General features: G+C 47.8%; 50 protein-coding genes (2 of these 50 only partly in view). 35 read left to right on the top strand and 15 right to left on the bottom strand.

The window, feature by feature from the left end; all coding sequences use genetic code 11:
• The 7 genes from BLS69_RS18380 to mglC all read left to right on the top strand — a co-directional run.
• Window positions 1-228, top strand: partial view of a tyrosine-type recombinase/integrase gene (locus BLS69_RS18380; protein ID WP_091034279.1) — the end only. 675 nt of this gene lie to the left of the window's left edge; the window shows 228 of its 903 coding nt (coding positions 676-903); its start codon lies beyond the left edge, outside the window; its stop codon occupies window positions 226-228.
• A 339-nt stretch (window positions 229-567) separates the two neighbouring features.
• Window positions 568-2,301, top strand: a complete 1,734-nt coding sequence (locus BLS69_RS18375; protein WP_091034276.1) for a response regulator — start codon at window positions 568-570, stop codon at window positions 2,299-2,301.
• 26 nt (window positions 2,302-2,327) lie between these two features.
• A complete protein-coding gene (locus BLS69_RS18370; RefSeq protein ID WP_176872773.1) occupies window positions 2,328-4,124 on the top strand; it encodes a cache domain-containing sensor histidine kinase in 1,797 nt (598 codons plus the stop codon).
• Window positions 4,102-5,277 (top strand): substrate-binding domain-containing protein, encoded by a 1,176-nt coding sequence (locus BLS69_RS18365; protein ID WP_176872771.1) that lies wholly within the window; start codon window positions 4,102-4,104, stop codon window positions 5,275-5,277. The genes BLS69_RS18370 and BLS69_RS18365 overlap by 23 nt, the downstream gene beginning before the upstream one ends.
• 162 nt (window positions 5,278-5,439) lie before the next feature.
• Entirely contained in the window at window positions 5,440-6,501 is a 1,062-nt protein-coding gene (locus tag BLS69_RS18360; RefSeq protein ID WP_091034268.1) for a galactose ABC transporter substrate-binding protein, read from the top strand.
• A gap of 74 nt (window positions 6,502-6,575) precedes the next feature.
• Window positions 6,576-8,081: a sugar ABC transporter ATP-binding protein gene (locus BLS69_RS18355; RefSeq protein WP_091034266.1), complete on the top strand. Its 1,506-nt coding sequence runs from the start codon at window positions 6,576-6,578 to the stop codon at window positions 8,079-8,081.
• 15 nt (window positions 8,082-8,096) lie between these two features.
• Complete coding sequence (gene mglC, locus BLS69_RS18350; protein ID WP_091034262.1) at window positions 8,097-9,116, top strand: galactose/methyl galactoside ABC transporter permease MglC; 1,020 nt, start codon at window positions 8,097-8,099, stop codon at window positions 9,114-9,116.
• Between the two features lie 275 nt (window positions 9,117-9,391).
• On the opposite strand, the gene BLS69_RS18345 is transcribed toward mglC, so the two are convergent.
• Complete coding sequence (locus BLS69_RS18345; protein ID WP_091034259.1) at window positions 9,392-9,727, bottom strand: hypothetical protein; 336 nt, start codon at window positions 9,725-9,727, stop codon at window positions 9,392-9,394.
• Between the two features lie 257 nt (window positions 9,728-9,984).
• Here BLS69_RS18345 and BLS69_RS18340 point away from each other — a divergent pair, with 257 nt between their 5' ends.
• Entirely contained in the window at window positions 9,985-11,556 is a 1,572-nt protein-coding gene (locus tag BLS69_RS18340; protein ID WP_256332322.1) for an ATP-binding protein, read from the top strand.
• Window positions 11,557-11,912: 356 nt separating this feature from the next.
• On the opposite strand, the gene BLS69_RS18335 is transcribed toward BLS69_RS18340, so the two are convergent.
• The 3 genes from BLS69_RS18335 to BLS69_RS18325 all read right to left on the bottom strand — a co-directional run bounded on the left by BLS69_RS18335 (window position 11,913) and on the right by BLS69_RS18325 (window position 16,026).
• Window positions 11,913-13,754, bottom strand: a complete 1,842-nt coding sequence (locus BLS69_RS18335; protein ID WP_256332321.1) for an ABC transporter ATP-binding protein — start codon at window positions 13,752-13,754, stop codon at window positions 11,913-11,915.
• On the bottom strand, window positions 13,738-15,522 hold the full coding sequence (locus BLS69_RS18330) for an ABC transporter ATP-binding protein (RefSeq protein WP_091034249.1): 1,785 nt from the start codon (window positions 15,520-15,522) through the stop codon (window positions 13,738-13,740). Before BLS69_RS18330 ends, BLS69_RS18335 begins: the two co-directional genes overlap by 17 nt.
• Before the next feature lie 69 nt (window positions 15,523-15,591).
• Window positions 15,592-16,026 (bottom strand): MarR family winged helix-turn-helix transcriptional regulator, encoded by a 435-nt coding sequence (locus BLS69_RS18325; RefSeq protein WP_091034246.1) that lies wholly within the window; start codon window positions 16,024-16,026, stop codon window positions 15,592-15,594.
• Window positions 16,027-16,259: 233 nt separating this feature from the next.
• Here BLS69_RS18325 and BLS69_RS18320 point away from each other — a divergent pair, with 233 nt between their 5' ends.
• From BLS69_RS18320 to BLS69_RS18305, 4 genes are all read left to right on the top strand, one after another.
• Entirely contained in the window at window positions 16,260-17,198 is a 939-nt protein-coding gene (locus BLS69_RS18320; protein ID WP_176872769.1) for an NUDIX hydrolase, read from the top strand.
• A gap of 92 nt (window positions 17,199-17,290) precedes the next feature.
• Entirely contained in the window at window positions 17,291-17,776 is a 486-nt protein-coding gene (locus BLS69_RS18315; RefSeq protein ID WP_091034243.1) for an NADAR family protein, read from the top strand.
• Window positions 17,769-18,758: a TIGR02452 family protein gene (locus BLS69_RS18310; protein WP_091034240.1), complete on the top strand. Its 990-nt coding sequence runs from the start codon at window positions 17,769-17,771 to the stop codon at window positions 18,756-18,758. The genes BLS69_RS18315 and BLS69_RS18310 overlap by 8 nt, the downstream gene beginning before the upstream one ends.
• Before the next feature lie 59 nt (window positions 18,759-18,817).
• A complete protein-coding gene (locus BLS69_RS18305) occupies window positions 18,818-19,240 on the top strand; it encodes a macro domain-containing protein (RefSeq protein ID WP_091034238.1) in 423 nt (140 codons plus the stop codon).
• A 173-nt stretch (window positions 19,241-19,413) separates the two neighbouring features.
• Here the strand turns inward: BLS69_RS18305 and BLS69_RS18300 are convergent, their stop codons facing one another.
• From BLS69_RS18300 to BLS69_RS18285, 4 genes are all read right to left on the bottom strand, one after another.
• Window positions 19,414-20,361 (bottom strand): iron-hydroxamate ABC transporter substrate-binding protein, encoded by a 948-nt coding sequence (locus tag BLS69_RS18300; RefSeq protein ID WP_091034235.1) that lies wholly within the window; start codon window positions 20,359-20,361, stop codon window positions 19,414-19,416.
• A 61-nt stretch (window positions 20,362-20,422) separates the two neighbouring features.
• The gene (locus tag BLS69_RS18295) at window positions 20,423-21,439 is read right to left on the bottom strand and encodes a FecCD family ABC transporter permease (protein ID WP_091034232.1); all 1,017 of its coding nucleotides are present in this window, start codon (window positions 21,437-21,439) and stop codon (window positions 20,423-20,425) included.
• 2 nt (window positions 21,440-21,441) lie between these two features.
• The gene (locus tag BLS69_RS18290; RefSeq protein WP_091034230.1) at window positions 21,442-22,515 is read right to left on the bottom strand and encodes a FecCD family ABC transporter permease; all 1,074 of its coding nucleotides are present in this window, start codon (window positions 22,513-22,515) and stop codon (window positions 21,442-21,444) included.
• 99 nt (window positions 22,516-22,614) lie between these two features.
• Window positions 22,615-24,345, bottom strand: coding sequence for an AraC family transcriptional regulator (locus tag BLS69_RS18285; protein WP_176872767.1), 1,731 nt, complete (start codon window positions 24,343-24,345; stop codon window positions 22,615-22,617).
• Between the two features lie 487 nt (window positions 24,346-24,832).
• Between BLS69_RS18285 and BLS69_RS18280 the strand changes: the two genes are divergently transcribed.
• Together BLS69_RS18280 and BLS69_RS18275 are read left to right on the top strand one after the other, a co-directional pair.
• The gene (locus tag BLS69_RS18280) at window positions 24,833-25,834 is read left to right on the top strand and encodes a Gfo/Idh/MocA family protein (protein ID WP_091034225.1); all 1,002 of its coding nucleotides are present in this window, start codon (window positions 24,833-24,835) and stop codon (window positions 25,832-25,834) included.
• Window positions 25,835-25,854: 20 nt separating this feature from the next.
• Window positions 25,855-26,478: a pyroglutamyl-peptidase I gene (locus BLS69_RS18275; protein ID WP_176872765.1), complete on the top strand. Its 624-nt coding sequence runs from the start codon at window positions 25,855-25,857 to the stop codon at window positions 26,476-26,478.
• A gap of 966 nt (window positions 26,479-27,444) precedes the next feature.
• Here the strand turns inward: BLS69_RS18275 and BLS69_RS18270 are convergent.
• A complete protein-coding gene (locus BLS69_RS18270) occupies window positions 27,445-28,287 on the bottom strand; it encodes a 1,4-dihydroxy-6-naphtoate synthase (protein WP_091034222.1) in 843 nt (280 codons plus the stop codon).
• Window positions 28,284-29,189 carry a futalosine hydrolase gene (locus tag BLS69_RS18265; protein ID WP_091034220.1) on the bottom strand — a complete coding sequence of 302 codons (906 nt, stop codon included), beginning with the start codon at window positions 29,187-29,189 and terminating at the stop codon, window positions 28,284-28,286. The genes BLS69_RS18270 and BLS69_RS18265 overlap by 4 nt, the downstream gene beginning before the upstream one ends.
• A 1,235-nt stretch (window positions 29,190-30,424) precedes the next feature.
• Between BLS69_RS18265 and BLS69_RS18260 the strand changes: the two genes are divergently transcribed.
• From BLS69_RS18260 to BLS69_RS18210, 11 genes are all read left to right on the top strand, one after another.
• On the top strand, window positions 30,425-30,814 hold the full coding sequence (locus BLS69_RS18260; protein ID WP_091034217.1) for a GntR family transcriptional regulator: 390 nt from the start codon (window positions 30,425-30,427) through the stop codon (window positions 30,812-30,814).
• Complete coding sequence (locus tag BLS69_RS18255; protein WP_091034215.1) at window positions 30,807-31,709, top strand: ABC transporter ATP-binding protein; 903 nt, start codon at window positions 30,807-30,809, stop codon at window positions 31,707-31,709. The genes BLS69_RS18260 and BLS69_RS18255 overlap by 8 nt, the downstream gene beginning before the upstream one ends.
• Window positions 31,684-33,711 (top strand): hypothetical protein, encoded by a 2,028-nt coding sequence (locus BLS69_RS18250; RefSeq protein WP_091034212.1) that lies wholly within the window; start codon window positions 31,684-31,686, stop codon window positions 33,709-33,711. Before BLS69_RS18255 ends, BLS69_RS18250 begins: the two co-directional genes overlap by 26 nt.
• A gap of 288 nt (window positions 33,712-33,999) precedes the next feature.
• Window positions 34,000-35,106: a hypothetical protein gene (locus BLS69_RS18245; protein ID WP_091034209.1), complete on the top strand. Its 1,107-nt coding sequence runs from the start codon at window positions 34,000-34,002 to the stop codon at window positions 35,104-35,106.
• A gap of 80 nt (window positions 35,107-35,186) precedes the next feature.
• Window positions 35,187-36,212, top strand: coding sequence for an alpha/beta hydrolase (locus BLS69_RS18240; RefSeq protein ID WP_091034208.1), 1,026 nt, complete (start codon window positions 35,187-35,189; stop codon window positions 36,210-36,212).
• Between the two features lie 52 nt (window positions 36,213-36,264).
• A complete protein-coding gene (gene nikR / locus BLS69_RS18235) occupies window positions 36,265-36,801 on the top strand; it encodes a nickel-responsive transcriptional regulator NikR (protein ID WP_091034206.1) in 537 nt (178 codons plus the stop codon).
• 285 nt (window positions 36,802-37,086) lie between these two features.
• Window positions 37,087-38,751 carry an ABC transporter substrate-binding protein gene (locus BLS69_RS18230; RefSeq protein WP_091034204.1) on the top strand — a complete coding sequence of 555 codons (1,665 nt, stop codon included), beginning with the start codon at window positions 37,087-37,089 and terminating at the stop codon, window positions 38,749-38,751.
• Window positions 38,752-38,793: 42 nt separating this feature from the next.
• Entirely contained in the window at window positions 38,794-39,789 is a 996-nt protein-coding gene (locus tag BLS69_RS18225) for an ABC transporter permease (RefSeq protein WP_091034201.1), read from the top strand.
• Window positions 39,786-40,793: an ABC transporter permease gene (locus BLS69_RS18220; protein WP_091034200.1), complete on the top strand. Its 1,008-nt coding sequence runs from the start codon at window positions 39,786-39,788 to the stop codon at window positions 40,791-40,793. Before BLS69_RS18225 ends, BLS69_RS18220 begins: the two co-directional genes overlap by 4 nt.
• Before the next feature lie 2 nt (window positions 40,794-40,795).
• Window positions 40,796-41,752 carry an ABC transporter ATP-binding protein gene (locus BLS69_RS18215; protein ID WP_091034196.1) on the top strand — a complete coding sequence of 319 codons (957 nt, stop codon included), beginning with the start codon at window positions 40,796-40,798 and terminating at the stop codon, window positions 41,750-41,752.
• Window positions 41,742-42,353 carry an ABC transporter ATP-binding protein gene (locus BLS69_RS18210; RefSeq protein WP_091034192.1) on the top strand — a complete coding sequence of 204 codons (612 nt, stop codon included), beginning with the start codon at window positions 41,742-41,744 and terminating at the stop codon, window positions 42,351-42,353. Before BLS69_RS18215 ends, BLS69_RS18210 begins: the two co-directional genes overlap by 11 nt.
• 185 nt (window positions 42,354-42,538) lie before the next feature.
• On the opposite strand, the gene BLS69_RS18205 is transcribed toward BLS69_RS18210, so the two are convergent.
• Entirely contained in the window at window positions 42,539-43,729 is a 1,191-nt protein-coding gene (locus BLS69_RS18205; RefSeq protein ID WP_091034190.1) for a MalY/PatB family protein, read from the bottom strand.
• 410 nt (window positions 43,730-44,139) lie between these two features.
• On the opposite strand from BLS69_RS18205, the gene BLS69_RS18200 reads away from it, so the two are divergent.
• Entirely contained in the window at window positions 44,140-44,826 is a 687-nt protein-coding gene (locus BLS69_RS18200) for a stalk domain-containing protein (protein ID WP_091034188.1), read from the top strand.
• 130 nt (window positions 44,827-44,956) lie between these two features.
• Here the strand turns inward: BLS69_RS18200 and BLS69_RS18195 are convergent, their stop codons facing one another.
• Window positions 44,957-46,966 (bottom strand): S9 family peptidase, encoded by a 2,010-nt coding sequence (locus BLS69_RS18195; RefSeq protein ID WP_091034186.1) that lies wholly within the window; start codon window positions 46,964-46,966, stop codon window positions 44,957-44,959.
• Between the two features lie 522 nt (window positions 46,967-47,488).
• Between BLS69_RS18195 and BLS69_RS18190 the strand changes: the two genes are divergently transcribed.
• From BLS69_RS18190 to BLS69_RS18165, 6 genes are all read left to right on the top strand, one after another.
• Window positions 47,489-48,046, top strand: coding sequence for an STM3941 family protein (locus tag BLS69_RS18190; RefSeq protein ID WP_091034183.1), 558 nt, complete (start codon window positions 47,489-47,491; stop codon window positions 48,044-48,046).
• A gap of 39 nt (window positions 48,047-48,085) precedes the next feature.
• Window positions 48,086-48,952 carry an aldo/keto reductase gene (locus BLS69_RS18185; protein WP_091034181.1) on the top strand — a complete coding sequence of 289 codons (867 nt, stop codon included), beginning with the start codon at window positions 48,086-48,088 and terminating at the stop codon, window positions 48,950-48,952.
• 225 nt (window positions 48,953-49,177) lie between these two features.
• Complete coding sequence (locus BLS69_RS18180; RefSeq protein ID WP_036606428.1) at window positions 49,178-49,564, top strand: GntR family transcriptional regulator; 387 nt, start codon at window positions 49,178-49,180, stop codon at window positions 49,562-49,564.
• On the top strand, window positions 49,557-50,255 hold the full coding sequence (locus tag BLS69_RS18175; protein WP_091034178.1) for an ABC transporter ATP-binding protein: 699 nt from the start codon (window positions 49,557-49,559) through the stop codon (window positions 50,253-50,255). Before BLS69_RS18180 ends, BLS69_RS18175 begins: the two co-directional genes overlap by 8 nt.
• Window positions 50,252-50,992: a hypothetical protein gene (locus BLS69_RS18170; protein WP_091034176.1), complete on the top strand. Its 741-nt coding sequence runs from the start codon at window positions 50,252-50,254 to the stop codon at window positions 50,990-50,992. The genes BLS69_RS18175 and BLS69_RS18170 overlap by 4 nt, the downstream gene beginning before the upstream one ends.
• A 179-nt stretch (window positions 50,993-51,171) precedes the next feature.
• A complete protein-coding gene (locus BLS69_RS18165) occupies window positions 51,172-51,675 on the top strand; it encodes an LURP-one-related family protein (RefSeq protein WP_091034173.1) in 504 nt (167 codons plus the stop codon).
• Window positions 51,676-51,795: 120 nt separating this feature from the next.
• Here BLS69_RS18165 and BLS69_RS18160 read toward each other — a convergent pair whose 3' ends face one another.
• On the bottom strand, window positions 51,796-52,680 hold the full coding sequence (locus BLS69_RS18160; RefSeq protein ID WP_091034170.1) for a WYL domain-containing protein: 885 nt from the start codon (window positions 52,678-52,680) through the stop codon (window positions 51,796-51,798).
• Complete coding sequence (locus BLS69_RS18155; RefSeq protein ID WP_091034167.1) at window positions 52,628-53,983, bottom strand: helix-turn-helix transcriptional regulator; 1,356 nt, start codon at window positions 53,981-53,983, stop codon at window positions 52,628-52,630. The genes BLS69_RS18160 and BLS69_RS18155 overlap by 53 nt, the downstream gene beginning before the upstream one ends.
• A gap of 371 nt (window positions 53,984-54,354) precedes the next feature.
• On the opposite strand from BLS69_RS18155, the gene BLS69_RS18150 reads away from it, so the two are divergent.
• The 3 genes from BLS69_RS18150 to BLS69_RS18140 all read left to right on the top strand — a co-directional run bounded on the left by BLS69_RS18150 (window position 54,355) and on the right by BLS69_RS18140 (window position 57,472).
• A complete protein-coding gene (locus tag BLS69_RS18150) occupies window positions 54,355-55,848 on the top strand; it encodes a TROVE domain-containing protein (protein WP_091034163.1) in 1,494 nt (497 codons plus the stop codon).
• A gap of 26 nt (window positions 55,849-55,874) precedes the next feature.
• Window positions 55,875-56,678, top strand: a complete 804-nt coding sequence (locus BLS69_RS18145; RefSeq protein ID WP_091034161.1) for a nucleotidyltransferase domain-containing protein — start codon at window positions 55,875-55,877, stop codon at window positions 56,676-56,678.
• A gap of 161 nt (window positions 56,679-56,839) precedes the next feature.
• Entirely contained in the window at window positions 56,840-57,472 is a 633-nt protein-coding gene (locus tag BLS69_RS18140; RefSeq protein ID WP_091034158.1) for a copper amine oxidase N-terminal domain-containing protein, read from the top strand.
• Window positions 57,473-57,604: 132 nt separating this feature from the next.
• Here BLS69_RS18140 and BLS69_RS18135 read toward each other — a convergent pair whose 3' ends face one another.
• A protein-coding gene (locus tag BLS69_RS18135; RefSeq protein WP_091034156.1) for a RidA family protein crosses the window boundary here: on the bottom strand, window positions 57,605-57,671 show its 3' end. It continues 326 nt past the right edge of the window; 67 of the gene's 393 nt are visible here — the last part of the coding sequence; its start codon lies beyond the right edge, outside the window; its stop codon occupies window positions 57,605-57,607.

Here is a 57,671-nt window from a genome sequence, read left to right as displayed (position 1 = left end):
AACGATCGTTTAACGGAGAGAGCATTGCGCCACCTGATTAAAAAAGTAATGATAACAGCAGGGCTGGAAGGACTGAGTTCACACGACCTGCGTCATCGTTTTGGCTACGCCATGGCTGAGCATACGCCACTGCACCGTTTGGCCGAGATAATGGGACACACCAACCCAGATACAACAATGATTTATGTTAAAGCATTAAGTTCGAATCATCGTAGAGAACAAGAATGATGAATCTGAATTATAGTCAGAATCAAAACACCTCTTATTAGAAGTACTTCGAAATTTTCCGTGTTTGTATTACTTTAACCTACCTTTAGCATTCATATACTTTCCTTCACATTTCACTTAGGCACTGCCCGACAGGGTTGCCTTACCTCTAATAAAGAAAGCGATTACATATCCCTGATAATATTGTATATTATGATGGCAACCTTGGAACAGCTCTACATGATCCCTTTGCATTTTGCTTCAATTCGGTGAGCAATAAGAAATCAAATGATTCACAATGCTACATATATTATTCGTTTCTAGGGCATAAGGCTCGTCATAAAAGGGAGGAATCCAATCGTGTACCGGGTACTGCTGGTGGATGATGAAGAAGATGTGCGTGAAGGACTTGTTGTAGAGGTTGATTGGGAAGCGCTCGATCTGCGGATTGTCGGTTTGGCAGAGAATGGGCGGGAAGCCTTGGAGATGGCGGAGAGGGTAGAGCCGGATATTGTGGTGACCGATATCAGCATGCCCTTCATGAATGGTCTGGAACTCGCACAAAGATTGAGGAAGCGTAATCCACTTGTGAAGGTGGTCATTTTGACTGGATATGACGAATTTGATTATGCGAGGCAAGCCATCTCGTTAAGTGTGGATGAATATCTGCTGAAGCCGTTCTCGGCAGGGCATCTCACCGAACTGCTCACAAGATTGCGCGCCCAGATGGCGGCCGAAGTGGCCGAGCGTGAAGATGTACAGCAGCTGCGTGAGCACTATCATACCAGTTTGCCTTTATTACAGGCAGATCTGATGGCGACCTTGCTCCATCGGCAGAAATCCTCGACATATATTCATAGCAAAGCCAAACAATGCGGATTGGATCTGACAGGAGAACGCTATGGGGTGTCCGTATTGACACTGCACATGGATGGAGATGTACAGAAGGAGAAGTCTGAGGGAGTATTCAGCGATCCCCCACAGCGACATAACAAAACAACATCCGAGGTAGCGGATCAGTCTGAGATATTTGTTCCCGGAGGTTCCTTGCGTCAATCTGAGGATGCTGAATTGAAACGCTTTGCTGCACTTAACATTGCCGCAGAAGTCTGGGCGGAGCATGGGGCTGGTCATGCCTTTATGCATCAGGAGACGATTGTCCTGCTCTATGTGGATCGCTCGGGCGGTACAGATGGAGCGAAGCGGCAACAGAAGGCATTGGAAAATGTGATGCGCAGCATCAACCACTATTTACGTATCCCGGCTACGGTGGGATCTGGTCAGATTGTCGATACACTCGCGGATGTGAATCATGCCTATGAAGATGCCCTGCTGGCATTGGATTATCGGCTTGTGCCCGGGACGGATTCAATCATATACATTGCGGACGTGGAGCGACAGACGGCGGGCAAGCTGCGATTCGACGAGTTGAAGCAGCAGACGCTGACACGATGTCTGAAGGCGGGTACGCAGGCGGAGCTGGAGGAAGCACTTGCGATCATTTTCCGGGAAATTACAGTGGAACACGGGCGAAGTGATATTCAGCTCTATTTAATTGAAGTATTAACAACAGTATGGAAGGCAGCACAGGCATCAGGAGAAGAGATGGAAGACATCTTTGGTGCAGGGTTCCAGTTGTATGCGGATTTGTTCCGACTGCCGGGTCTTACTGAGGCACAGAAGAAGGTACAGGAGGTCTGTCTACTCGTACAACATCGCATTGCCAGCGGTCGCCAACATGTATACAAGGATATTGTCGAGCAGGCGTTAGTCTTCACCAAAGAGCATTATGCTGATCCGGACCTGTCCATTCAGAAGGTGTGCGGCCATCTGCATATCAGCTCCGGTTATTTTTGCGGCATTTTCAAAAAAGAAGTGCAACTTACCTTCCTGCAGTACCTGATGCAGATCCGAATGGAGGCAGCGCGTGAACTGCTTCGCTCGACAGAGCTGAAGTCGTTTGAGATTGCGGAGCAGGTTGGCTTTGCTGAACCCAATTACTTCAGTTTTTGTTTCAAAAAACATATTGGTGTCTCGCCCAAAGAATATCGTAAACAGGCTTCTCAGAAAGCAAATGAAGGTTCGATCCGATGAAGTTCTTTTCGAGATGGGTGAAGTCCATGGGACCTCAATTACGCTCTCGTCTGCGTTCGTCCAGAGTCAGCAGTATCCGGTTTATTATTACGTGGTCCTTTTCCGTTTTCATCGTCTTGGTGCTGACCATCATGGCGATGCTTCTGCATGACAAGTTCACGCAGGCTGCCGAGCGAAGTGCGGAACTGACGACGAGACAGATTGTGGATCAGGTCAGTTATAACCTGGAGGATTACGTCCGCAGTATGTCTCATCTGTACCGTGCCATTGAGGAACACATGTTGCGTGACGGGACATGGGAAGGGGAACTGGTGGACAAACAGCTCGACACACTGCTCAGCAGTCGTGAAGATATCATCTCGATTACTCTGCTTGATTCCACGGGGAAATTGCTCAAGAACCGACCTACAGCCGAATTAAAACCGAGTGCCCATGTGACACAACAAGGGTGGTTTCAGTCTGCACTTCGTGTGCCGGATCATCTGAGTTTCTCGTTACCTCATATTCAGAACATGTACACAGGCCCATATAAATGGGTCGTTTCCATGAGCAAAGGCATAACGATACGGCAAAATGGTCAGGATCGGCAGGTTATCCTGCTGGTCGATATCAATTTCAAACAGATGGATGAACTGAGCCGTCGGGTAAGTCTGGGGCAACGAGGATACGTGTATATCATCGATGAGAGTGCGGGCAATATCGTGTACCATCCGCAGCAACAATTGATGTATATGGGACTCAAAAGCGAGAATATCGAACAGGCTTTAGTGGCTTCCGGTAGTTACGAAGATGAAGCAGATGGACAGAAAAGACTGAATACCGTAAAGTCCGTTGCCAATATCGGGTGGAAAATCGTCGGTGTTGCTTATCTGGATGAGATTATGACAACGCGTCAGGAAGTGAACGGATATCTCATTCGTGTATTGGTCGTTGTTCTGGTACTGGTCATTCTCGTATCCCTGTTTCTTTCCTCCAGTCTGACTCGCCCCATCCGGCGAATGGAACGGAAGATGAAGGCCGTAGAGCGCGGGGATTTCAACGTGGAGTTGCCTATTGAAGGGCCGCTGGAGGTTGAACGACTATCTCGTCGCTTCAACCTGATGGTTAATAAAATCAGGACCCTGATGGATGAGATTATCCACGAACAGGAACAGAAGCGGCGTCTGGAGCTGGAAGCCTTGCAGGCCCAGATCAATCCGCATTTTTTGTACAATACGTTGAATTCCGTGGTTCGCATGGTAGGTATGAGCCGTAATGAGGAAGTGATCACGATGATCACGTCTCTTTCCCGCCTGTTCCGCATCAGTCTAAGTCAAGGTAAAACGATTATCACGATCAGGGAAGAGCTGGAGCATGCGCAGCATTATTTGACGATTCAACAGATGAGGTTTAAGCGCAAATTCAACTTTACCATCCATGCAGATGAGACGCTCCTGGAATGCCTGACATTAAAGCTAGTGCTCCAACCCCTGATTGAGAACGCCATTGTTCATGGCATCGAGTACCTAATGGACGAAGGACGTATTGAGATCGATGTTTATCGTGAGGACAACAAGCTGGTGTTTCGCATTACAGATAATGGGGTCGGCATGACGGAAGAACAGATGTCGGGATTACTAAGTGGTCGTCCTGTGGTCAAAAGCGGTGCAGGCTCCGGCGTAGCGGTACGCAACGTCCATGACCGAATCCGGCTCTATTATGGGGAGGGCTTCGGACTTGAATTTGCAAGTGAGCTGGAAGAAGGCACCACGGTCTGGATTCGGATTCCCATTCAATCGCAGCAGAAGGAGGGCGAGCCTGATGACAGACAACCAAGTGAATAGGCACGATGACCATAGAGTTAAAGGATTGAATATTCGTACGTTTTGGAAAAAGGTTGCTGCGAGCTTCCCTGGAATTCGGAAACGTCGGTTAGTAACCCTGACAGCTGCAAGCTGCTGCTGTTTACTCATGTGCAGCGCCTGTGGCTTATCGAGTCCCGATGCTACGGCAGTACCGCCACGTATCGCGCTGATTACGCCAGCTGGGACAGGGGAACTTGCGGAAGCTATCCGGCTCGGCGCCGAAGCGGCTGCCAAAGAGAACGGAGCGGAACTGATTACCGTGGAAGCATACCCTTCCGATGGTGATGTGTACACGCCTGCCATTCTGGACTCTACTGGAAGTCAGATGCAGGTCAAACAGGCAAATATCCACAGCCAAAGGTTGTCTCGCAGTGCGCGAGAGCAGGCTCAAGTGGAGGCCGCCGCATCGGCTCTGAAGCAAGGGGCATCAGCTCTATTGGTTGACCCCCTAAGTGAGAAGGCTCTTAGCGATATCATTCAGGAGGCACAGACAACGAATTCCATTGGAACCATTGTTCCTGTTATTGTGCTTAACGATGAATTTCCAGTGAAAGGCATCACCAGCGTCATCTCCATGGATAATGTGGAGGCTGGACGGCAGGCAGGGCAGGCCATGGCGGAGCTGTTGGAAGGGAAAGGGCATGTTGCCTTATTGGGCCCGGACCCTCTTAATTCTGGTCTGATTCAGAGAGAGCAGGGGGTTATGGAAGCCTTGGAACAGTATCCTGATATTCAAGTGGAACCCAAATCAATATGTAATACACGGGATGGATGTTGGCAGACTGCGAAGCAATTGCTGGACCAGCAGGAAGTGGATGGCTTCATTACTCTTCAGGAACCGGCTTCTCTGGGAGCAGCTGATGAACTGAATCGACGCAAATCTGCGGACAAGGTAAGAATTGTTGGATTTGGCAGTGAACAACAGCAACTGGAGCAATTGCAAGAAGGGGTCTTTGATCATCTCATCGTCCAGAATGGATACAGTGCAGGTTATCTGGGATTAAATCAAGCCGTTGCGCGGCTGAACAATCAACAGGTGCAAGCGAGAGTGTTACTTGAAACCAAGCTGGTTAGTACAGACAATATGTTCTGGATGGATAACCAGAAGCTGTTGTTTCCTTTTGTACAATGAACGAGTGCCGGAACGAATGCTGAATAAAGAAATGAAGGTGTTTGTTAACTTGAGGAAGATTTCGATAGAACAGATGAAGATATTGTATTCGAATTTAATGTAAACCCTTTCATAATAAAGACATCGGTAAAGCCGAATGAACTTGGGGGAGGTCATTAGGATATGAAGAAAACATGGATGACACTGTTGATTACGGCATGTATGGTTGTGGCGGCAGGATGTAGCAGCGGCGGAGACAGCGCAGGTGGAAGTACGGGAACAGATACAGGAGGCCAGACAGCAGCTGGGACGGAAACGCCCAAGATTGGTGTCGCCATCTACAAATTCGACGATACATTCATGACGGGTGTACGTAATGCAATGACCGCAGCAGCGGAAGGTGTTGCGACTCTGGATATCGTGGATAGCCAGAATGCACAGCCGACCCAGAACGAGAAAGTCGATCTGTTTGTGTCCAAGAAATACAATGCAATGGCTGTGAATCCGGTAGACCGGACGGCGGCAGGTGTCATCATTGACAAGGCCAAGGCAGCGAACATTCCGGTGGTATTCCTCAACCGTGAGCCAGTGGCGGAAGACATGAACAAATGGGATAAGGTGTACTACGTAGGAGCAAAAGCGGAGGAGTCCGGTACGATATCTGGGCAGTTGATTGTGGATTACTGGAAAGCACATCCGGAAGCGGACAAAAACGGCGATGGCAAACTGCAATACGTCATGCTGAAAGGGGAACCGGGTCACCAGGATGCAGAGCTTCGGACCAAATATTCGGTTCAGGCGATCCAGGATGCCGGTATCGAAGTGGAAGCACTGGCGGAAGACACGGCGATGTGGGACCGCGTGAAGGGTCAGGAGAAAATGCAGGCGTTCCTGGCTTCCCATGGCGACAAGATTGAAGCCGTTCTTGCGAACAATGATGACATGGCCTTGGGAGCCATTGAGGCATTGAAAGCAGCCGGATACTTCAAGGATGGCAAATCGATGCCGGTTGTAGGTGTAGATGCAACAGCGCCAGCCATTCAGGCTCTACAGGATGGCACGATGCTGGGCACGGTGCTGAATGATGCCAAGAATCAGGGTGCAGCCACGTTGGCACTGGCTTCCGTACTTGCCAAAGGTGAGACACCAACGAAGGAAAATACCAAATACGACATTACAGATGGTAAATACGTCTGGATTGCATACAAAAAGATTACAAAAGACAACATTGCCGACGCCCAATAACAGCACGAGACAGGGACGTCCGACATTCGGGTAGCGTCCCTTTTTTGCCGATCATATGGAAGGGAGGAACCAAGATGGAGTCACCTTACCTGCTGGAGATGAATGGAATTTCCAAAGCATTTCCGGGTGTGCAGGCACTAAGTCAGGTCACATTAAAAGTGAAGCCGGGGACGGTTCACGCCTTGATGGGAGAGAATGGAGCGGGCAAATCCACACTTATGAAATGTCTGTTTGGCATGTATCGACCCGATGAAGGAACGATACGTATCGAAGGAAGGGATGTGGATATTCCGAATTCCAAAGCAGCACTTCTACAAGGCATATCCATGATTCATCAGGAGCTGAATCCGGTCCCGCATCGTCCGGTGATGGAGAATATCTGGCTGGGTCGTTTTCCGATGAGGGGAATACTGGTGGACGAGAAACGGATGTATACCGATACGCTATCTCTTTTCAAGGACTTGAACCTGGATATTGATCCGAAGGCTCAGGCGGGAACACTGTCTGTCTCCAAAATTCAATCCATGGAGATTGCCAAGGCGGTCTCTTTTCAATCCAAAGTCATCGTCATGGATGAGCCAACTTCTTCCCTGACAGGCAAGGAAGTGGATCAGCTCTTTGCCATTATTAATGAACTGCGCAGTCGCGGCGTATCCATTATCTATATTTCACACAAGATGGAGGAGATCCTGACGATTTCGGATGAAGTGACAATCATGCGTGATGGCTTTGTTGTCGGGACTTGGGATGCTGCGGATCTAACGACAGATCTGATTATTACGCGCATGGTGGGTCGTGATCTGGACGAACGTTTCCCGGAACGGACGAACGTACCCGGTGAAGTGATATTAAAAGCCGAGGGGCTGACATCAAACCAGTCCAAATCGTTTTGTGATGTATCCTTTGAGCTGCGAAAAGGTGAAGTGCTCGGCATTGGCGGCTTGGTTGGAGCACAGCGGACAGAACTGATTGAGTCCTTGTTCGGACTGCGCGGACTCGCTTCAGGTACGATTTCGATTCATGGGCGCAAGGTGAAGATTAACTCCCCCGCAGCAGCGAAGCGTCATAATATTGCGTTGCTCACGGAGGAACGAAGGGTTACAGGGATATTCCCAGTGTTGTCGGTGTATGAGAACACAATCATTGCCAGTCTGGGGCGCTACCGAAATCGTGTGGGTTTGCTGGACGAGAAGAAGGGCCGGGAAGAGGCACGGGAACAGACGCAGAAGTTTAGAACCAAAACGCCTTCAGTTAACACGCTGATTCGCAACCTATCTGGCGGTAATCAACAGAAAGTTCTACTGGCCCGCTGGTTGCTGACCGACCCGGAGATTCTGCTGCTGGATGAACCGACCCGTGGAATCGATGTAGGGGCCAAGTTCGAGATATACACCATTATTACGGAACTGGCTCGTCAAGGCAAAAGCATTATTATGATTAGCTCGGAGATGCCGGAACTGCTGGGTATGTCGGATCGCATTATGGTGATGAGCGAAGGGCGTCTCACCGGAATCGTGAACGGAGCCGAGGCAACAGAGCAGGATATTATGAGGCTGGCCGCGCAGCAGCGGATGGCTTAGTCAGGAGGGAAACAGATGAACACACAGATGATCAATCAAGTGAAACAATATGTAACACAGCGCGCCATCTTTATCGTATTGATTCTGCTCATCATTGGTATAGCTATTGCCGATCCGAATTTTCTTGCCTTCTCCACACTGCGGGACATCTTACAGCAATCCTCCACACGGGCTATTATTGCGCTTGGTGCAGCCTTTATCCTTGTCACGGGCGGGGTCGATCTGTCCGCTGGACGGGTGGTTGGTCTGACGGCTGTTGTATCGGCATCGATGCTGCAAATTGATGAGTATGCCAACCGCTTCTTCCCCGATCTGCCCCACTTATGGGTGGGTCTGCCGATCCTTGTCGGGATTACCGCGGGTCTATTCGTGGGATTGGTAAATGGACTGATTGTCGCCAAATTACATGTGCCCCCTTTTATCGCAACGCTGGGTACGATGGTTGCTGTGTACGGACTGAACTCCATTTATTTTGATACGGAACCCAACCAGTCACAGCCCATCGGAGGATTGAGACCCGATTTCACCGTTATTGGTTCTGGATACATTGATCTGGGCGGCGGTTACTCCATTCCATATATCGTCCTGATTGCCATTGCGGTAGCGTTAATCTGCTGGGTAATCTTTAACAAAACCCGGCTCGGCAAAAATATGTACGCGATCGGTGGCAACATTCAGGCAGCGCATGTATCCGGGATTCATGTGGCACGCAACCTGGTTGCCCTGTATGCCATTGCGGGTGCACTGTATGGTCTGGGTGGTGTACTTGAGGCAGCACGTACAGGTGGAGCTACGAACAATTACGGTAACATGTATGAGCTGGATGCGATTGCCGCATGTGTGGTAGGCGGCGTATCAACGGCGGGTGGTATTGGAACGGTACCTGGGGTTATGGTGGGTGTGCTGATCTTTGGAGTCATTAACTATGGTCTGACGTTTATCGGTGTAAGTCCATACTGGCAGTTGATTATCAAAGGATTGATCATTGTTGCTGCGGTGGCTTTTGATATCCGTAAGTATATGGCAAAGAAATAAGATTAACGTGAAAGGTTACACCGTTGTACCCCGAGCAGTACCATCTTCCGATCGCTGTTATCCCCGGATTTTTTGATTCCCTTCTAAAGAAGTGAAAATCCGGGGATAAAGGCGAGGTGTATGCTTCCGATGTAGCTTTCTTTCAGAAAGCTTTTAGCTCCGCTTCTTCAGGTTATTTCTGACCTCTACGTTATCGTGTAAATAATTTGTTCATCTTATATGGAAAAGCAGCAAAGAAGCCAGCCCTCGGGATATAGAGAGCTGGCTTTAATTGTTTAACCATTGACCATCCAATCGATAACGGGGATAACTGGTCCAATGATACATAAGAGCAACATAAATCCGGCGACGTTATAAGATACACTGGTACCAAAATGCGCACGATATTTTTTGGCAATCAAGAAGGCTGGAATCCAGAAGAGGGCTGCTACTACAAAAGGAATGTGAAGTCCTTGAGTTCCGTTGCTATAAATCGGTATGTTTATTAAGTTAAGAAGATAATGACTGATCATAAAATTTGCTTTGCCCCATGGAAAGTTAAAGGCAAGGCCCATCGTCAGTACAAGCAGAGATAGCGTTCCGAAGCCCAGTGGTTTTCGTTGTGTTGTCATGTGATGTCCTCCATAACTAAGAATTTATCCTAAATTAATCCATTAATGTATTGTACCACAATAATGATATGCGAAGAGGAATTGTTTCACTTTTGTTGATTACAATTACATCATATGTCCTATTGCCTTCATAATTTATACATTCATGCGAATTTGACGAGCCTCCACTAATCGACAACATCAGCTAATCATAATCGATATAATACATGTACATAAGTTGTTTGATGTGAGTTTTATGTCAAAGGGGGCGAGGCTGTTTGCTTAGTTACACGATGAAAATGGTGATATTCCCGCTAGGTTGTCTGCTTGTCATTCTGTCCTCTTATGTTCTCAGGCTTACCCCTCATATGGCAATAATGTCACTTTCGGCGACATTATTGGTAGCAAGTATTTATGGGGAGAGACGATATCCTGTGCTGCGAAAGTTTCAGTGGATTTTTCTCGGGATATTCCACTATTTCAGTGAACTCAACTGGTGTAACATGCTGTATTATATGCTCATTATTTCAATGATCCAGGACAAACCACGGTTGGCGCAGACCTTGCCGATTTCGTTGCTGCTTATGCTGCAATATACGGTGATTCGGCTTTCGTATGTGCCTGTAGATACATATGCTTTGCTGGTTTCGTTATTTGACCTGTTAACCTCGGTTGTTATCATTTTTTTGTATCATACCTTAATCAACAGTGAGGTCGAGAAGCGCAGGCTTCGGGAAAAAAATCGGTTCCTGACCTTGCATGATCCGCTTACCGGACTGTTGAATTACGAAGGTTACATGGAGGTGTTACATAAGACAGTAGAAGAGCAACGGTCTTTTTTGCTTGTCCTTTTGAACGTCAATAACTTTAGCGGCTTTAAAAAAGATTCAGAAGATCCTTGGTGTACGGTAATCACAGGTACAGGTCAGATGATCAGCAATCATTTCACCGAAGCCTATGGCATATCCCGGTATGCAGGAGACCGATTTGCGGTCGTTTTGCCGGAGATACAGGATGTGGAAGAACGAATGTCGTCACTGTTATCCGTGCAGCTTCAAGGATTCCAGGTAAGCTACAGCATCTCTCTGTACCCGGAGATGTCGGATTCGTTGCAGCACTTTATGACGGTAGCCGAGGATAGGCTGCTTCAACAACAGCGCAGCAAGTGGCTGAAAAATGAAGAAGAAGTCTTTCGTTCCGAAAGACTAAGGGCCGTTGGTGAACTGGCCGCGGGTATGGCTCACGAAATTCGGAACCCGCTTACCGCAATTCGGGGATTCCTGCAGCTTTCCCGTGGACAAGCGTTTAATATCGCGCCATGGTATGAAGTGATTATGGGTGAGGTGACGAGAGTAACCGATCTGACAGCTGAATTTTTGCAGTTTTCCAAACCACATGCCAATCACATGAAGCCGGAACAATTGGGGCACTGCCTTGAACGAGTAATGTCTTTGACCGAGTCAGATGCGGCATCCCGTGGGCATCGTATTACGCTTGAAATGATTAATGAGCCAGTCGTGATCAACATGGATCGGGATAAGATTGTGCAGGTATTGATCAATCTGATTCGTAACGCTTTTGAAGCAATGACAGACCCTGGTGAGGTTCATATGGATTTGTTGCAGGAAGGAGATGCAGTACTCATTTCAATTACAGATACAGGAAGCGGCATTCCGGAAAATTCGCTATCCACAATCTTTAATCCCTTTTATACAACCAAAGAAGAAGGTACGGGACTTGGACTTGCACTTTGCCAGAAAATCGTTCAGGATCACAATGGTAAAATTACCGTCCATAGCGAAATGGGGGTTGGTTCCACCTTCACGCTTCATCTGCCCATGGAGACGTAAATCGTATAACTGACCCAGAGATAGCAATTAAATAGTCATTAAATAAAATCAAAAAAACGCCGCATGGGTCCTGAAGAACCCCGTGCGGCGTTTATATTTCGATTAACTAATGTGTGGATTCCACATCGGTTCAGATCAAACTATATTTGGTTTAACTAATCATTTACACGTAACGGAGAGGACAGAAAAAACCTGAAAAAGCGGAGCTAAAAGCTTTCTGAAAGAAAGCTACTTCGGAAGCATACATCTCGCCTTTATCACCGGATTTTCCCCTTGTGAAAAGGGAATCGATAAAATCTGGGGATGACAGCGATTGGAAGGTTATTCTGTCATCGTAGTGTCTGTGTAAATAATCATTAGTTCGACTTATTGAGCTGTCCCTGATGTAACTGATAGTAGAATCCTTGTTGCTGCATCAACTCGTCATGGCTTCCCCGTTCAGCAATCTGTCCATCATCAATGACGAGAATCTGATCGGCTTCACGAATCGTGCTCAGCCTGTGGGCGATGACAAAGCTGGTCCGGTCTTTCATTAATGTACGCATCGCTTCCTGGATCTTCATCTCTGTCCGCGTATCAATGCTGCTCGTTGCTTCATCCAGAATAAGAATGGCCGGATCAGCCAGAATTGCCCGGGCAATGGTCAGCAGTTGTCGTTGTCCCTGACTCAGGTTGCTTCCCCCGGAAATGATGGGGGTATCGTAGCCCTGTGGCAGTTTGCGGATGAACGAATGTGCATTCGCCAGCTCAGCCGCTTGTCTGATCTGTTCATCCGTTGCGTCCGGCTTGCCGTAGGCGAGATTCTCGCGAATGGTACCCGAGAACAGGTATGCATCCTGAAGTACAATGCCGAGTTGTCGACGGAGTTGATCCTTCTCCAGTTCCGAGATGTCACATCCATCGATGGTGATCCGTCCGCCTGTAATCTCGTAGAAACGGGGTAACAGGTTGATAATGGTTGTTTTGCCTGCGCCGGTGGGTCCAACAAGTGCAATCATCTCACCAGGTTTTGCAGTAAAATTGACCTTCTTCAAAATGTCTCGCTCCGCACTGTACCCGAAGGAGACGTCTTCAAATACCACTTTACCTTGAATCTGATCCAGTTGTTTCTTCTGTTCCTCCACGTATTCGCCAGGCGTATCCATAATGTGGAACACACGTTCAGCACCTGCGATTGCAGCCTGAATCAGATTGTACTGATTGGCCAGATCGTTGAGCGGCCGCTCAATCTGGCGGGAGTAAGCGAGAAAGCTGACGATCAGTCCGATAGACGTCAGATCATGATAAGCCATCCATCCACCTACAGAAGCCAGTATGGCAAACCCGATATTGTTCATCACGTTCATCGTAGGTCCAACCAAACCCGAAACGGTCTGGGCCTGTGTGCTGGATGTACGCAGTTTCTCATTCAGGTTCTGAAAATGCTGATGTGCTTGATCCTGACGGTTATAAGCCGCTACGACTTTTTGTCCAGCAATGGTCTCCTGAGCATATCCATTAAGTTCACCGAGTAACTTCTGCTGGGCGGTGAAGTGTTTACGTGTTCTCGAAGCGATCAGGCGAGTGGCGATGGTGATCAACGGTACAGTTATCAGACTGAGCAGGGTAAGCCGAACATCCAGTGCAAACATGATCGACAAGGAGCCAACGAGCAGGATGGCACTGGACATCAATTGGGTCACGCTTTGATTCAGCGTTGTAGATACGTTATCGACATCATTGGTGGCCCGGCTCATCAGATCCCCGCTTTGATTTTTATCAAAAAAGCTGACAGGCAGCTCTTGTAGTCGGGAGAACAACGCATGTCGCAGATCTTTAACGGTCAGTTGGGACACCCCAATCATGACATAGGATTGCGCCCACATCAGCAGTGAGCCAAGGACATAAACACTCAGCAAGAGGAGACATTCCTTCAGCAAACCCGCTGTTACTTTGGGCACAATATGTTCGTTAACGGCACGGCCGAGAAGGTAAGGTCCTGCCAGATTAAGCAGTGTTCCAAGAGCCGTCAGCACTAATGCAGCAATGACTCCTTTGCGATGACGTCCCATGTATGACCATACCCGGATGAGGGCGTGGCGTGCATTTTTGGCCCTGACTTTGGGAACAGGTCCTCTGCCCGCTGGTCCGGGTCTTCCTATCGGAGGCACGACGGTTTGTTGAATGGAGGAAGATGCAGGTTTAGCCAAATTGAACATCCTCCTTCCGTTGCTGCGAATAATAGATCGCTTGGTAGTGTGATGAATGAGCCATAAGGTCATCATGTGTGCCCCTGGCAACGATCTGTCCTTCATCAATGACATATATACAGTCCGCATCCTTCACGGAAGAGATCCGCTGTGCAATCAAAAAGGTCGTGCTGTCTTTCATCAAGGTCTGCAAAGCCTTCTGAATACTCGCTTCCGTACGCAGATCCACAGCACTGGTGCTATCATCCAGAATCAGCACTTCCGGTCGCATAAGCAGGGCGCGTGCAATGGAAATACGCTGTTTCTGCCCACCGGACAGATTGACCCCGCGCTGACCCAGTTCCGTGTCATACCCGTCTTTCAGTTTCATAATAAAATCATCCGCTGCCGCAGCTTGTGCCGCAGCACGCAATTCAGCATCCGTTGCACCGGGCCTGCCGAAGCAAATGTTATCCCGGATGCTGCCGCTGAAGAGGATGGATTCCTGTAGCACAATGGATACACAGCTGCGAAGATCCTGAAGATCCCAGTTGCGAACGTTCACTCCATTCACGAGCACTTCACCCTGCGAAGCATCGTATAGACGGGGAATCAGCTGCACCAGCGAGGTTTTGCCTGAACCTGTTGAACCGATCAAGGCCACTTTCTCACCTGGACGAGCTATCAGGTTAATGCCGGTAAGTGCATGGTCTCCGTCATAACGGAAAGATACGTCTCTGAACTCCACTTGACCGTCTGTGCGTGAGGAAAGGGAAGACGTTTGGTATGAATTCTGATCACGGGCAGACGGGGTTGACTGTACATTCCCGGAGTTGTCGGTTCCCGATTGGATATCCGGCTGTGTATGTAACACCTCGTTGATCCGGGCAGCAGATACCTTGGCGCGGGAGAAACTCATCATCATCATGCCGATGGACGTGAGGGACGAGAGTACAACCGTGACATAGTTGATAAAAGCAATCAGATCTCCAGCAGCAATATCGCCTCCGACTACCTGGAAACCTCCGAACCACAGCACCGCTACAATGGTAGCGTTCAGCATCAGGCTGAGCACGGGTGCATTCAGCGTTACAATACGCCAGGCTTTGACGGCGGTTGTAGTGTAATCTTCGTTGGATTGCTTGAAGCGCTTTTTCTCCAGACGTGCACGTGCAAACGCCTTGACGACTCGAATGCCAGCAAGATTCTCCTGAAGCACAGCATTGACCTGATCAAGCTTGCTCTGCACACTGGCGAACAGCGGATAGGATGCTTTTATCAGAATAAATAAAATAATAAACAGTACGGGTACAGTCAGAATAAGAATGAGTGCCAGCTTCACACTGATCGTAAACGCCATGATGATACTACCGATGATCAGCATCGGCGAACGGATAAACATCCGCAGCAGCATCTGTACAAAGATCTGCATCTGCGTAATGTCACTGGTCAGACGAGTGATCAGAGATCCTTCCTGAAATGTATCCAGATTACGGAAAGAGAAGGTCTGAATATGGTCGAACAGCTCCTGGCGCAGATCTGTGCCGTATCCCACGGCAGCTTTGCTTGAATAGAGTGTACACCCTGCGCCGCCAACCCAGCCGATTAATGCAACAAGTAGCATGATCAGACCTGTAGTCACGATATGGGGCAGATTCCCTGCAAGCACACCATCATCCACGATGCTGGACATCAGCTTGGGCTGGAGCAGGTCCATGGTTACCTCAAGTACCATGAGCAGCGGGGCGATGATCGCCGCCGACTTATACGGGGTCAAGAATCGTTTTAACGTCCACAATTAGGAAATCACCTCAGTTTTCATTGCGTAAGTGAATCAATTGGTGCGATGTTGCCAGTCTGCATCAACTCAGGATTCACGCAGGTTTTGGAGCATACGCTGTGCAAGCAGAGACATGATCCTTGATTCTTCCGGTGTAAAATCTTTCTGGGCCTGCTGTTCCAACTCCTGAATCACTTCTCTCAATTCTTGTAACGCGGAGCGCCCCTGATCCGTCAGATAGACCCGCAGACTGCGCAGATCCTTCGGGTCTGCTTCGCGTCTCACATAACCGGATGTTTCCATGCGCTTAAGCATGACGGTCACCGTAGCGGGACTGCGCTGAAGTTGTTCGGCCAGATTTTTCTGGGATTGGCCATCTTCCCGTTCAAGCTGGAACAACAAAGGGGGCTGCCCCGGATATATCTCGGGGTGGTTCACAAGTTTCTCATGAACCTTGTAACGTTTTAGTTTCACGAGTTCGGATAGCTGTCCCATTAACCGATCGTTTTGGACTGGGTTCATATCATCTACTCCATTTCTACCTTCATTCCATCTACTGAATACCAGACTTTTTGAACACGCAGATTTAGTTAGTCGACTAACTAAATCTTAAGTTTGATCTGACATATCGTCAAGTGAATACAGATCATTTATTTTGGACTGGAAATATTGACCTAAGATAAAATGATGTGATAAATTGATATTATCTAATTGTTAATAACATATTGTTAATAACAGAATGGAGTTTGTATATTATGACTTACGAGGGTTCCTTTGGAGGAAAAGCACCCGATTACCGGGAGGATCAGGATCAGATACATATCAGTGAACAACAGTTTCTGGAAACGTATAATGCTGGTGATTACGAACGTCCTTCCGTCACCGTGGACATGTTGGTCTTTACGATACGCAGTGAGGCTCAGGAGAACTATCGCAAGCTCGCGGAACCCGAACTCCAGTTACTGCTGATCCGGCGGGGTGGCCATCCCTATCTGGGACAGTGGGCGTTACCGGGTGGATTTGTCTCCATGCAGGAATCATTGGAAGATGCTGCTCGGCGGGAATTGTTGACGGAGACGGGGCTGGATGATATTTATTTGGAGCAACTGTACACCTGGGGAGATGTGGAGCGAGATCCGCGTACACGGGTCATCAGCTGTTCCTATATGGCGCTGGTGGATAGCAGCGAGTTGGAGCTTCAGGCTGGCGATGATGCCAGTGAGGCCAATTGGTTTCGGGTGGAACAGCGACTTCTGGAAGAGAAACGCCATATCCATGAGCGTGGACGTGTGACAGAACGCAGGCTGCAGTTGATTTTGACCAATGGAACAGAAGAGTTATCGGCAATTGTTGAGACGAAAGAAACAATAGAAGGAAAAGTACGGAGCCATCGTTTGACGTTGGGGGAGGTTCAGGGGATTGCATTTGATCATGCCAAGATCATTCATTATGCGCTTGAGCGTCTGCGATCCAAGATCGAGTACACGGATATTGCATTTAATCTGATGCCGGAGACGTTTACGCTGACTGCACTTCAGAAAGTACATGAGATCATCAGTGGCAAAAAACTGCTGGCTGCCGCTTTCCGGCGCAAAATCGCCGATTGGGTCATTGAGACAGGAGAGTATGCGAGCAGTGCCGGTCATCGACCATCACGCTTATACAGATTGAATCCAGAGAGACAGAACTTATAGAAGATGGTGTGCATCACTGAAATCGAATGAAGTCATTCAAGATGTTTGCGGGATGATTGCATACATGAGGAGCATGTAAAGAGGGGATATGGATGGAAAAGTTTACGTTTTTCTGGCGGACTGCATCTCCGTTCTCACAGTGGCACCCGGCGGATTTTACCGTGAACGGGGTTCACTACACGAGTGCGGAGCAATACATGATGCACCAGAAAGCACTGTTGTTTGGTGACCAGACCATCGCAGACAAGATTCTGAAGGCAAGCTCTGCTTCGGTGCAAAAAAAGCTGGGCAGACAGGTCGCAGGTTTCGACCGGACGTTATGGGAAGCTGAGTGCCAGCGCATAGTTTACGAGGGTAATTGGGCCAAATTTACACAAAATGAAGAACTGCTAACCGCGCTGCGCGCCACTCGTGGAACGACTCTTGTGGAAGCAAGTCCCGATGATCGCATCTGGGGTGTGGGACTGGCGGAGGAAGACCGGCGTATTCGCAATCGAAGAACATGGCGGGGAACCAACTGGCTGGGTGAGATTTTGACCCTTCTAAGAGAAGATATAGGATGTGATTCAGATGAGTGATCAACAACAGGATAAAAACAATAGCAACAAAAAAAATAGTAGTGGGCGTTATAGCCACGAGAGTAAACTCGGTAGATCAACTGGTAATGGTGGCTCCAATTCACGTTCCAAGCGGGCTAATATCGCACAGCAGACGTTGGCTATTTTGGATGAAGGGCAATACGTAAATGGGTATGATCGCAAGGTTAAGATAGGTACCGATGTGCAGCAAGCCATCCGAAATTCGGCGTTATACCGTCCAGCAGAATTGTCCGCGCTCAGAGAAAAGCTTCGTACAGAAGCTTACGTTGGAATTCAACCCACGGCCCCATCCGCTGGAGTTGAGGCTGCACCGGGTCGCATTGAAGTTACTGGCGAGACTACACTTGGAGCTGCTTTACGTTTGACGGTAGCTGAAGGAAGAGAAGATGTGGTCTGTCTGAACTTTGCATCGGCGAAAAATCCTGGCGGCGGTTTCCTTGGTGGAAGTCAGGCACAGGAAGAGAGTCTGGCCCGAGCGACAGGACTATACCCGTGCATCACACAAATGGATGAAATGTACGAGTACAATCGCAAACAGCGATCGGGTCTCTATTCGAATTATATGATCTATTCACCGGATGTTCCGGTGATCCGGGATGACGAAGACCGATTGCTGGACAAATATTATGTATCATCATTCATTACTGCGCCAGCGGTGAATGCGGGTGTGGTGAAAGAGCGTGGAGAAGCGGATGATCTACAGATTGAGTCCGTGATGAAGGAACGTATTCGTTATATTCTGGACGTGGCTGCTACGAATGGTCATCGGTCGATTGTTCTCGGTGCATACGGTTGCGGCGTATTTCGTAATGAACCGGCAGTGGTGGCGAAGTATTTTCATGATGTGTTAGTGGGAGAGGGATTTAAGGACTCCTTTGAACTAATTGTATTTGCTGTATATGATCGATCCGCAGGTCAGAGAACTTTAAAGGCATTTCAACGTTTTTTGGCAGAGGGCTAATTAAGTAGAACAAAGGATGTAGCTCGAAGAAGGAAGCAGGACAAAAGGAGATGAATGCGATGCAGTTTCATGAGAGAGAACAGGATTTATTTGAACTGGGGGATGAGTACACGCTTGCACACTGCATATCAGCCGATGCAAGGATGGGCAAGGGCATTGCGGTACAGTTTCGCGAGCGATTCGGTTTGGAAAATCTTCAAGAACAGGCCAAACAAGAGCCACTTGAGATTGGACGATGTTATCCGGTAGGACGGACGCTGAATCTGGTCACCAAGGCCAAGTTCTCCAATAAGCCGACGTACCAATCGTTGACTAATGCGGTAGAATCCATGCGGGACGTATGTGTGATGGAAGGTATTACGAAACTGGCTATGCCCCGAATAGGATGCGGGTTGGACAGGCTGAAATGGGAGAAGGTCAATCCGATTATCCAGGAAACTTTTGCTGATACGGATGTTGAGATCATTGTCTGTACACTGTGAGCACACATGGTGGAAGAGGATGGACTGCAGCTTGCAGGCAGAGCCAAAGCAAAAAACCTCAGCTTTGAGGGGAATAGAGTGTAAGTATGATTCATACAAACGCTGTTCCGATCTCAAAGTGAGGTTTTTTTGTTGTTTTTTATAGATGATAGGTATCAGATGTACGGGACACTTTATTTTTTGGAGAACATTTCTTTGGCTTCATCCATGGCCATTTTATTACCGATCGATGAGTAATCGAGCCAAGGTTGTGCTCCAATCGGGTAGACGTGACCGGCTTTGACTGCTTTCAGACCTTGCCAGATCGGATTATTTTGCAGCTCCTTGAACATGGTCTGGGCTTCATCATCCGAATTCACAACCACAAAGATCGCATCTGCATCATAGTCCGGCAATATTTCACGGGAGACGACTTGATACGGTTTAGTCGAATCGATATCTGTGATCCCTTTGGCAGGAGTCAGACCGAGATCCTCATACAAAATGGGACCCATGGGACGACGTGTACTGAACACACGTAATTCCTTGGCAGTAACACGGATCGCCATTACTGTTCCATCACCAATCTTGTCTTGAATCAGAGATTTCACTTCTTCCGTTTCGGTCGCGTAGTCCTGAATGTATTGATCGGCTTCCTTCTCGCGATTCACGAGTTTGCCAATGTCTTTCAGATGATCGCGCCATGTACCGTCATCCAGATTGAAGACATGCACCGGAGCAATTTTTTCGAATTTGGCAATATCACCACCGGAGAATTCTTCGTCCAGATAGATCACATCGGGTTTCAGGGCAAGCAAAGCTTCCATATCCGGGTCTTTAACCGGACCAAGTGGCGTTGTATTTTGAAGTTGATCAGCAACATGGGACAGGAAGCCTTTGGCTTCGCCACCGATAACGGAACCAACTGGAGTAATACCGAGAGACAGCAGATCATTGGTCAGATGGATCGACATGGAGGCAATACGTGGCTCTCCTGAACTTGCACTGTTGTCCTGATTGTTGCTTGAAGTATCCGTGGACGAACCGCCAGAAGCAGATGATGAATTATTGGCCGTTCCACAGGCTGCGAGCACAAGCACTAGACAGATACTCATGACAAGCATAAGATTTTTCTTTAACATGGGTAGTCACATTCTCCTTGAACATCTCTTGGATGTCTTTATTGTTTTTTGAAAAAAAAGATCACTTGCTTCGTACTAAAAGGTACAAAAAGTAAGGTGCACCAATCGCAGCAACCACCACGCCTGCCGGAATGGCGTTAGGCTGAAAGATCGTTCGCCCGATCGTATCGGCGGTCACCAGAATAACCATACCGATGAGCCCGGCAGCAGGGATCAGATGCCGATGCATCGGACCGACAAGCCTGCGCGCCAGATGTGGTGCCGCCAGACCGATAAAGCCGATCCCGCCAGCCATCGATACACTAACGGCAGACAAGGCCACGGCGCAGAGCAGCAAAATAATACGCTGGGATCGGACAGGTGTCCCGATACTGGTTGCGGCAGCATCTCCAAGATTGAAGGCATCGAGCGTTTTGGATCGACTCCAGATGTACGAGATACATAACACCACCCAAGGAAGCAATGCTTGCACATGAATCCAATCCCGGCCCCAGACGCTTCCTGCCAACCAGCGAGCGGCAAAGGAATAGGTGTCTTCATCCAGACGCAGGGACAGGTAGAGTGTCAACGCATGGAACCCGGCCGCTACCGCGATTCCCACCAGAATCAGCTTAATGGGTGATACGCCGTTGTGCCGATCATAGGACAGCAGCATGATGATCAGAGCGGCGGCAACACTGCCTGCAAAAGCAAACAACGGGATCAGCAAGGCCACAGAGCCATCCATTGTAAAGGAGAGACTAACAAACACCATTAGTCCAAATGCTGCCCCCGCATGTAATCCCAGAATACCCGGGTCCGCCAGTGGATTGCGGGTAATCCCTTGCAGGGCTGCTCCAGCAATACCAAGTCCTGCTCCGGCCAGTACAGTTACAAGGATGCGAGGAAGTCGGTAATCAAACAGTACAATTTGATCATCCGAACTGCCATTACCAAACAAAGTCTGTAACACAGCCACTGGGGAGAGACGAATGGTTCCCGTGTTCAGGCTGATCACAATAACGGCAATGGCGATGCAGAGCAGCGTGATACTGACAACTATCGAACGTTTACCTCGTGAGGGTGTATTAAAATTCATCGCTACAAGGCCCTCCTTTCTTTACGGGCCAGATAGAGGAAGAACGGTACACCGACAAAAGCGACCATAATGCCTACCGCGAGTTCCTCGGGCGGGTTCACGATGCGTGAGCCCAGATCGGCGAGCACCAGTAATATCGCTCCAAGCAGAGAAGACATCGGAATGATGAGTCGATAATCCACACCCACCAGTTTGCGTGAGATATGGGGGATGACAAGTCCGACAAATCCAATCGAGCCTACTGCCGACACGGACACACCAGCCAGCACAACAACCGCTGCGAGGGCAAGAAACCTCGTCCAGCGCAGGTTGATCCCGAGATTAATCGCCACTTCTTCACCGAGTGACATAAGCGATACACGCCGGGCGAGTGGCATGATCAGTACTAGTGTGGCGAGCAGCACGGGAAGAATAAGCTTGAGATGCCGCCATTCTATTCCGCCAAAACCTCCCGCATACCAGAAGGCCAGATCCTGACTCAGGTCAAAATAAATGGCAACTCCTGTGCTGAGCGAGGTTAACATGGCTGCAATAACGGCTCCGGCAACGGTCAGTCTGATGGAATTCAGACCACCAGGTGCTGCCATTCCAAGCAGGAAGATAAGCAGTGTGCCGAGAACAGCCCCCAGGAATGATAAAAACATAATCCAGCCGTACGGCAGTCCGGGCCAAAAGGCAAAGCTCAGTGCTACGACAAAAGTGGCTCCAGCATTGATGCCCAGAATGCCCGTGTCTGCCAGCGGATTACGCGTAATACCTTGCATTAAAGCTCCTGCAACGGCAAAGGCAGCACCGATAATAACCGCGGCAAGGACACGAGGCAGCCGCAGTTCATGAATAATCTGATGTGGTGTCAAAGCTGGGTTGTACTGAAATATGGCAGCCCATACGGTTTCCAGCGTTAACCCTTTGGCACCTAAAGAGATTGCGACAAACATACTTAGCAGCAGTATGGCTATGGCAGACAAAAACGTCAGCCCAACGGTCACTGCAGTTTTTTTTGAATTAGACGGACGATGTGGCAGTCCCGGATGTTGAATACGGGTCACTCCTTTGGTACCAACAACGCATTTCATTGTTATTGATTATCATTATCAATTAGTGATCATTATAGAATCTTAATTCAGGCCCGTACATGGCATAAATTAAGATTCTGGAGATGGACATTTTTTAGATTACAAAAGTGAAGGTTTGTTCGTCAACATAGAGAGCGCTTCATCGAGCTGGATGTTGATGGAATATGGAGCATATACGACCCATGAGTTCCAGTCGATGAGATGTACACGTCCGTTTTTTACCGCAGGATGGCTGTTCCATAGTGGATTCGAAGCCATCTCTTTCAACAGTGTTGCCTTTTCATGCATAGAATTAATCGCCAGTACTAGCACATCTGCCTCCAGTCCGTCCCATTCCCCTGGTGTGAAGGGCAGCCAGTTGAATCCAACGCCGGGAGATTTGCCAGCCAGTTCGGTCTGAATCCGCTGAGGAGCGGCCAATTGCAAGGTTCGATAAAAGACATGTCCGAAGTTGCGATGGCTGTACATCCGTGGACCTTTAGGCGTTAACGTGCCAACGGCAACGGTGATGTCCCCGACGAATTCCTTGATTTTTTTGCGTGCACGCTCTGCCTTGCGTTCATGTCGATCCAGCCAATCTGTGGCTGCTTGGGTACGATCCACTATGGATGCAATCTGATGCAGATGACCAAAGACGTCTGTCTGGTTCCAGGGAATCGTGATGATGGGGGCGATATCGCCAATATGCTCCATCGCTTTGGCAGCTGCATTGTCCTTGGTCAGAATCAATTCAGGATTTACATCCAGGAATGCCTGACGTCCCTGTTCCCACGGTTCATAAGCGTGGAAGGGCAGTGCCAGCGATTTGGGCATATGAGGCAGGTGGCCCTGAATCTGAGCTGCACATGGCGTGATGCCAAGTGTCATCAGGTGGTCCGTGTATGGATAGGAGAGCGACACGATATTCCGATGGACCTGCTTCGCATAGGAAGTGGGGGCATATCCAGCATGGTTCCGGAAACGTCGGCTGAAATAGAATTCGTCACGGTAACCCACTTCACGAGCCACATCACGGATACGCAGATCGGAAGTGAGCAACAATTCCTTGGCCCGGTTCATACGCAGATGAGTGATGTATTCAATCGGATTTTTCTGCATGCGGCTCTTGAATAGCTGCGAGTAATAGGATGGATGCATTTCAGCCAGTTCAGCCAACTTTTCCAGCTTGATCTCGTGCATGTAGTTTTCGCGCATGTATTGCAGGGTGGACCTGAGCCACTGTTCGGGTTCATCCTGTCCAGCCACTACGTCAGTCTGGTCTTCTTGAGGCCAGAGTATATGTAACAGTTCTGTCAGGAGGAGCTGTGCCTTCAGGCCTGTTTCCAAACCTTCGTTGGTTAATTGTGTAAGCTGTGCGGCAATGCGCTGTATACCGTAAAATGGGCCCTGAATCCAGCCTGTAACAGGTGAACTGAGCTCACGTTCGTAGATTCGTCTGGCTTTTGTCTTCTCCGTAGCCCGATACAGATCAAAGTGAATGATATACAGTTCAATATCATGGTCTTCATCTCCGATCAGTTCAATTGCAGTTCCTGGTGTGCACAGACAAGCTGATTTGCGAACCACGTGGGATTCGGTCTCATTCATGATCAGTTGGCCTGTGAATTTGTGCATGTATATGAAGGTATGATGAGCTAGCTCAGTTGTGGACCAGCGCCATTTCCCACGGGTTATTATATGTTCTGCCTGACGAAGTTCAATCAGGGTATCATTCAGGAAGGCATCCAGGCCTGCCCGGGTTGAGGATTCCTTTGCTGCATTGGGACTTGTCTGCTGATGTAACATGTGTGGATTCATGCCGCTGTGGGTGGTACCGGGAATGGTAGTCATGGTGCTATGCGACCGCCTCTCTTTTGAACAGTTAGATAATGATTGAATCTGGAACTTACCATATTTTCTTGGACCTGTAGGTCTTTCTTGAACAACTATTGATGCGTTTTGCATGATGTTATGATTACTGGCTGCCTTGTCCAAAGCGCGTTTGCAGTATAGTCAGGGTTTTATGAATAGCACACGGGTATGATCCCGTTATCAGATGTGATCGATAGTTTAACCAGATTGTCGCTAGTTACAAGTATGTTTAGGGACAAGACTTCTTGGCCCTAGTCTGCTGATAATCTTAGCAAATCTACTGGAGAATTGAAATGTACACAGATATGTTCGAGGCCCTGATGAGCTTGAATTCTATCTGAAAGCACATAATCGAAATCGTTTTCTGACGTAAGCGTTTCTTTTTGGTAAAATAAAGGGGATAACATGTTGGCCTGATCTGAATCATGAACCTTTTCAACTCAAATTGCAGTAGGGAGGCTTTAATATGACAGAAGTAGTGGGACGGGACAAAGTACGCTGGGGCATTATGGGCACGGGATGGATTGCATCCCAGTTTGCAAAGGATTTGGAGCATGCCGGGAACGCAGAGAAAGCAGCGGTAGGTTCACGGACAGCGGGAAGTGCGGAGAAGTTTGCAGCTGAATATGGTTTTGCACGCGCTTACGGTTCTTATGATGAGATGCTTCAGGATCCTGAGGTAGATATTATCTATGTGGCCACACCTCATCCTGTGCATAAGGAGAATGTAATGGCTTGTCTGGAGGCAGGTAAAGCGGTGCTCTGTGAAAAGCCGTTTACGATGAATGCGCGTCAGTTGGAGCAACTGGTGGAGACGGCACGGGAGCGCAACCTTTTCCTGATGGAAGGGATGTGGACACGCTTTTTGCCACCAATCGCTCAAGCCAGAGCATGGATTGCAGAAGGACGAATCGGTGAAGTACGTTTGCTCCAGGCAGACTTTGGATTCCGTGTTGGCTGGGAGCCGGAAGGAAGGTTGCTTAATCCGGATCTGGGTGGGGGCGCATTGCTGGATGCAGGAGTGTACCCGATTTCTTTTGCTTCGATGATCTTTGGCGAACAGCCCCAGCATGTATGGAGTACGGCCAATATCGGTGAAACGGGTGTGGACGAGCAGTTTTCCGTGTTGTTGTCCTTTTCCGAGGGACGTTCTGCATCACTGAGTGCTGCCATTCGTCTGAACCTCAGCAATGAAGCCGTCATATACGGTACGGAAGGCAAGATTCGTCTACCTTTATTCCTGGCGGGCAAAGAAGCCTATCTGCATGTGAATGGTCAGGACGAGCCTGAGAAGTTCACGGATGATCGAACATGTATTGGTTATGCTTTTGAGGCAGAAGAAGCGGGACGTTGTATCCTCGAAGGTCGGACGGAGAGCAACACCATTAAACTGGACGAATCCCTGGAAATCATGAAGCTGATGGACACGATTCGGGGCCAGTGGGGATTGCGTTACAAATCGGAGTAACAGACAGGAGCTGACGTGTGATGGTGAAGATTCTGATATCCGGGTTTGAACCTTTTGGCGGGGATGCGGTGAATCCGACGGGGGCATTAATGGAGGCTCTTGCGAACGAAGTAATCGAGGGTGCTGAGCTAAAAACAGTACTGTTGCCCGTGCACTTCGATGAATGTGCAGACCTGCTGATCGCAGAGATGGAAGCCTATCGGCCAGATGTAGTCATCGCCTGTGGGCTGGCCAAGGGCAGAACATCCATCACACCGGAGCGAATGGCCGTGAATGTCAAAGATATTCCGCCGGGCTCATACGCGGATAACCAGGGGCAACGTCCTGTGGACGAGCCAATTGCAGATGGCAGCCCGGACGGTTTGTTCTCCACGTTGCCCATACGTGCCATGGTGAATGACATGTCCGCAGCAGGTATTCCCGCTACCGTGTCCAATACAGCAGGTACATATATCTGCAACAACACGATGTACCGGTTACTGGATCACATTCGAGTAGGGAAACTTCCAATCCGTGCCGGATTTGTACACTTTCCCGCCTCCACAAAGATGGCTGTGTTGCAGCCTTCCGTTCCTTCGCTACCTACTCACATGATGCTGGATGCGCTACGGATTATGATCCGCACGGTTGTAGCTGATTCGTAGGGGATGGTTGGATTCGTAGACCGCAGTTGTGAAAGGGAGAGCTGTGGGTTGGGAATGGGTTACAGTAGGGTTCAAGATGACGTGGAGAGCGTGGAGTTGCAAGGGTTTCTTTCTGCTTCGATCTTGGGTTGAGTAGAGTGATAGATATGAGTATAGATATGAAGTTGAATATAGAGTGAAAAAAGAGCTGTCCCAACGTCATTTGTCTGACGTTAGGGGACAGCTCTTTCTATTTTGTGTGTCACGTGTAGACAAACATGGTTAGTAAGGCCACTAGTTTGCAGCAAAGTACCTTGATGCAAGTATTTCGCCTAGACTCTAAAACCGTAACCACGAACCAAAAACCGCAAACGGCCAATTCGAAACCCGAAATCCGAAACTACAAACTCGAAACCCGGTAAGGCTTATATAACTTTTGCTGGAAAGTAGGGACTCAGCGAAATAGGTGCGGGGGAGTTTAAGGATAGACTCCGATTCGTGAGCCTTCTAAGCTTCTGAATACGACCTTTATTAACCCGAAGTAACCAAGCCCTTAAAAAAACAAGACATTAGAACACGACCATCACCCTGGCTAGCTAAGAGTTGTATCCACGAATGTACCCTATGCAGAACTTTAACGAATCGAGCGCACGCTATTCGCTGGAAATACGCACATACTAATTTCTAACGACTTTCGAATACCCCGGATAGGCTTCAACGAAGCTTGCTCCTCAGAACACCGTGGGACGGACTATAATGAACCGAGTACACGCTATTCGCCGAAAATCTGCACATTCCAATTTCTAACGAATTGTAGAAGCGTTATTGTGTGGAATGAAGCGAGTTTATCGGTGATATGACCGATTTCTAGCTAAATAGAGTGTCTGGGATTCTTTAGAATTCTCATACCACGTTATTCGGCTAAATAAGATGTGCTGTGTTCTTTAGATATAGAGCGAAGAGAAAATAACTCAAATTAAATCAAAGTTAGATTCGCAACAGATCAAGGTCGAACTCAGGAACGAGTCCTTCTTTCATGGCACGACCAAGCAGTGCAGTGATTGCACCGTAACCATCATCACCCAGGTTGGCGCTGAACTCATTAACGTACAGTCCGATATGCTGTGCAGCTACGTCAGGGTCCATTTCTTGAGCATGTTCCATAACGTATGTTCTCGACTCATCCGGGTGCGCCCATGCATATTCAACGGAGGCGCGTGCCCATCCGGCGAGGGCATGAGCATCCATGTTGCGACGTGCAATGATCGCTCCAAGCGGAATTGGAAGACCCGTATCACTTTCCCACCAGTTACCAAGATCCGTCATCAGTTTGAGATCATAGTTCTGGTACGTGAAGCGTGCTTCATGGATAACAAGTCCGGCATCGATCTTGCCGTCTCGCACAGCAGGCATGATCTGGTCGAATGGCATGACTACAATCTCGCCTACACCGCCGGGAACATTTTGCGCTGCCCACAGACGGAATAATAGATATGCTGTCGAGCGTTCACTTGGCACAGCAACTCGTCGTCCAGACAGATAGGCTGGATCGGTCGTACCATTTGCGGTCAGAACCAAAGGACCACAACCTCTGCCAAGTGCGCCTCCAGCAGGAAGCAGAGCATAGTCAGACAACACGTATGGCAGTGCTGCATAAGATATTTTCATCACTTCAGGTGTGTCAGGTCCATCGGGATTTGCCGCCAGACCATTGGTAATATCAATATCAGCATATCGGACATCCAGCTCAGGTGCGCCTGGGATCAACCCGTGCACCCACGCGTGAAAGATAAATGTATCATTTGGACAAGGGGAAAATGCAATTTTCATGATGTAATAACCTCCCGTAAAATGGAACTTGCAGTCTGAAGCGCATCGAGGGCATCCTTGATGCGCCAAGCGTCGCGGTCGCGTGGACCGACCGCGTTAGATATGGCCCGCAGTTCGAGTGCTGGCACGCCGAACTGCTGGGCAGCTGTTGCCACGCCGAAGCCTTCCATGCCTTCGGCGGCGGCATCCGGCACGCGGCGCAATAGCTCCGCGGCCGTCTCCGCTGTTCCGGTCGCCGTGGACACGGTGACCGCAGTGCCTCCGCTGACAGCGAGCCCAGCCTGCTGCAGCTCATGGCGCAGGCGAGCGGCAAGCTCCGCGTCCGCCGCCACAATGGACGAGCCGAATCCGAGCTCGTCCACACTAAGGAAGCCATCTGGCGTCTGCGAGCCCAGATCGGCAGCAACCATGGCGTCGGCTACCACGAGGGAGCCGACGTCTGCCCGGCCGGGGAACCCGCCGCCGATGCCGGCACTGATCACCAGCATGTAGGCTGGTGAAGATCCGGCTCCGGCAAGGGGCCCCGGCCTTGAAGATGTGGCAGATGCCTGTGCCACATCGGATGGGCTTGGCGCAGTAGAACCTTGCGCCAAAGCCCTTGTGCTTGCAGCCGCTACGGCATATGCCAATGTAGCGGCTGTTCCTGCTGCGGCCGAGGCTGGGCCAACGCCCGCAGCAATGACGTCAAATCGTTCCGCGGCCGTATCTCCCAAACCGCGGAGGACCGCATCTTTCTCCGCATCAACCGCGGTTACAATTAACACACGTTGTGATGAATTTGCTTGGACCGGACTTATATCTGAAGTGTTTATTTCCCCGGTTAAATCCCTGTGGTGTCCACTATTTTCGAATAATGCGTTTGGTTTATTATTCAGATCTTCATCCTGTCTATGTTCATTCATCTCGGATTCTCCTTATGAGGTATTAGAAGTGTAACATATGCCTCCATAGTATCTTTCTTACAGCAAGCTTCTAGTTACACTTCTTAGGGTTATTACTTACTTCTATATTTTCGTGTAAATGTATAGTTCAGCTTATATAAATGGAATTCGGGCATATATTTGTCCACTACAAAAGGACATTTACCTTCATTTTGTCTTTCAAAGAGTGGACACTTTTTCTAAAAAGATACTATATCCATCCAGGAAAATGAAACACTATATATAGATGTTTTCAGATATAAAATTAAAAATTATCTATATGTAGAAATCAAACTCCAGAGTGCTTTCTCATGTCTGTGTCCACCCTTTGAAAGACATATCTACAATATGTATGCTCAGTGCGGACAGCACGAGTTGGCACTCCAAACGAACAGATAAACGATTAAAAAGGCTGAAGACTGCCCCGACTCAATTAACGCGAATCATATATCGACCTTCTGATTTTTTAAACCAACAAGTCAAACGAATAACGGACCCAGTCTACACACGATCACTGAATAGTAGCTCAATTTATGCAAACCCGAATTTAAAGCAAGTACATAGTCTCGCTAACTCTAATATAGCTACCTGCTAAACAGCCAGCTACTGTACAGACAATAGATCTATAACGTAAGACAACATATATAACGCATAACAGAACGAACAACCAATCAGATTAAACGCGCACAAAAGTAACAAAGATACAGTGATTATTGAACAATATTTCATCTCCATCATAACGGAAGGGGAAAGACCTGAACAACCTTTACATGTAATTCTGTCAAAGCGGTAAAGCAAAGGTTTTGGGTAGCTAGCCGCATCACTTCTTCAAGTAGCCACATCTAGTCACATCTAGCGACATCGCTTCAGATAGCCGTTTTGCATCACTTCATGTGAATGCCACTCCTGATACGATCACCGTCCTAAACCGGAATGAACCTGCTTCCCAAAATTATATATGTCATTTGAACCATATAACCTCTCTTTATTAACGTACTCCCAATAAAACAAGAAGTCAAAGTCAACGGTTGACAATTCGATTTAACTGTATTAATAATAGTAGTACAGTTAATACACCTAAGAGTTGAATAGTACAGTACTATAGTTGTACAGCTTAGGTAACGCCTTTTTACACCTAGATATTTGCACATACACCTCAGATACAGTCATTTAAAACCCATAGGGTATTTCACACATTTACAGAAAGGAGGTGCGGGATGTTCGAATTAGATGTACGCAGCCGTAAGGCGATCTACGAGCAACTAGTGGACAAAGTCAAAGAAATGATCGTATACGGTATTCTAAAGCCCGACGAGCAGCTTCCTTCCGTTCGTGCGTTATCCACGCAGCTGACCGTAAATCCAAATACGATTCAGAAAGCGTATCGCGAGCTTGAACGTGAAGGTTACATTTATTCTTTGAAGGGAAAAGGGAGCTTCGTATCATCGTCTGTGGAACATCCGAATGAAGCCATGAGAGATGAGATCAGAGAGTCTCTGGTGAAGTTGATTGCAGAAGCTTCGTATTCCGGTTTGACCAAAGCGGATATGACGCTTTTGTTTGAGGAAGCGATGGCCCGTATAGAGAAGGAGGAGCCTCATGATTGAGCTGAATCAAGTCGTCAAAGCGTTTGAGCAGGAAAAGGCAGTGGATGGCGTAACGATGAACATACATAAGGGGTCGATCTATGGTTTGCTCGGTTCCAACGGGGCAGGCAAGACTTCGCTGCTCAAAATGATGGCTGGCATTTACCGTCAGGACAGCGGGACTGTTCGTATCGAGGGTACTGAGATTTATGAAAATATGGATCTCAAAGGCCGCACAATTTTCATGGCAGATTCGCCGTACTTTTTTCCGCAATCTTCAATAACTCAGATGGCTGCATTTTATCGTTCCGTATATCCGCGCTGGAATGAGGAACGGTTCAAGCAACTGGCTACCGTGTTCAAACTGGATGTAAAACGCAAGTTGCATCGCATGTCCAAAGGTATGCGCCGTCAGGCAGCCGTATGGCTGGGACTTAGCTGTATGCCTGAAGTGCTGCTTATGGATGAGCCGATTGACGGCCTCGACCCGGTCATGCGCCAGCAGATCAAAAACCTGCTGTTCCAGGAAGCAGCTGAGCGTCAAGTAACCATTGTCATCTCGTCGCACAACTTGCGTGAGATCGAAGATCTGTGTGACCATGTGGCGATTATGCACAAAGGCCGAATTATTGTAGAGAAGGATCTTGATGATCTGAAGGCCGATACGCATAAAATCCAGGTTGCTTTCCGCCACCCGGACCATGCGAAAGCCATGGATGAGCAGATTGATATCTTGCATGAAGAGAAACGGGGAAGTGTATCCCTGTACATTGTCAAAGGCAACCGACAACAGGTAACCGATCAATTCCGTATACATGATCCGTATCTGCTGGATGTACTGCCTTTGACGCTCGAAGAAATCTTTATCTATGAAATGGAGGACGCAGGGTATGATATTCAACCGATTGTTCTGTAACCGGGGCATCCTGATCCAAAATTTCAGACAGCATGGATGGATAGGCATTTTATATCTCATCACATTGTTGTTCTCACTTCCGCTATATATCGCTACCGAGTACAGGGACGTGCCACAACAGATTACAAGTTTGTTTCAGGCCAATGGTGAAGTGCAGATTTTGTTCGCCATCACACTCCCCGTAGCGGCTGGAATCTTTCTGTTTCGGTATATTCAGTCCGGTGCACCTTCTGATCTGTTCCATAGTTTGCCGTTACGTCGTAAACATCTATTAACGGTTAACTTGTTGACCGGATATGCCATGATTTTGCTTCCAATCTGGATTACAACTGCAATTACCGGCTGGGTATGGGCAGTACTGGATCAACCTGCTTTTCTGTTTGATGGCAGTACGATCTGGATGTGGGGCTTGAGTATGAGCATCTACTCGCTATTTATGTTCATGCTTACTGTGGCGGTTGGCATGTGCATCGGGCAATCTGTGTTGCAGGGGCTTACCGTATACGCGCTCCTCTTGTTACCTGTTGTCGTATGGTTCATTATGTCACTTCATCTCCAGCATTATTTGCTTGGATATCCGTACGATGAATTGGGACGTAATGCGGAAGAAATGTCACTTGTTCTTCGCATGGCTTCAATCAGTTATGCTCCTATCACTAATGGAGAACTTATAATCTATTCGATATTCGCAATCCTGTTTGTTCCTCTGAGTTATGTGCTCTATGCGAGAAGACAGGTTGAATCTGCTACGCAAGCAGTTACGTTTACTCTTGTAAAACCTATATTCCGATTTGGTTTAATGTTTACGTTGGTTCTGATTGGCGGAGCTTACTTCACGATTATTGCTCCAAGAGGATCAGCTGGATGGGGAATATTCGGATATATTCTTGGTGGAATTGTAGGTTATATCGTTGCCGAGATGATTATTCGCAAAACATGGCTGATCTGGAGCAGCAGGCTGCTGCCCAAGCTGATTCTATATGGTATCATCGCTGGATTGGTACTGTACGTACCTATTGCCGACTGGAATGGATACGCTGCGCGAGTGCCTGAATTGAACAAGGTGAACAGCATCAAGCTTGGTGGGGAGAGTTATACCTACAGTAACGGTGTCACTCAGAAAAAGGACGATGCTCACCTCTATTCTAATGATCCGGAATACATGGGGGCAGTTATCGCTCTTCATCAAAAAATTGTGGATTCCGATCTTCCTATACTGAATGACCCAATCAATCCAGGTATGCGTAACGATGAGTATGTATTTATTAACTACAAGCTGGATAACGGCAAAGTGATGAAACGTAAATATTATATTCCAGAAGCCGAATTTCATCAGGAATTAATGGCTCTGAAACAGTCCCAGGATTACAAAAGAGTCGCCTTTGAAACGTATAAGCTGGAAGAGGATGCATTAAGTTTTGGCATTCGCTCTGCCATTAGTTCATACCGAAAGGTGTATATTAGCAATCCGGAGCAAGTCCGTGAATTCAAGGAACTCTTGAAACAGGACATTTTGGATCAGACCTATGAAGAACAGCGCTCTTCGTGGCAGTCGTTTGCTTACGCGGAGATGAATCAGGACTCGTCTTCAAAAGATCCATTCCAACCAAAAGAGATGTGGAATTTTGAGATCAAACCTAGCTATGATCGGGTATTGGCTTGGCTGAAGGAGAACAAATTATACGATCAGTTGCTTGTCCAAGCAGACGAGATTATCTCCGCACAGTTTGCGAAGCAGGAGATCAACAGTCCGGGTTTTCTTCAGTGGGCGAATCCGCAGCCAGAATATATCGATGGGAGTCTAAGCATCAAGAAGCAGGTCGCAACCCAAAACAAAGAAATCATTAGCGATTTGCTCAAACGTCAACGGTCTGGTTATAAAACAGAGAAAGATACCATCTACCAGATCAAGTTGAATGTAACTCGTGGCGAGAACATCTACATGATGCTGAAAGAAGAGGATCTGACCGAGGCAATGAAAGCTATTTTGGTCAATCAATAAGTTGAGCTGTATACGTTGTTGATTAAATGCGGGAAGGGTTCTCCCGTTGATCAAAGGTTTGATATTAGGACAGTGAAACCAGATTTACTTGACCAGATACAGCGAATGGAATATATTAGAAAAAGGAAAGGTTCGAGCGACTCGTTCAATCGAATCTCATATGGAACGGCTTATGAGGGAAGCACCCGTAAGAGCAGGCAATTGCCTGACTTGCGGGTGCTTTTTTGTCGTTCGCTGATTTCGTTGGCTATTCTGCTAAATATTTTAGAAGAAAGGGTGTAGGGACGGATGCAAACAGAAGCATGGAAGGAAACGATAAGTGAACAGGAGGCAATGGAGTGTTGTTCTTCCCTATTGGAACGTTCAAGCTCTTATAACTTCATAGAACATCACGGATTTTTGGAAGAAACGAAGGGTCGACAGCATATCGAGGATATAGTTACAGCGGATATAGCTTTAATGGAGACGAGTGACATTCTATTCCCTTCTCCAATAACAGGTAGCCATAGTCACATGATGGAACAAAGTAACGTCCGGTTTCGTCAATTGCCATCGTTGACTCATCTTATTTTCGGATCACGCCTGTTTATAGGGCTTGTAATTCTGTTCAGCGCAGGCACGATCTATTTTGCTTCTTCAGTGGAGGCTGCGGGCATAGATCTTGGCGTAACCGCGCAGAAAGCCTGGGACTCCGTTTTGAACAAAGCCGATGCACAAACCAAGTTAACGTTGAAGCAAGCATACGAGAAAGTGGGGAACTGGAAGACACAAGAGCAGGCTTGGGAACAAAAAATAAAGACACTTCATGCCGCCAATACCGCGGAATTGGAGCGATTACGTGTAGAAATAAGACAAACCGATGACGCGAAGATCACAGCTCTAGCTGAAAAGGTAAAGCAAACCCAAGCCCGATATGAACCGCTATTCGCTCTCTATAGTTCAGTCAATAGACAGTTGGATGCAGCCAAAGCAATCAAAAATAAGGAATGGAGTGCAGCGATCCGTACGCAGGCCGACACATTGAAACCCGTTGTGCAGGTTGCCAGAGAAGACATTCGGATCAAGAAAAAGGAACTTGCTGAAGCACGTAAACGGAAGACTGCGGAGATAAAACGTTTACGAGCTATGCTGGCAGGGGCCGACTCCGTGAAGAAACAGATTCAAACAGCTAAAAAACAGGCAAGTCTGGCAAAAGAACGATATTCCAACGCTCTACAACAGTTCAAACAGAGTACAAAGCAAAGCCAAACGTCGCGTGTACTCAGCTCATTGAACACATTGGCTTCTGCAGCGGAGAAGTGGGCAGGCTCGAAACAAAATATTCATACACTGGAGCAAAAAGTATCCACTACATATGTGAAAGTCAGACAGGAAATTGCCAAAAGACCCAAATAAGAGGAAACCCGGTCCTCTCCGCAACGTACACAACTTTAGACGTAAAGACGCTTCGATGATGATGGAACGAGGTGAAGTTATTGCAGTCCAAGTTGGAAACGAAACGTACGGGGGCAAGAGGGTTTAAACGTAAACGGTACTGGATTCCCAGCATGGTACTAATTTTGATCATAGTTTTTATTGGGATTGGTACACAATGGACACCCAAAATAACGGTATTTTTATTAAAGTCATTAATTGAAACTACTAATCCAGACACAAATAGCAAGGACACTATGCTCTCGGATGGGATAATTTGTGTTGCGGATGTACCCTATGCAGACAAAGGGAGTAATGACAGTACGCTGGATATCTATTATCCTTCCGTAACATCGGAACCTTTGCCTGTTGTGTTGTGGGTTCATGGCGGTGGATGGGTCTTGGGCGACAAAAAGGATATCGCAGATTATGCCGTTCAATTAGCCAAGCAGGGTTACGTTGTGGTCAGTATGAATTATGCGCTCGCACCGGATACGAAATATCCCATTCCGGTGATCCAAACGAATCAGGCTTTGACTTACGTGAAAAACCATGTCAGTGAGTATCAGGGTGACCCGAAAAACATATTTCTCGCAGGCAATTCAGCAGGTGCCCAGATTGCAAGTCAGACCGCGGCAGTGGTGACGAATCCTTCTCTCGCCAAGCTGATGAATATAACACCAGCCGCCCAGCCGGAAGAGTTGCGTGGGGTTCTTCTATACTGTGGTCCATACAATCTAAGTACGGTAGCCAATACAGGTTTTCCACTCATACGGACATTTCTCTGGTCATATACAGGAGTCAAAACATTCGAAGATTATCCCCGTTTGCATGAAATGTCGACCGTGCTTCAGGCCACAGCAGCGTACCCGCCTGCATTTATTACCTCAGGCAATAATGACCCGTTGACCAGTCAATCGATTGAGCTGGCACAAGTATTGAAGCGCCTTGATGTTGAGGTGGAAACCTTGTTTTTCTCGAACTCGTCAGAGAAGCTGGGACATGATTATCAATTTGATCTGGAGAGTGACGCTGGACAACAGGCGATACATTCGGCAGTACGATTCATGCAACAGTATAGTCGATGAGCAGACAAGTCTGTGGTACACTCGAAGCAAATGAGGGCGCAGGAGGAGAAGCATGGCAGATAAAGAAGATTTGACCCGGTTCGGGGTGGCGTTTCCTACACCTCTGATTGAGCAGTTTGACCAGTATATTGAGGAACAGGGATACAAAAACCGATCCGAGGCTTTCCGTGATCTTGTTCGAAAAACATTACTGCAACCTTCTGCATTACAATCCGACCAGGATGTGGCCGGCACCATTGTGATGGTCTACGATCACCATATCAGTGATCTTCCCATTCGTTTGATGGAGCTGCAGCACGAGGCGCATCATGACATCATTTCCAATATGCACGTACACCTGAACCATGACCAATGCCTGGAGGTTATTGCCGTACGAGGGAATCTGGGGCGATTGCGTCATCTGCATCAACAGATCCAGGTGCAAAAAGGGGTATTGTATGCAGAATTGTCTGTGACTTATGTGGATGAACTCAACAAACTGGCTCATGCTCAGAGTCATGATCAGGATGGCAAGCCGGATCAAAGTCTGGATCACAATCAAAGTACCGGGCAGCATGGTCACAACCATCATCATCGCTCTTCGGAGTAAGACAAATACGAGTGTAATTTCTATGAAAATATAGCAAATCTAAAAAACAGACTATTGGTTAGATGCCAACCGTCTGTTTTTTTTGTTTGTTATAATACCTGACTCTATAGAGCGCTACAAATGCTCGGTTAAAGAATTTTTTAATTATTAATTCTGAAATATGAAAAAATATGGATTGTGAAGTTAACTTTGTTGACATATGATTTGTGTTTTGTGCTACAATTTCTCTAAAAAGTAACACGAAATAAGTGAGTGCAGCACAACTTTAGAGGGGGAACGACCAGAATGGGCAGATTTTCATGGAAATGGGGAAAACGAAAAGTTAGAACAGGATTAGGCATCTTGCTTGTATGTTCCATTGGTTTATCTGGTTGTGCACAGGGCACAGCGCCAACAGCTTCATCAGCAGAGAATGGACAATCAGGTACAGCCTTAACCAAAGATGAATTGGTGCTGGCCGTTGGCACCGAACCGGAAGGCGGGTTTGATCCAACAACCGGATGGGGGCAATATGGGTCACCACTTTTCCAGAGTACCTTGCTGAAGCGGGATGCCAAGTTACAACTGGTTAACGACCTGGCTACGGCATACTCAGTTAGTGAAGATGGGCTGACCTGGACGGTTACACTCCGGAACGATGTAAAATTCTCTGATGGGGAGCCGCTTACGGCTGAAGATGTAAAATTTACGTTTGATACGGCTGCTCAGAGTGGATCTGTGATTGATTTGACGAATATGGCTGATGTGCAGGCACCGGATGATAGCACGGTTGTATTTACACTGAAGTCGCCGCAGTCTACATTCATCAGTCTGCTGACGACACTTGGCATTGTACCTGAACACGCCTATGGTGCCGATTATGCGGAACATCCGGTCGGATCAGGACCGTACAAGCTGGTACAGTGGGACAAAGGACAACAGGCCATCGTGGAAGCCAATGAAGAATATTATGGTAACAAGTCTGCATTCCACAAACTCACCTTCCTCTATCTGGATGAAGATGCGGCCTACGCCGCTGCGCAGGCAGGTACGGTGGATATCGCTGCTATCCCGGCAGCGTTTAGCAAACAACAGGTGAATGGCATGACATTAGAGGCCGTGAAAACCGTAGATAACCGGGGCATCATGTTCCCCATGCAACCTGCCGGTGCCAAGTCGGGAGATGGTCTTCCCGCAGGGAATGATGTGACATCTGATCTGGCGATTCGCCAAGCGGTGAACGTTGTGATTGATCGTGAGGCTTTGGTTGAGGGCGTACTGGAAGGGTACGGTCGTCCAGCGTATTCCGTCAGTGATGATCTGCCTTGGAGCAATGCGGAAGCTGTATTTACGGATGCCAATCTCGAAGAAGCAAAGCGCATTCTGGCGACTGGTGGCTGGGTGGATGCAGATGGGGATGGTATCGTTGAGAAAAACGGTGTTAAGGCCGAATTCAATCTGCTTTATTTTGCAGGTGATTTAACAAGACAATCTCTGGCACTGGCTGCTGCGGATATGGTTGCCCAGGCTGGAATTAAAATCAATGTTGAAGGCAAAAGCCGTGAAGAGACAAAAAAGATGGCTTACTCCAACGCTGTATTATTTGGTTGGGGCAGTCATGATCCACTGGAGACGTATAACCTCTATAGCAGTACCCACAAGGGAGAAGGATATTACAATGTTGGACTGTACAGTAATCAAGTCGTGGATTCATGGATGGAGAAGGCCCTTCAGGCCACCAGTGAAGAAGAGGCATTGCCGTTCTGGCAAAAAGCGGAATGGGATGGAACAACAGGTTTCAGTTATCAGGGGGATGCGCCATGGGCATGGCTCGTAAATATAGATCATCTGTATCTGGTTAGGAATGGACTGAACATTGGTGAGCAGCAGATCCATCCTCATGGTCACGGCTGGCCGGTGACAACCAATCTGGAGGAATGGTCCTGGGATAACAGCACGAACAAGAAATAGGAAACCTAGCAGTAGCTTTAGCCTGAATTGGGGAGAGATTGGATGACAGGCATGAATGGATGGGCCAGATTTGTTGGTTTTAAAATGTTGCGACTTGTATCTTTATTGGTTGGAGTCAGCGTGTTGTCGTTTATATTAATGCAATTTTCTCCTGTTGATCCGATCGAAGCCTACATTGGTGGAGACATGATTAGGGTAAGCGCCGAACAGCGCAGTTTAATTGAAGAACGTTGGGGATTGAATGAATCTCCCATGGAACGATTGCTAACCTGGGGACAAGCACTGATTCAGGGAGATTTGGGAACTTCGATGATCTACAGACAGCCTGTAGCGGATATTATCCAGGAACGATTCATGAATTCTGTCGCACTTATGGCTGTAGCTTGGATATTATCCGGCATCATTGGTTTCACTCTTGGTGTAGTTGCTGCCATGAGACGGAATTCGAAGCTGGATCGTCTGATCTGTTGGTATTGTTATACGCTGGCCTCTACGCCGGTATTCTGGATTGCGCTGTTGCTGCTGATGGTATTTGGGGTGTGGCTCGGATGGCTTCCAGTTGGTCTTGGGGTACCCGCAGGGCTGTCGGCTGATCAGGTCACATGGGGAGATCGGGCTATTCATATGATTCTGCCAGCGTTGACCCTCAGTTTGACCGGGGTAGCTTCCATCGCTTTGCATACCCGGCAGAAGCTTACGGATGTAGAGGAGTCAGATTATATTCTGTTTGCAAGAGCGCGGGGTGAGCGTGGATTTCAGCTGTTCCGTAGACATGGGTTCAGACATGTTGTTTTGCCAGCGATAACGCTACAGTTTGCTTCGTTCAGTGAACTGTTTGGTGGGGCTGTGCTTGCAGAGCAGGTATTTTCATACCCTGGCCTTGGTCAGGCAACGGTTCAGGCGGGGTTACGTGGAGATGTTCCACTGCTGCTCGGACTTGTGATGTGCAGTGCAATTTTTGTTTTTACAGGTAATATGGTTGCAGACATTCTGTATCGCTTGATCGATCCACGGATGAAGGAGGAGCTGATGTCATGAAGCAGACGGTAGAACGCTCCTCTGAGCAGACGACAGAAACAGCCAAAATACAGAAAGTGAAAACTGCGACTCAAGAGGCAAGGTACAGCATTAATCCGGGGTTACTACAAGCTGAGACTGGAAAAGGAACAGGAACAACACGCCAAACGAGAAAAGAATATACGGCTGCCAGCAATCAACATTTCCGAAATCCTCGTCAAAGAGCGGTGATCTGGGGAAGCCTCGCGGTGATCTGGATTGCCGTTGTGTGGTTGACGGGCAGGCTGCTTCCGGCTGGTTCTACGCTGACTTCACTAATGGATCGGAATTTGGCTCCAACCTGGGCGCATCCATTTGGCACAGACTGGCTCGGAAGAGATATGTTCATGCGCACGTTAAAAGGATTGGCAACCAGCATTCAAGTGGGATTACTTGCTGCATGTGGTGGTGGAATGATCGCAATGTTATTGGGTTTGGCAGCCGCTTCAAGCAAGACTGCTGACCGGGTGATCTCATGGATTATCGACCTGTTCCTGAGTGTACCTCATCTGGTATCGCTGGTTATGCTGGCCTTTGTATTTGGTGGAGGTTTGGCAGGAGTGGCGGCAGCGATTGCGCTGACTCACTGGCCGAATCTGGCCCGGATTGTAAGAGCGGAGATGATACAACTGAAATCCGCAGAATACATTCAGATTTCACATAAGTTAGGTCAATCGCGGTTACAAATTGCGGTGCAGCATATGCTGCCACATCTGGTCCCGCAACTGTTCGTGGGCGTACTGCTAATCTTTCCCCATGCGATTCTGCATGAGGCAGCCATTACGTTTCTGGGGCTGGGGTTGTCCCCGCAACAACCGGCAATTGGAATTATTTTGTCAGAGTCGATGAGATATTTATCTGCTGGCATGTGGTGGCTTGCCTTTTTCCCGGGACTGGCACTGTTGCTGGTTGTTCGTGCGTTTGATGTATTGGGCAACAGTCTGAGGACATTGACGGGGACAGGTAGTTCAAGGGAGGTGAGGTAAATATGGCTCTTCTTGATATTGAGGGAGTATCGGTGTCATTTCGGCGCGCTCGCGGCTGGTTTGGGCACGAACAGACTTATGTCATTCAGAATCTGGATCTTTCCATAAACGAGGGTGAGATCGTGGCTGTTGTAGGTGCAAGTGGATCGGGTAAAAGTGTGCTGGCGCAGGCCATCATGGGCATTCTGCCTGCAAATGCCAGGTTGGAGGGGCGTATTAGCTATAGCGGCGAGCCTTTGACCCCAGAGCGGCAGCTTCATCTGCGTGGTGAAGAGCTGATGTTGATTCCACAATCCGTCAGTTATTTGGACCCTTTGATGAAGGTGGGAAGGCAAGTTCAGCCGGTAACCCGAAATTCGGGACGGAAGCGCGGCTTCATAACTCGATCCCATATGAAAAAGACGGAGCAGGAGCTGACGGAGCGATATCATCTTCCTCAAGGAACAGCCGGAAAGTACCCGTTTGAGTTGTCCGGAGGTATGGCAAGGCGGGTGTTGATGGCTACAGCGACCTCGGGTCAGCCGAAGCTGATCATTGCAGATGAGCCGACACCAGGCATTCATCCCGAAGTGCTGGCCGAGACGATGAAACAATTTCGCGTACTCGCAGATCAAGGTGTAAGCATTCTATGGATTACTCATGATATCACGACAGCCCTCACGGCAGCCGATCGCATCGCTGTATTTTACGCGGGTGCCAATGTAGAGACGGCGCTGGTTGATGATTTTAAAGGGAATGGAGAACGTCTGCGTCATCCATATACAAAAGCGCTCTGGAATGCGTTGCCGCAGAATGGATTTCAGCCACTTCCGGGCTCCCAGCCATTGGCGGGTCTAGAGATTGCAGCAGGATGTTCATTTGCTCCCCGATGTAGCGCGGCAACCGTTGCATGTACCCGCCAACGTCCAGAGCTTCGTCAGATACGAGGCGGAGAAGTGAGGTGTTTCCATGTCACTTGAAGCACGAGATGTGAGTTACCGTTACGATCAAAAGTCGTGGGTGTTCCAGCAGATGAATATGCAGGTGCAACGGGGAGAAGTGGTTGGCTTGTGGGGACCAAGTGGCTGTGGGAAAACAAGCCTTGGTCGCATTCTTGCAGGATATGCCGAACCTGTGGCAGGGCAAGTCCTTTTGGATGGGAAACCACTCCCACGTACAGGAGTATGTCCGGTTCAGCTGGTGTTCCAGCACCCGGAGAAGGCTGTGAATCCACGCTGGCGGATGCGTCGTGTACTTCAGGAGGCGTTTGTGCAGGATGAACAGTTGCTCGAAGCTTTGGGTATTCAGCAGACCTGGCTGGACCGCAGACCGGGTGAATTATCCGGTGGAGAACTGCAACGTTTCTGTGTAGCGCGAGCACTCGGTAAAGCGACACGTTACGTGATCGCAGATGAGATGACAACGATGCTGGATGCAATCACTCAGGCACAGATCTGGCATACCGTGATGGAAGTGGCTCGCCAGCGTGATCTTGGGCTATTGATTATAAGCCATGATCGGGATTTGCTGAACAGATTGTGCGACAGAATTACACCGATGCCGATATCGATGTCACTGTAATTTTAATTATGTTTTGAATAAATAAAATGATCGCATACAAAAGGGGTGCCCCTTGTGAAGTCATTGACCATGAATGTGAGTCATGGACTTGACTATGGGGCACCCCTTTTCCCTTTTGACAAATATTCGCCATTTAACGAACCGTACACGTTCTGTTCGCAACGTACATTGATGTAACTGACAGCTTATTTGCCCGACAAATTGCTTAGCAACGCAGATAACCTGCGCATCGCCTCTTCAACCGTGGAACGTGGACAGGCTACATTAATACGCATGAACCCTGTACCCTCTGTTCCAAAGAAGCTCCCGTCATTGAAAGCCAGCCCTGCTTCATGAAGAAGCATTTTGCATAGTTGTGCATGTGGGATATTCAGTTCCCGGAAATCCATCCATAACAGATAAGTTGCTTCAGGCAGATGCATTTTAATCTGAGGCATATGTTCCGCAACATATTGCTGTACATATTCCATATTTCCACAGATATAGGCAATGCACTCATCCAGCCATTCCTCGGCTCCGTTGTATGCAGCTTCGGTTGCAACAGCCCCCAGTGTACTGATACTGGCAAGTCCCATCGTTTTTACACCCTGCGCGAACGATTCCCGCAACTTGGCATTGGGGATGATGATGTTGGATGTGCAGAGGCCAGGAATGTTGAACGTTTTGCTTGGAGCTGTACAGATGATACTTAGATCAGAGACGGCGTCCGAGATCAGGGTCAGAGGTGTATGAGTTCCGCGCTGATGAACAAGATCGGCATGGATTTCATCTGAAACCATCAGTACGTTGTATTGCAGACACAGTGACGTAAGTCCTTCAAGTTCCTCACGAGTCCATACCCGTCCAACCGGATTATGAGGACTGCACAGAATCAGCATTTTGACCCGACCGGTCTGCAAGCTGGATTCCAGTTGTTCCAGATCCATCGTGTAATGACCGTTATTCTCTACTAAAGGATTGGTGATCAGTTCACGACCTTGACCACGTACGACTTCATAGAAGGGCGCATACACCGGAGTTTGGATGACCACTGCATCTCCCGGATCAGTGAATTGTTGTACCGCAATGCTGAGTGCAGGCACAATACCTGGAGTGAATACGATCCAGTCATCGTTAATTTTCCAATTGTGGCGCCGTTCCATCCATCCTGCGACAGCTGCATGATACGCCTCAGTCCGTACTGTATAACCAAAAATTCCGTGCTCCATCCGTGTTTTCAGGGCCTCAATAACGGATGGTGGAGCAGCGAAATCCATATCGGCCACCCACATCGGAAGCGCATCAGCAACGCCGAAGATATCCTCAAGTGCATCCCATTTTTCTGATCCGGTAGCGATCCGGTTAATAGACTGATCAAATGTACTGTTATTGTTCATCGTATAAATCCCCCTTGAATTCCGTTCCTTCGACCACAAATCGACAAATAATTATCTAATACATTGATTAATTTCGCAACTGTTGTGCGTGTATGATTAGCTTCATATGTATGGTCCGGAATTCAGGACTTTATTCATATAAGAACAACTTAACGAGCGAGAGTACAGCGGGTATACGACAAAGACTATTTTTGTACGCCCTTGGTCCTGTTTTGTTCATTTATCGTTTACAACCTCTTGTTAGATGCTATTATATTGCTAACATTTGGTGGAACAACGGGCTGTTATCCGAATAAGCTCGTGCCCATACATGATGAGCATAACTACATGAGTCTTTCGCGTACATCGAGCGATCGTCTTGAATCGTATTATGCATAAGGCTGACATTTGAACTCAGGAGGCGTTTAGGGATGAAAAGCAAAAAGTGGTTGATTGCTGCGGGTGTGTTTGGCATGGTGTTAACCGGATCGGCAGGTGTATATGCAGGTACACAACTGGAGACGATCAAAGCTTATCTAAACCATGGGCTCGCCATCGAAGTGAACGGACAGAAATTTACACCGACAGGTGACCAGGGCAAAAAGCTTGCGCCAATTACATATCAAGGCAGTACATATCTCCCCGTTCGTTCGATTGCCGATGCGTTGAAGACCGAAGTGAAGTATGATTCCCAAAACAATAAAGTAAGCATCGGCTCTTCAAGCTCTTCTGGCGGATCAACATCCACAGGCAACAGCGGATCGCAACCATCTACAGGCACGAACACACAGGCGGCAGGTGTGAAGTCCAAGTATCTGCCAGCAGATTTCCCATTACCGAAAGATGCGAAGGCTACAAGTCTCATTGAGAACATAATGGATGGTGACAAAAAAGTTGTTCTCACGTACACAACGAAAGAAACGTTGCTAACCGTTGGAACATCCTACAAAGACTACTACCAGACCAAAAACTTGAGCCAGAACACTCAGGATATCCAGGCAGACGGCTTCAGCATCGTCGGTCGTAAAGATGGGAAATATGCCGTAACCATCACAGGTTCGGTGTCTGCAACCAACAAGGATCTGAATGAAATCACCGTAGTGTGGGGCGAAGAGTAATCTTTCCTTCTATAAAAGGTGAACTCTAAAAGCCGCCCGTTGAAATCATTACAGATTTCATTGGACGGCTTTTAGAGTTGAATCCATATCTGGTTCTATACTCTGAATTAATATTCTAAATATTAGTCCGTTACAAGTACTCGTTAAACCAACCGGCAATATGCTCCAGACGACGTACTCTTAAGTGGGGATGACCTCCACGGGACAACTCGTGGTTGGCACCTGGGAAACGAACAAGACGAGTGGTCTGTTTGCGTCGTTTCAACGCAATGTATAATTGCTCGGCCTGCTCAATCGGACACCGCAGATCCTGTTCGCCATGCAAAATGAGCAGCGGAGTACTGACGTTGCCGACATAAGCGAGCGGGGAATGTTTCCACAGTTTTTCCGTGTCATCCCACGCGTTACCACCAATTTGATCTTCTGTGAAGAAATAGCCAATGTCACTGACACCATAGAAAGATAACCAGTTGGAGATGGAACGTTGGGTAACAGCGGCTTTGAAGCGATCGGTGTGCCCAACAATCCAGTTGGTCATGAAGCCACCATAACTGCCGCCGGTTACGCCCAATCTGGATTCATCAATAAACGCATACTGGGACAGGACATAATCCACGCTCTCCATAAGATCGCGATAATCGCCACCGCCATAATCTCCGCGACAGGCGTTTACAAACTGCTGCCCGTATCCGAGTCCCCCGCGTGGATTGATGTATACAACAGCGTAGCCTTGTGCGGCGAGAATCTGGAATTCGTGCATAAATGTAAAACCATACATCATGTGCGGGCCGCCATGAATCTCAAGAATGGTCGGGATTTTGACCCCGTCGACCATGCCACGAGGTTTCATGATCCACCCTTGCAGCCGCAGGCCATCCGAGGAGTTGAACCAGAAAGTCTCTGGTGCACTAAGATGGATATCCTCCTCAAGCTGTGGATTGCTGCGGGTGAGCTGAATCGGTTCTACACCGGAATCTTCCGGTTGTTCATACATATAGAGGTCACCGGGACTTCGCGTATCAGCAACAGCGGCAACGATCTGACCGTTTTCCAATTCCGCAAATTGATAAATCTCCTGTTCGTCAGGCAATATATACTCGGCACTGCTGCCGTCTCGTGCGAATTTGGCGATGCGTACACTACCATGAATGGTCGCGAGACAGAGGATGGATGAACCATCCCGACTGAGTACAGGCCCCGTGGTTGTCAGATGTGATCGCATGTCACCAACAATGCTGTGATTTAACTGTACGTCCCAATCCGTGCTTAGACATACGGGCTCACCACCTGATATAGGAAGGGTATATAGCTTCACAAGCGTGGCATTTCCATAAGAACGGTCATTGGCGAGCAGGGCCAGGGATTGTCCATCCGGTGCAAATGTCAGTCGGCTGAACGTATATCCTTCCGGGGTCAATTGCTGCACATCTGTTCCGTCTGCCTTGGCAAGGTACACATGATTGGTTAGGGTATAGTCATTATGATCCTCGCCTTCTTCAGGCATTTGCGTGATCCATACGATGGATGTTCCATCCGGTGACCAGGCGTAGTCACCAACGTCATAATGACCTGTAGTTACAGGGCTAGCTTCTGCGTCGATTAGCGCGATGGTGAAGAGATGGGAACGTCTTCCGTCCCATAATCCACCTGCATCTGATTTCATGCGAATGCGGTCCGCGACATGTTCTTGCGGCAGTTTATGGTCATTGTCTTTAGAATCTGTAGGTTGTAATTCTTCTTCTCCGCTCATATCCACGGGTGATTTCACAAGTAAGGTATGGCCATCTGGTGACCAGAGAAAGGAACTGACGCCATGTTTCAGGTGACTGATTTGCTGGGCTTCTCCGCCATCTGATGCGATAATCCACACTTGAGATTTCCCATCAACCTCTCTTAAAAAGGCAAGCTGAGACCCATCGGGCGACCAGGCAGGGGAATGATCCTTCTCACCAGATGTAAAGGGCCTGTCCTTCTGACTCCCCAGATGAAGCAGCCTTAGGTGAGAACAATAACCGTCACGTGCTTCATTCGTTTTCCGGCTTACATATACCAGTTGTCCGCCTTGAGGGGACGGAGTTGGATCGTTAACCCATGTAATCTGATAAAGATCTTCCGATGTTATGCCGCGCTGACTCATCATTGTTTGTCCTCCCACCATGAATTAGAATTGGCTAATTTCCTAACCTTTCCATTTATATTAACGGAAAGCTAGGGACAGGACAATAAGTGTAATGAAGGAGGGTAAGACATTTAACAATGAATATTAATTGAATTAAATTTTTGCACGTAACGTAGAGGACAGAAATAACCTGAAGAAGCGGAGCGTTCGCCTTTATCCCCGGATTTTCACTTTGAAAAAGTGGAATCGAAAAATCTGGGGATAACAGCGATCGGAAGGTTGTTCTGTCATCGGAGTGGTCAGTGCAAACATTCTTTGTTCAATTCATATAGGTGTGTTAAAAGGATTTGCTCGAAGGATGACGAATCCTAATGTTGAATAAGCGCAGAAATGACGAAAAATGGTCTTAATTTAATGTTTAACATTGGTGAATTTGGTTTAATGTACAATGCAATTCCTGTTCAACATTCAGGTATTTGGTTCATAACCATTCGTTTATATAGAACTTGTATGATTCAGTCGCAATGGAGGAGGAACGTCACGTTGAGCACATCCTATGAGCAGCATGTAGAATATCCAAACCGGAAACGAATGGCGTGGCTTACGGCAGGGGCGGCACTCTTTGTGGCAGCCGGATTTTTTTTGATTTTTGATCGTTCTTCAGTTACGAATGATTCCATCCTCTCGGGTGTGATTGGACTTCTATCCATTTTGTTTTTTGGGCTATGTTTCTGCTACAGTTTGGTAAAGATGATTAAGAAGGAACCTTCTTTTGTGATCGATGAGGATGGGTTTGTGGATGCATCTTCTTATACCGCAGGAGGGGCAGTGGCCTGGAGAGACGTTGAGAATATTTTTATGTATGAATTGATGGGACAGAAAATGATCGGGGTCAAATTGCGGGACGAGAAAGCCTTTCTGGATCGCCAGAACGGGATGAAACGCAAATTGATGACGGTCAACAGCAATATGGTCGATGCGACCATCAGCGTTGCCCAAAGCAGCCTCACAGTGCCACTGGATCAATTATATATCATGATGATGAGCCACTGGAGACATGTGAGTGATAACATGATTTATGATTCGTATCATCGTCGTTAGAGTCAATATCCATCGAGTCTTCAGAATGGAGGAATATAGATGTTGCATGCTGATCAGACGCGCACGGTTCTGCTTCCAGATGGAACTGCCCTGCCCGCGATAGGACAAGGCACATGGTACATGGGAGAGAAGCAATCCAGCCAGGAAGAAGAAGTACGGGCACTACGTTCCGGTATTGAACTGGGAATGACCGTGATTGATACGGCGGAGATGTATGCAGAAGGTGGGGCAGAAGTCGTTACGGGAAAGGCCATCTCAGGCCTGCGTGATGACGTTTTTCTCGTATCCAAAGTATATCCCCATCACGCAGATCGCAAGCAGATGATTACAGCCTGTGAGCGTAGTCTGACGCGTCTTGGTACAGATCGCTTGGATCTGTATTTGCTTCATTGGCGCGGAGGAATACCGCTCGAAGAGACTGTCCAGGCCTTGGAACAATTGAAGCAATCCGGTAAAATCCTGCGTTGGGGTGTCTCAAACTTGGATACAAGGGATATGCAGGAATTATGGTGTTTGCCAGAGGGTTCTCAGTGCATGGTGAATCAGGTGCTTTACCATGCAGTTTCGCGTGGTATTGAACATGATTTGCTCCCGTGGATGCGGGAACGTAGCGTTCCTGTAATGGCGTATTGTCCACTGGCTCAGGGGGGCAGACTTCGCAGTGAATTGTTGGAGCATCCAGTCATTCAGAAGATTGCGCAGGATCGAGGAGTTACAACTTCGCAGATCGCATTAGCCTGGGTGATCAGGGACGGAGATGTGATGGCGATTCCCAAGGCGGTACAGCTGAATCATGTGGCAGACAATGCAGCAGCAGTGAATATCGTTTTGACACCAGAGGAACTCACACGGTTGGATGAGGCATTTCCTGCACCTAAAGGCAAAGTACCTCTAGATATCGTGTAGCTGGCTCTTTTTTTTTTGGACAAGCATATGAATAAGATAACAATACGACTAATAAGTTATGCAGAGCAGATCTTCACGATCTGCTCTTTTTTTGTATGTATTTCGATAACCAAAGCTTGCTCATCAACTGAGCGATTATATATTTATAACAAATGGGCTTTACAACACTATTTCACTAGTGTACTATGTAACTAACACACCAGTACAGAGAGGAGCGAGAGCTTTGTGACTATAGAATTTGATAACAATTTACCAATCTATCTGCAGATCATGCAGTATATCAAAAGACAGATTGTAACCGGGACACTTCAGGCAGGTGACAAAATTCCTTCGGTTCGTGAACTGGCGGCTGAATTACAGATCAATCCCAATACAGTACAACGGACATTTCAGGAGCTTGAGCGGGAAGAAGTGGTCGAAACCAAACGGGGCTTGGGCAGATATGTGACCAGTGAGGAGCGGAAGATTATGACGATCAAAAAAGAGATGGCCGGTGAATTATTGGAACGTTTTCTGACCGGAATGCAGGAACTGGGGATTGAAGAGCAGGATATCTTATCCATCGTAGCCGATGCCGTTGCGGAAGGAAAGGGAGGAACAACGCATGAGTAACATCCTTGAACTGAATCAGATCAATAAGACATATGGCAATAAGAAAGCGCTCAGTAATATTACTTTGGATATTGCTCCAGGACGAATCGTAGGTCTGCTGGGTAGCAACGGCAGTGGCAAAAGTACGCTCATGAAGCTGGTTGCAGGTTTGCTGCATCCGAGCAGTGGAACGATTCAAGTCACAGGTAAGCCTGTGGGGCTGGAGACTAAGTCACTGGTTTCATTTATGCCGGATCGTCCATTAACCGAAAAGTGGATGAGAGTGCGGGATGCGATTGCGTACTACCGCGATTTCTATGCTGATTTTGACGAGGAGAAGGCACGGGAGATGCTCGATTTTATGAACCTTGTCGAGAGTGACCGGGTACGGCATCTGTCAAAAGGGATGAATGAAAGACTGCAACTAACACTGGCACTATCCCGTAAGGCTCGTCTGTATTTGCTGGATGAACCGATTGGGGGAGTAGATCCGGTTGCGCGAGGCAAGATTCTGGATGCGATCGTCAAGTTCTATGATGAAGACAGTAGTCTCATCATCTCCACGCATCTTGTGAATGATATCGAACGGATTTTTGATGAAGTTGTCTTTATTCGCGAGGGCGAGCTGGTGATGCGGGAAGAAGTAGAAACGCTCCGTCTGAAATATGGGAAAAGTGTGGATGAGATGTTCAAGGAGGTCTATGCGGAATGATGACATTATTGAAGTATGACTTTAGAAGGAACTGGAATACACTGCTGGCTGGGCTAGTTATTTTGATTATCGCTCAAGTGGGGCTTTCCCTTTTCGTGTCTGAGGTCACAGGGATTGTGCTTGGCATTATGGGTTATGTTGGAGTTGGTGTGGCTATTTATGTGAAAATGATTAAAACATACACGTCCAATATCCGCTCTTATAATCGCCGTCTGTTACCCGTAACGGGCCTATCACATGTGTTGTCTCCTTTGATCTTTGGACTACTTTGCGGGTTGGGGTTAGTCATTATTTTTACGACTCATGCCTACATCTATATCTCAATGAAGCTCAGAATGAACATGGCTAGCAATATTGATCTTTCGGGTCTGCATGTTTCGGATTATATTAGTTTGTTGCTGTTTAGCGTATGGGTTATGGTATTCATGACCGTCATTATCTTCCTTTCGATCTCGATTGCAGGCAGCTTCCGCTGGAGAACGGGACCATGGATCGGAATCGTTGCATTCTTTGTCCTCGTTAATCTGATTGGCTGGTTGGAGAATATTATTACGACTGGACGCTTCAGTCCAAATGAGATGTTCCGGTATACGGAAGAAAGTACAGGTATTGCAATCACAGCCAATGGTGTATTATGGTCGGACGGCATGTGGGGAAGCATTGTATTTGAAGTCATTGTGGCGGTCATCTTGGTGTGGGCTACCATTTATCTGAACAACAAAAAAGTTGAAGTCTGATGACAGGATAACTTGAACATGATGCGAGCAACCAAGGTTGCTCGTTTTTTACATCCAGTAATAATCCACTTTTTGAATCCACTACCATTAATTATACGTATATATAGATATATTGTGTGCTCGATGCGAGATTAGGTTAAAGAGAACAAAAGGATATGTAAGCGAAAGGAGGAAGCGTTATGGAACTATACTTCCGGGATAACTTTTTTAACGCGGGTTACACCGAGATTATGAATCCAAATCAGGAACAGGCAGGGCATCTGGATTTGAAAAGTGTCTTTGGTTCTTCGCTCGATGTATCAGATAACTCGGGATTGGTCTGCAGCGGCAAATTTCGCATGTTAACGAATCGTTGGGACATCACTGCAGCAGATGGGAGACATCTGGGTGTGTTGCGGGCGAGATTCAGTTTTTTTAGTAAAAAGTATGAATATGACGCAGGATCACGCGGTACGTATGATGTGTCTGCTCCAGCATTTTCGCAGGAATATGATATAAGTGGCAGTGGTGGCCGCATCGTGGCCAGTTTCCGTCGCACCAGTGGCTGGTTTAGTTCAGGGGCATTTGTATTAGATAACCAGTCGGAACAACTGGACACGTATGAATTAATTGCAGTGGTCATGGGCGTGCACGCGATTAACAAAAGACGGAACTCGGCTGCCAGCAGTGGTGGAGCAACGTAAGTGGAACAAGTAGAGTTGCTTTCCGCTGCTAGTTTTATTATATTTTCACGAACAAACAGGTATAGCAAAAAAAGGTTTGGATGAGATTATCCAGACCTTTTTTTCGTATATGGGACCAAATCAATGACCATCGGCTTTCGCAAGGGAGCCTTCCTCACGTTGGCGGTGCTGAACTTCATTGGAGCATTCGGAATGCGTATCAGGATCTTTTTCCGCATAACGTGCCAGTGCCTTGGCAGCTGTTTCGGACATTCGCTCCTGCAGCACTGTGTGGTCAGCGATTCGAACCCGTTTGCCGAGAAAACGCATCTTGGATAAGACATAATCCATCTCATTCCGCGGAACGGTCAGCTCGATTCGATACGTCTGCTCGGCTTCCAGGTACTCGACCTGTTTCTCAAAGCAGGAGAAGGCATAGAGGATTCGGGACAGTTCCTGATTGAACTCGGGCAGTACCTCGATGGTGATGGTCGTTTTACGCTTCTCTGTTATCGCAGCAATTCGGGCAGTGTAACCAGAAGCGGTATCCGTTTCAACCGGTTGGGCTTCCATGGTAACGATGCTGTGCAGCTTGGTGGACATGAGCTTGTCGAAGCGAGGGGCGTACCAGAGCACGTACCATTCTTTTTTGACCATGGAATACTCCAGTTTATACGGGAAGCCAAATTCATCCTGGCTCGTGCGTCCATTGCGGACGCGACCGATCAGCCGAAATCCCTGATGATGCAGAATGATTAGCCGTAACTGTCGAAGTAGTGGATGGGAGACACTGTTTTCTTCACTTTTGGCTTTTTCGGTCAGGTAATCCTGAAGGTTCAGGTCCTGCTCACCATTTAACATGTTGTGCATTTTATCCAACGTTACAGCACTCAGCGCTTCTCTCGCAGCAGGATGATTCAGCATCATGCGAAGCCAGGCCCGTTCCTGTGAGGTCCAGGTGAATAGTCCGGTTTCATTCAATCGCGTCATCATCTGATAGTTGAACATCTTCTCGAACAGGTTCATAATATTCCGCAATCTCCTTCCATTCCTTGATCATCTCCTGGCGTAGTCTCTGAGGTGCGATTATTTCGCAGCTTGAGCCAAAACTCCGTAACCACGGTTTGATCTCAGTGGTACCGTTGACCTGGATTTCGTAGAGAAAGGTATGGTCCGTTTCGGGTATAATCTTGCCCCATTGACCTTGCAGACGAACCCGATCCAGAATGAAGTTGCGCTGACCACGCTCAGGGTGGAAAAAGCGTGCTTGAACCGTCACGGTATTCCCCGTATCCACGAGCCAACTGTAGCGACTAATGTCGGTCCACTGTTGCTTCAGTTCAAGCATGTATTCCTCTTCTACTGAATCTTGTTCCTCCAATTGGGTTATGCCTTCCATGCGGAATTTCACAAAGCCACGGCGGCCCTGATATCCAATTACATACCAACGACCATACTGATGGTCATAAATCACTTCAAGGGGCACGATCCGATTGGATCGACCATCTGCTTCCCGTTCAAAGCGTGGATTCGTATTCTGTGAACTGTAGCTGGATGGTTTTTTCGGTGAATAGTATAGGAACTGCACGCGTTTGCGCTGACGAATCGCACTAAGCAGCGTGTAGAGATGAGCTTCGTCCAGAATACGAGAATAATAGTGATACTTATAGATATAGGGCTCAGTAGCTTCTTCTTGCGGAAAACTTGCCGTAATGGCTTTTTTCAAACTGTCCCGCAATAAGTACCCCTGTACGGAAGGAACTTGGGTATTCGCCATCATATCCACAAAATCATACAACTCCAGCTGTTCCTCCACTGTTAATTGGGTAAGGACATCTTGTTGTAAAGCATATCGATACGGCCTGCCACCTGGCTCTTTCCGTATAACCCCAACCTCTTCCAGATACTTCAGATCGGAACGAATGGTTTTCTCGTCAGGTAACGCCAGATCTTCCGGCAGATCAGCACAGCAGGCATCCAGCAGTTCCATCGCGGTTAAAGTTTTATGTTGTAAGGTATGCAAAAGGACGGAAAGACGCTGAACTTCAGTCTCTTTCATCGACTTGGCGCGGAAGAGGAAGAGCAGCATTGGTTCAGCGGATTCGCCATACTGGAAGCGGACGAGATCCGCCATTTCCCGGCTTGCTTCGGCACCTGAGCGTTGGTCGGCGACGGTCTGCATGATTTCTTTTAATCTGCGATTGGTTTTATCAAAGGTATGTACGGATATGCCAAGCCGCTCGGCATACTGTTTACGGTTATATGCACCGCTTGTTAGGGATAACATGCGTAAGAACTGAATTTCTTTGTCAAAACTCTCTCTTGCCATGAATATTCACTCCTTGTTATCCCTTCATTGTAGCAGGATGAGCGGCAGGTTTCATTTTAAAGTTATGAAGGTCGACTCAATTTCAAAAATTGAGTCGTCGTCATACTTTCGCCATGTTCGCGTGCAGATGTGTAAGGCATAATGAGGATGTGAAGCGGGGCAGCAACAAGCACTGTGGATCAAGGTTCCGAGGCGCCAGGGAGGGTTACTTCGACTGTTAATCGACCAGGTCGTTGGTTCGAATCCAATCGCCGCCGTTCATGGCGGTGTAGCTCAGCGGTAGAGCGGGTAATATACCTTCCCACCTTTTTCCTCGGATCATTTTATTAAGGAATATCAGTAAATAGACTCACACCGGGAGGTCATGAGTGATGAGCAGAGCGAAACAATTATTTAATCAACCTCAGCCAACGACACGTAATCATGGGGGTTATGGAGCCTATGAGCGATTGGTGGAGGAACAATATATACAGATGTTGATGACCAATACATTGAACAATACGTTCTATGCAGATACCCAGCAACTGATGGACGATGCGATGGTCAGTCATCAGGAGATGGCTGAGGTTGATGCAGGGTTTATGGCGCGGGCACTGGTCTATGCTCGTAATGAAGGTTTGATGCGGTTGCAGCCTCTATATGGGCTGGCACTGCTGTCCAAAGTGGATGTGGATCATTTTGCAAAGGTATTCTCCCAAGTAGTACAGACACCGGCTGATTTGGCCGATTTTCTGACTATTCTGAGAGGAACTGGTCGGGGACAGGGCGGTCGAGGGGTGAAGCGTCAGGTGAGTCAATTTTTAAACGGCATTACTGAATATTGGGCGATCAAATACAACGGGCGAGGACGTGGATATAGTCTGGGCGATATGATCGCTACAGCACACCCCAAGCCGATAGATCTGAAGCAGCAAGCCTTGTTTCGTTATTTGCGCGGGCATGAGGTGGATCTTACGGAACTTCCGCAGTTGCAGGCGCTGGAAAAGCTGAAAGCTACCCCAAACCCGGCAAGTCGGATGCATCTGATCGAGAAAGGTAAACTGCCGTATTCGGTGGTCACCTCGATTATGCAACCTACACGTACGGTGTGGGAGGCGTTAATGTCACAGATGCCGACCTTTGCGTTGCTGCGCCATCTGAATGCAATGGATCGGGCAGGTGTTTTTGAAAAATCGAAAAATATCGATTACGTAACAGGTCGTCTAACGGATGCAGAAGCCCTGCGCAAGTCGCGCATCTTGCCTTTCCGATTCGCCAGTGCGTATGAAATGATTGCGAGAGAAGAGTTGCGGGATGCTTTGCGGCAAGCGGTGGAGCTATCCATTGGCAACCTACCAACGCTGCCGGGAAGAACGGCTATTTTTCTGGATCGTTCCGGTTCCATGCAAGGGGATTATTTGCGGATTGGTTCGGTGCTGGCACTGGCGCTTTATAAACAAACACGAGGTAACGCACTGTTCTGGTTATTCGATCATATGGTTGAGGATGCTCGTCCCAAGATGGATGAGAGCATTCTTTCCCAAGCTCACCGTATTCGCGCACAAGGTGGAACAGACACGGGTCGACCAGTGCGGGAACTTCGGGATATCGGAGAAAAAGTGGATCAGATCATTATGATCACCGATGAACAGCAGAATGAAGGCAGCCCGTTATATGCCGAGCTTGAGCGATATCGCCGGATGATGAATCCGGAGTTGAAGGCATTTATTGTGGATATAGCACCTTATCGGCAGGCAATGGTACCGCCACGGGATGGCAAAACCTTTTACATCTACGGTTGGAGTGAAACGGTATTGACGTATATTGCCGAGACTGTGGCAGGATATGATACACTCGCGAACCGGGTTAGAGAGATAGAGATTTAATTGAGGGAATTTGGAGGCGGCTGACCATGACCTACGTTCATGAAGAAATGAGAGATACGATTAGACAACAGCTGAAGCAGATTGAACAGGACGAGCAGGTACGGATCATCTATACCTGTGAATCAGGCAGCCGGGCGTGGGGGTTTCCTTCTCAGGACAGCGATTATGATGTGCGTTTTCTGTATGTGAGACCGCTGGAATGGTACTTGTCGATTGAGGATAAAAGGGATGTTATCGAACGCCCAATCAGTGACCAGCTCGACATTAATGGTTGGGATCTGCGCAAGGCGTTGAAGCTGTTTCGCAAATCCAATCCACCACTTTTGGAGTGGCTGCAATCCCCCATTCAGTATGATGAACAGTATAACGTGGCACAGCATATCCGTGCACTTTCACCATTGACCTTCTCGCCCAAGTCCTGCATGTATCATTATCTGAATATGGCGAAAGGCAATTTTCGAGATTATTTACAAGGTGAGCAAGTGAAGATTAAAAAGTATTTCTATGTTCTTCGTCCCTTACTCGCTTGTGGCTGGATTGAACGTTATGATGCGATGCCACCGATGGCATTTGAGGAGCTGGTGCAAGAACTTGTACCTGCAAATACATCGCTGTATACGGAGATTCATGAATTGCTGCGCCGGAAAAAGGCGGGCGAGGAACTGGATCTGGAGCCGCAGTTGCCCGCAATCCAGACTTTTTTGGCGGAGAAGATCGAGCATTTTGAACGACTGGCTGGCCAGATGGAGAATGAACAGATTATTGAATTTGAAGAATTGGACCGGATTTTCCGTTTGGCATTGCAAGAGGTGTGGGGTGAAGGGGGGTAAGAGAAAGAAAGTTGCGTGCTGGCGACGCTTTCGCTGGAGTCAGAGCGAGTAGACCCGCGTTTGTAAATTGTTATATGAAAATAATTTTTGTTATTCACCTATATTGTATGGGTAATTATGGTATGATACTCTGGCCAAACTAATTGCTGGAGGTTATCCGTATGCGTATCAAAGTAATAAGCAGTTTGCTTGCCATTTTCATGATTTTTGCTACCGTTGCGTCTGCTCACCCGGGAAGAACAGATTCGAGTGGAGGGCACACCTGTCGTACCAACTGTGCAAAATGGGGGCTGAAACAAGGGGAATATCACTATCACAACGGAGGTTCCTCTTCGAGTTCCAAATCTTCTTCTTCAAGTTCATCCAGTTCAGGAAGTACCAAGAAAAGTAACAAGTCTTCAACGGCAAGCAAAAAGAAAGCTGCTCCTAAACCGGAATATATCACCTCTTCTGTTCAGGTGAAGGTGAATGGTTCCAAGGTTATTTTCACTGAATCTCCAATTGTAATGAATAATACAAATCTCGTACCCCTGCGTGAGATGGCCAAAGCGTTGAAAGCCAAAACGTATTGGGACAGTAAGACTCAAACTATTACCGTTACCAAAGCCAAGTACAAGCTAATCTTTTCCTTGGGCAGTAAAAAGGTGAAGGTGAACGGGAAAGAAGTCACCCTACAGGCAGCACCCAAAGAAATTAAGGGAACAACATACATTCCACTCAGAGTTTTGGTAGAAGGGCTTGGAGCATCCCTCACTTCATCCGGTAATACGCTGACAGTGAAGGTGAAAGAATAAGATTAAGAGATTATAAAAAAGCAGGTTGGGACCTAATCCCAACCTGCTTTTTTATGTGGCGCATGAACTTCGTTAAAGCAAGTTCCTTATCATGCTTGTGTGCGTGTGCTGTAACTTTTGAAATGATCTGGATCAGTTTGTATGTGCAACTGCGCGAATCTCAATCAGTTGATGAGGGAAGTCGAGTCCAGATGTCCCA

The organism is Paenibacillus sp. CF095, assembly GCF_900101225.1.
Lineage (GTDB): Bacteria > Bacillota > Bacilli > Paenibacillales > Paenibacillaceae > Paenibacillus.
Note: the sequence above shows the minus strand (reverse complement) of the source record. Positions and strands in the feature narration are given on the sequence as shown.

Bases quoted from the DNA above. Each gene is read 5' to 3' on its own strand.
- BLS69_RS18345 (WP_091034259.1), bottom strand. From the start codon at position 9,727: ATGACAACACAACGAAAACCACTGGGCTTCGGAACGCTATCTCTGCTT.
- BLS69_RS18270 (WP_091034222.1), bottom strand. From the start codon at position 28,287: ATGAAAATTGCATTTTCCCCTTGTCCAAATGATACATTTATCTTTCAC.
- BLS69_RS18335 (WP_256332321.1), bottom strand. From the start codon at position 13,754: ATGTTCAATTTGGCTAAACCTGCATCTTCCTCCATTCAACAAACCGTC.
- BLS69_RS18220 (WP_091034200.1), top strand. From the start codon at position 39,786: ATGAAGCAGACGGTAGAACGCTCCTCTGAGCAGACGACAGAAACAGCC.
- BLS69_RS18300 (WP_091034235.1), bottom strand. From the start codon at position 20,361: ATGTTAAAGAAAAATCTTATGCTTGTCATGAGTATCTGTCTAGTGCTT.
- BLS69_RS18200 (WP_091034188.1), top strand. From the start codon at position 44,140: ATGAAAAGCAAAAAGTGGTTGATTGCTGCGGGTGTGTTTGGCATGGTG.
- BLS69_RS18170 (WP_091034176.1), top strand. From the start codon at position 50,252: ATGATGACATTATTGAAGTATGACTTTAGAAGGAACTGGAATACACTG.
- mglC (WP_091034262.1), top strand. From the start codon at position 8,097: ATGAACACACAGATGATCAATCAAGTGAAACAATATGTAACACAGCGC.
- BLS69_RS18260 (WP_091034217.1), top strand. From the start codon at position 30,425: ATGTTCGAATTAGATGTACGCAGCCGTAAGGCGATCTACGAGCAACTA.
- BLS69_RS18325 (WP_091034246.1), bottom strand. From the start codon at position 16,026: ATGAACCCAGTCCAAAACGATCGGTTAATGGGACAGCTATCCGAACTC.
- BLS69_RS18310 (WP_091034240.1), top strand. From the start codon at position 17,769: ATGAGTGATCAACAACAGGATAAAAACAATAGCAACAAAAAAAATAGT.
- BLS69_RS18195 (WP_091034186.1), bottom strand. From the start codon at position 46,966: ATGATGAGTCAGCGCGGCATAACATCGGAAGATCTTTATCAGATTACA.
- BLS69_RS18360 (WP_091034268.1), top strand. From the start codon at position 5,440: ATGAAGAAAACATGGATGACACTGTTGATTACGGCATGTATGGTTGTG.
- BLS69_RS18175 (WP_091034178.1), top strand. From the start codon at position 49,557: ATGAGTAACATCCTTGAACTGAATCAGATCAATAAGACATATGGCAAT.
- BLS69_RS18280 (WP_091034225.1), top strand. From the start codon at position 24,833: ATGACAGAAGTAGTGGGACGGGACAAAGTACGCTGGGGCATTATGGGC.
- BLS69_RS18250 (WP_091034212.1), top strand. From the start codon at position 31,684: ATGATATTCAACCGATTGTTCTGTAACCGGGGCATCCTGATCCAAAAT.
- BLS69_RS18295 (WP_091034232.1), bottom strand. From the start codon at position 21,439: ATGAATTTTAATACACCCTCACGAGGTAAACGTTCGATAGTTGTCAGT.
- BLS69_RS18160 (WP_091034170.1), bottom strand. From the start codon at position 52,680: ATGAACCTGTTCGAGAAGATGTTCAACTATCAGATGATGACGCGATTG.
- BLS69_RS18365 (WP_176872771.1), top strand. From the start codon at position 4,102: ATGACAGACAACCAAGTGAATAGGCACGATGACCATAGAGTTAAAGGA.
- BLS69_RS18255 (WP_091034215.1), top strand. From the start codon at position 30,807: ATGATTGAGCTGAATCAAGTCGTCAAAGCGTTTGAGCAGGAAAAGGCA.
- BLS69_RS18320 (WP_176872769.1), top strand. From the start codon at position 16,260: ATGACTTACGAGGGTTCCTTTGGAGGAAAAGCACCCGATTACCGGGAG.
- nikR (WP_091034206.1), top strand. From the start codon at position 36,265: ATGGCAGATAAAGAAGATTTGACCCGGTTCGGGGTGGCGTTTCCTACA.
- BLS69_RS18140 (WP_091034158.1), top strand. From the start codon at position 56,840: ATGCGTATCAAAGTAATAAGCAGTTTGCTTGCCATTTTCATGATTTTT.
- BLS69_RS18155 (WP_091034167.1), bottom strand. From the start codon at position 53,983: ATGGCAAGAGAGAGTTTTGACAAAGAAATTCAGTTCTTACGCATGTTA.
- BLS69_RS18165 (WP_091034173.1), top strand. From the start codon at position 51,172: ATGGAACTATACTTCCGGGATAACTTTTTTAACGCGGGTTACACCGAG.
- BLS69_RS18315 (WP_091034243.1), top strand. From the start codon at position 17,291: ATGGAAAAGTTTACGTTTTTCTGGCGGACTGCATCTCCGTTCTCACAG.
- BLS69_RS18245 (WP_091034209.1), top strand. From the start codon at position 34,000: ATGCAAACAGAAGCATGGAAGGAAACGATAAGTGAACAGGAGGCAATG.
- BLS69_RS18355 (WP_091034266.1), top strand. From the start codon at position 6,576: ATGGAGTCACCTTACCTGCTGGAGATGAATGGAATTTCCAAAGCATTT.
- BLS69_RS18290 (WP_091034230.1), bottom strand. From the start codon at position 22,515: ATGAAATGCGTTGTTGGTACCAAAGGAGTGACCCGTATTCAACATCCG.
- BLS69_RS18210 (WP_091034192.1), top strand. From the start codon at position 41,742: ATGTCACTTGAAGCACGAGATGTGAGTTACCGTTACGATCAAAAGTCG.
- BLS69_RS18215 (WP_091034196.1), top strand. From the start codon at position 40,796: ATGGCTCTTCTTGATATTGAGGGAGTATCGGTGTCATTTCGGCGCGCT.
- BLS69_RS18145 (WP_091034161.1), top strand. From the start codon at position 55,875: ATGACCTACGTTCATGAAGAAATGAGAGATACGATTAGACAACAGCTG.
- BLS69_RS18265 (WP_091034220.1), bottom strand. From the start codon at position 29,189: ATGAATGAACATAGACAGGATGAAGATCTGAATAATAAACCAAACGCA.
- BLS69_RS18205 (WP_091034190.1), bottom strand. From the start codon at position 43,729: ATGAACAATAACAGTACATTTGATCAGTCTATTAACCGGATCGCTACC.
- BLS69_RS18225 (WP_091034201.1), top strand. From the start codon at position 38,794: ATGACAGGCATGAATGGATGGGCCAGATTTGTTGGTTTTAAAATGTTG.
- BLS69_RS18150 (WP_091034163.1), top strand. From the start codon at position 54,355: ATGAGCAGAGCGAAACAATTATTTAATCAACCTCAGCCAACGACACGT.
- BLS69_RS18305 (WP_091034238.1), top strand. From the start codon at position 18,818: ATGCAGTTTCATGAGAGAGAACAGGATTTATTTGAACTGGGGGATGAG.
- BLS69_RS18285 (WP_176872767.1), bottom strand. From the start codon at position 24,345: ATGACTACCATTCCCGGTACCACCCACAGCGGCATGAATCCACACATG.
- BLS69_RS18275 (WP_176872765.1), top strand. From the start codon at position 25,855: ATGGTGAAGATTCTGATATCCGGGTTTGAACCTTTTGGCGGGGATGCG.
- BLS69_RS18230 (WP_091034204.1), top strand. From the start codon at position 37,087: ATGGGCAGATTTTCATGGAAATGGGGAAAACGAAAAGTTAGAACAGGA.
- BLS69_RS18185 (WP_091034181.1), top strand. From the start codon at position 48,086: ATGTTGCATGCTGATCAGACGCGCACGGTTCTGCTTCCAGATGGAACT.
- BLS69_RS18370 (WP_176872773.1), top strand. From the start codon at position 2,328: ATGGGACCTCAATTACGCTCTCGTCTGCGTTCGTCCAGAGTCAGCAGT.